This is a genomic window from Streptomyces sp. NPDC046727, from assembly GCF_040645635.1.
Taxonomy (GTDB): Bacteria; Actinomycetota; Actinomycetes; order Streptomycetales; family Streptomycetaceae; genus Streptomyces.
In genome coordinates this window covers 1-45,533 of the sequence record NZ_JBEYYR010000055.1, presented here as the reverse complement: position 1 = coordinate 45,533, position 45,533 = coordinate 1, and the positions used below count along the sequence as shown (strand labels likewise).

The 45,533-nt window shown below is 71.7% G+C and carries 31 protein-coding genes and 1 pseudogene; 19 read left to right on the top strand and 13 right to left on the bottom strand.

Translation table 11 applies throughout. The annotated features are described in order from the left end of the window. Positions 1-53: 53 nt before the first annotated feature. The 4 genes from ABZ937_RS40170 to ABZ937_RS40155 all read right to left on the bottom strand — a co-directional run bounded on the left by ABZ937_RS40170 (position 54) and on the right by ABZ937_RS40155 (position 8,148). Entirely contained in the window at positions 54-1,265 is a 1,212-nt protein-coding gene (locus ABZ937_RS40170; RefSeq protein ID WP_361699928.1) for a S8 family peptidase, read from the bottom strand. Between the two features lie 302 nt (positions 1,266-1,567). Further along, positions 1,568-6,019: an AAA family ATPase gene (locus ABZ937_RS40165; protein WP_361699925.1), complete on the bottom strand. Its 4,452-nt coding sequence runs from the start codon at positions 6,017-6,019 to the stop codon at positions 1,568-1,570. Beyond that, positions 6,012-7,109 (bottom strand): effector-associated domain EAD1-containing protein, encoded by a 1,098-nt coding sequence (locus tag ABZ937_RS40160; protein WP_361699922.1) that lies wholly within the window; start codon positions 7,107-7,109, stop codon positions 6,012-6,014. The genes ABZ937_RS40165 and ABZ937_RS40160 overlap by 8 nt, the downstream gene beginning before the upstream one ends. 4 nt (positions 7,110-7,113) lie before the next feature. Beyond that, positions 7,114-8,148, bottom strand: a complete 1,035-nt coding sequence (locus tag ABZ937_RS40155; RefSeq protein WP_361699919.1) for a trypsin-like peptidase domain-containing protein — start codon at positions 8,146-8,148, stop codon at positions 7,114-7,116. Positions 8,149-8,512: 364 nt separating this feature from the next. Here ABZ937_RS40155 and ABZ937_RS40150 point away from each other — a divergent pair, with 364 nt between their 5' ends. Continuing rightward, positions 8,513-9,370 (top strand): serine/threonine-protein kinase, encoded by an 858-nt coding sequence (locus tag ABZ937_RS40150; RefSeq protein ID WP_361699916.1) that lies wholly within the window; start codon positions 8,513-8,515, stop codon positions 9,368-9,370. Positions 9,371-9,410: 40 nt separating this feature from the next. After that, positions 9,411-12,836 carry a serine/threonine-protein kinase gene (locus ABZ937_RS40145; protein WP_361699914.1) on the top strand — a complete coding sequence of 1,142 codons (3,426 nt, stop codon included), beginning with the start codon at positions 9,411-9,413 and terminating at the stop codon, positions 12,834-12,836. Positions 12,837-12,848: 12 nt separating this feature from the next. Here the strand turns inward: ABZ937_RS40145 and ABZ937_RS40140 are convergent, their stop codons facing one another. The 3 genes from ABZ937_RS40140 to ABZ937_RS40130 are packed head-to-tail and all read right to left on the bottom strand — an operon-like array spanning position 12,849 to position 15,191. Next, positions 12,849-14,294, bottom strand: a complete 1,446-nt coding sequence (locus ABZ937_RS40140; protein ID WP_361699911.1) for a radical SAM protein — start codon at positions 14,292-14,294, stop codon at positions 12,849-12,851. Positions 14,295-14,306: 12 nt separating this feature from the next. Further along, positions 14,307-14,528: a hypothetical protein gene (locus tag ABZ937_RS40135; protein WP_361699909.1), complete on the bottom strand. Its 222-nt coding sequence runs from the start codon at positions 14,526-14,528 to the stop codon at positions 14,307-14,309. Between the two features lie 57 nt (positions 14,529-14,585). Then, a complete protein-coding gene (locus tag ABZ937_RS40130) occupies positions 14,586-15,191 on the bottom strand; it encodes a TetR/AcrR family transcriptional regulator (protein ID WP_361699907.1) in 606 nt (201 codons plus the stop codon). Positions 15,192-15,242: 51 nt separating this feature from the next. Here ABZ937_RS40130 and ABZ937_RS40125 point away from each other — a divergent pair, with 51 nt between their 5' ends. The 3 genes from ABZ937_RS40125 to ABZ937_RS40115 all read left to right on the top strand — a co-directional run bounded on the left by ABZ937_RS40125 (position 15,243) and on the right by ABZ937_RS40115 (position 18,101). After that, the gene (locus tag ABZ937_RS40125) at positions 15,243-16,169 is read left to right on the top strand and encodes a DUF2867 domain-containing protein (RefSeq protein ID WP_361699904.1); all 927 of its coding nucleotides are present in this window, start codon (positions 15,243-15,245) and stop codon (positions 16,167-16,169) included. A gap of 158 nt (positions 16,170-16,327) precedes the next feature. Beyond that, entirely contained in the window at positions 16,328-17,221 is an 894-nt protein-coding gene (locus ABZ937_RS40120) for a serine protease (RefSeq protein ID WP_361699901.1), read from the top strand. A 148-nt stretch (positions 17,222-17,369) separates the two neighbouring features. Continuing rightward, entirely contained in the window at positions 17,370-18,101 is a 732-nt protein-coding gene (locus ABZ937_RS40115; RefSeq protein WP_361699899.1) for a hypothetical protein, read from the top strand. 415 nt (positions 18,102-18,516) lie between these two features. On the opposite strand, the gene ABZ937_RS40110 is transcribed toward ABZ937_RS40115, so the two are convergent. After that, entirely contained in the window at positions 18,517-20,586 is a 2,070-nt protein-coding gene (locus ABZ937_RS40110; protein WP_361699896.1) for a SpoIIE family protein phosphatase, read from the bottom strand. Between the two features lie 244 nt (positions 20,587-20,830). On the opposite strand from ABZ937_RS40110, the gene ABZ937_RS40105 reads away from it, so the two are divergent. The 10 genes and pseudogenes from ABZ937_RS40105 (at position 20,831) to ABZ937_RS40060 (ending at position 35,846) form a co-directional block, all read left to right on the top strand. Next, positions 20,831-21,811 (top strand): cyclase family protein, encoded by a 981-nt coding sequence (locus ABZ937_RS40105; protein ID WP_361699894.1) that lies wholly within the window; start codon positions 20,831-20,833, stop codon positions 21,809-21,811. A gap of 87 nt (positions 21,812-21,898) precedes the next feature. Continuing rightward, the gene (locus ABZ937_RS40100) at positions 21,899-24,715 is read left to right on the top strand and encodes a SpoIIE family protein phosphatase (protein ID WP_361699892.1); all 2,817 of its coding nucleotides are present in this window, start codon (positions 21,899-21,901) and stop codon (positions 24,713-24,715) included. A gap of 123 nt (positions 24,716-24,838) precedes the next feature. Continuing rightward, the gene (locus ABZ937_RS40095; protein ID WP_361699889.1) at positions 24,839-26,368 is read left to right on the top strand and encodes a sugar ABC transporter ATP-binding protein; all 1,530 of its coding nucleotides are present in this window, start codon (positions 24,839-24,841) and stop codon (positions 26,366-26,368) included. Positions 26,369-26,409: 41 nt separating this feature from the next. Then, a pseudogene (locus tag ABZ937_RS40090) lies at positions 26,410-27,426 on the top strand (ABC transporter permease); the annotation flags it as partial. After that, positions 27,423-27,614 carry a hypothetical protein gene (locus tag ABZ937_RS40085; RefSeq protein ID WP_361699886.1) on the top strand — a complete coding sequence of 64 codons (192 nt, stop codon included), beginning with the start codon at positions 27,423-27,425 and terminating at the stop codon, positions 27,612-27,614. The pseudogene ABZ937_RS40090 and the gene ABZ937_RS40085, both read left to right, overlap by 4 nt. Before the next feature lie 41 nt (positions 27,615-27,655). After that, entirely contained in the window at positions 27,656-28,819 is a 1,164-nt protein-coding gene (locus ABZ937_RS40080; protein ID WP_361699884.1) for a substrate-binding domain-containing protein, read from the top strand. A gap of 58 nt (positions 28,820-28,877) precedes the next feature. Further along, entirely contained in the window at positions 28,878-30,554 is a 1,677-nt protein-coding gene (locus ABZ937_RS40075) for an Eco57I restriction-modification methylase domain-containing protein (protein ID WP_361699882.1), read from the top strand. A 12-nt stretch (positions 30,555-30,566) separates the two neighbouring features. Continuing rightward, positions 30,567-31,292, top strand: a complete 726-nt coding sequence (locus tag ABZ937_RS40070; RefSeq protein WP_361699879.1) for a PaeR7I family type II restriction endonuclease — start codon at positions 30,567-30,569, stop codon at positions 31,290-31,292. Positions 31,293-31,589: 297 nt separating this feature from the next. After that, positions 31,590-34,445, top strand: a complete 2,856-nt coding sequence (locus tag ABZ937_RS40065; protein WP_361699876.1) for a peroxidase family protein — start codon at positions 31,590-31,592, stop codon at positions 34,443-34,445. 33 nt (positions 34,446-34,478) lie between these two features. Further along, entirely contained in the window at positions 34,479-35,846 is a 1,368-nt protein-coding gene (locus ABZ937_RS40060; RefSeq protein WP_361699873.1) for a hypothetical protein, read from the top strand. A 15-nt stretch (positions 35,847-35,861) separates the two neighbouring features. Here ABZ937_RS40060 and cynR read toward each other — a convergent pair whose 3' ends face one another. Then, the gene (gene cynR, locus ABZ937_RS40055; RefSeq protein ID WP_361699870.1) at positions 35,862-36,770 is read right to left on the bottom strand and encodes a transcriptional regulator CynR; all 909 of its coding nucleotides are present in this window, start codon (positions 36,768-36,770) and stop codon (positions 35,862-35,864) included. Between the two features lie 126 nt (positions 36,771-36,896). On the opposite strand from cynR, the gene ABZ937_RS40050 reads away from it, so the two are divergent. Further along, a complete protein-coding gene (locus tag ABZ937_RS40050) occupies positions 36,897-37,490 on the top strand; it encodes a carbonic anhydrase (protein ID WP_361699867.1) in 594 nt (197 codons plus the stop codon). Positions 37,491-37,599: 109 nt separating this feature from the next. Beyond that, a complete protein-coding gene (gene cynS, locus ABZ937_RS40045) occupies positions 37,600-38,070 on the top strand; it encodes a cyanase (RefSeq protein WP_361699864.1) in 471 nt (156 codons plus the stop codon). Between the two features lie 50 nt (positions 38,071-38,120). Here cynS and ABZ937_RS40040 read toward each other — a convergent pair whose 3' ends face one another. From ABZ937_RS40040 to ABZ937_RS40025, 4 genes are all read right to left on the bottom strand, one after another. After that, positions 38,121-39,722 carry a M4 family metallopeptidase gene (locus ABZ937_RS40040; protein WP_361699861.1) on the bottom strand — a complete coding sequence of 534 codons (1,602 nt, stop codon included), beginning with the start codon at positions 39,720-39,722 and terminating at the stop codon, positions 38,121-38,123. Positions 39,723-39,870: 148 nt separating this feature from the next. After that, on the bottom strand, positions 39,871-40,851 hold the full coding sequence (locus tag ABZ937_RS40035; RefSeq protein WP_361699858.1) for a LysR family transcriptional regulator: 981 nt from the start codon (positions 40,849-40,851) through the stop codon (positions 39,871-39,873). A gap of 251 nt (positions 40,852-41,102) precedes the next feature. Further along, entirely contained in the window at positions 41,103-42,125 is a 1,023-nt protein-coding gene (locus ABZ937_RS40030; RefSeq protein WP_361699855.1) for a LuxR C-terminal-related transcriptional regulator, read from the bottom strand. 483 nt (positions 42,126-42,608) lie between these two features. After that, positions 42,609-43,955 (bottom strand): PLP-dependent aminotransferase family protein, encoded by a 1,347-nt coding sequence (locus ABZ937_RS40025; protein WP_361699852.1) that lies wholly within the window; start codon positions 43,953-43,955, stop codon positions 42,609-42,611. Positions 43,956-44,396: 441 nt separating this feature from the next. Between ABZ937_RS40025 and ABZ937_RS40020 the strand changes: the two genes are divergently transcribed. Both ABZ937_RS40020 and ABZ937_RS40015 read left to right on the top strand, forming a co-directional pair. Next, positions 44,397-44,723, top strand: coding sequence for a hypothetical protein (locus tag ABZ937_RS40020; protein WP_361699850.1), 327 nt, complete (start codon positions 44,397-44,399; stop codon positions 44,721-44,723). Continuing rightward, on the top strand, positions 44,716-45,363 hold the full coding sequence (locus ABZ937_RS40015) for a LysE family translocator (RefSeq protein ID WP_361699847.1): 648 nt from the start codon (positions 44,716-44,718) through the stop codon (positions 45,361-45,363). Before ABZ937_RS40020 ends, ABZ937_RS40015 begins: the two co-directional genes overlap by 8 nt. Positions 45,364-45,533: the final 170 nt, after the last annotated feature.

Below are 45,533 nucleotides of genomic sequence, written 5' to 3'. Positions count from 1 at the left end.
GGTGCCGCCGTACGCGCTGGCGGCACCGCCGGGCCGTGGTGTCCTTGGGGGACCTACTCAGTGACCTTCAGCAGCTTGTTGGGGGTTCCGCTGCTCGGGTTGGTGATCTTGTCGCTGGTCGCCGCACCGGTGAGCGCCGTGGCGACCTGCTCGGGCGTGGCGTCCGGGTGTCCGGCCAGGTAGACGGCGGCGGCTCCGGTGACGTGGGGCGTGGCCATGGAGGTGCCGGAGATCGTCTTGGTGCCCTGGTCGCTGTCGTTCCAGTCCGAGGTGATGTCCGAGCCCGGCGCGTACAGGTCCACGGTCTTGCCGAAGTTGGAGAAGTCCGACTGGGCGTCGTCCTTGGTGCTGGAGGCGACCGTGATGGCCTCGGGGACCCGGGCCGGCGAACCCTGCCCGGCGTCCGCCGACTCGTTGCCGGCGGCGACCGCGAAGGTGACACCGGAGGCGATGGCCTTCTTGACCGCCTCGTCGAGAGCGGGGTCCGCGCCTCCGCCGAGGCTCATGTTGGCCACCGAGGGACCCTGGTGGTTCTTGGTCACCCAGTCGATGCCGGCGACGACCTGCTCGGTGGTGCCGGAGCCGTTGTTGTCGAGGACTCTCACCGCGACGATCTTGGCCTTCTTGGCCACCCCGTGCGCGGCACCGGCGATGGTTCCCGCCACGTGGGTGCCGTGGCCGTTGCCGTCGTCGGCGGTGTTGTCGTTGTCGACGGCGTCGAACCCGGAACTGGCCCGCCCCTCGAAGTCCTTGTGGGTGATGCGGACGCCGGTGTCGATGACGTACGCGGTCACCCCTTCCCCGGCCTTGTCCGGGTAGGTGTACTTGCCGTCGCCGGCCGTGTCCTGCTGGTCGATGCGGTCCAGGCCCCAGGACGGCGGCTTGTCCTGGGTGGCATCGATGTGGAACTTCTTGTTCTGGACCACCGTGGACACCGCGGGGTCGGCGGCGAGGCGCTTGGCCTCCGTCTCGGAGAGGCCGCTGGCGGAGAAGCCGTTGACCGCCGAGCCGTAGGTCCGGCCGAGCCTTCCGCCGTACTCCGTGGCCAGGTCCTTCTTCTCGGCCTGCGACGCCTTCTGGTCCAACAGGACGATGTAGCTGCCGGCCACGGCTCCTTCGGCGTTCAGACCGTAGACGGTGCCCTCCGCGGGCTGTCCCGCCTGGGCGACGGGGGAGACGTACAGGGCGGTACCGACGACCGTTGCGACGGCCGTGATCGCGGTGACGATCTTGGCCTTGCCTATGCGTTTGTGATGCGCCGTCAAGAGGGGTCTCCTCGTGAAGTGGGGGGATTTGCGTTCGAACGGCAGCGCTGCGCGTGCTCAGGAGAGTGCCTACTTGTCGCGAGCAGATCAATCCCTTGATGTGCCCCTGACACCTCGGGAATGATCGATCTCCACAAGATTCACGCACATCTGAGGCAACCGGCACGCAAACGTGCAGCCCTGCACGCTGGTTGAATCACCAAGGAACGACCCGGGATTATCCGTGTCGATTTCTTCACCGTCTGCTCACGCGGGGCGGGACCGAGCGGCATCTCGCAGGCTCGATCCCGCTGCCGCTCGGCTCATTCCCCGTCGTCCGGATCGACGGCGAGGACCAGGCGGCCCACCGACCGCTCGCCGAAGTCCACCGTGACCCGGTAGAACCCCGGCGCGGGAAGGACGAGACGGAACAGCAGCCCCTCACCGTCGGGCAGCGGCTGCCCCACGGCCGCGACCTCGGCGCCGGCCGAGGAAGGGCCGGTCACCCCGTCGCAACGCACTCGGGCGTCCCGGGCCAGGGCACCGCGGACGAGGATCTCGTAGGGCCGCCCTGCCTCCGCCACCTCGGGCAGGGACAGGGAGGCGGTGCCCTCCGCCGAGGGCAGCCCGATACCACCGTCGTCGGGCGCGTACCGTGCCAGGCGTCCTTCCCGGGTGTCCCGCGTGTCCTCCCCCGTCGTCGGGCGCGGCGGCTCCGGCCCCGGTTGCGGGGACAGCAGCACGCCCGCCACGAACGACATGACCGACTCCTCGACCACGAGTGAGCCGCTCCGGACCGGGACGAAGTGGTCGGCGCGCCTCGGCGCGTTGGCCGAGACGGTGGGCACCGTCCCGTCTCCGCCGGCGTCCCAGCGCAGCAGCGCCCCCCGCTCGTCCCGCAACGGTGATCCGTCGGTGGCCAGACGTGGCGTGGTGTACTGCAGGCGGACGGTGCCGCCGGTGAGGTCGACGCTCTGCACGGTGCGCTCTCCCACGCCCACGACGGCGCCGACGGGCTGCGGAAGTGATGCCCCTTTGATGCTCGGCCGCCTGCTCAGGGCTTCCCGGGCGAGGGCCGTGTCGCCGCCCAGCCGCGCCACGTCGTCGAGTCGCAGGCGCCGTACGCGGCCATGCTCCTCGATGCACCGGTAGTCGGGAAGCAGGTCGTAGAACCCGGGCCAGGTGCGCAGGAGTTCCCGCATCCGGCGGGTGGGCAGGGGCCATGGCCGGGACGTGGCCTGCGCATCCAGCATGCCCACCGTCTGGGGAATGCCCCGGAAGGGTGTGCCGAGGCACACGACGCTCCTGGTGTTCTCCGCGAGCCAGGTGTCCAGGGCGAGCGCCCCGCAGGCGACCAGCCCGCCCATGGAGTGCGCGATCACCACCAGCCGTGGCGGCGCCCCGCCGCTCCCGTCCGCACGCTGCCGGGACACCGCGGGGTGGGCGCGCCAGCGCTCCAGATGCCATGCGGCCGCCTGGGCCAGGAGACGGGCGTTGTGGGTCACCGCCAGCCGCCAGTCGTAGGGGAACTCCAGCACGGCGTCGGGGTGTGCGACGTAGGAGCGGACGCACCGGCGCAGGGGTTCGTACGATTCGAGTCCGCCCAGCATGGGGGCCCAGGAAGGGGTGCGCAGGAGGGAGACGGGGCGGATCCGCCGCTGGTCTCCCCGCAGTTCGTCCTCCGTCAGTCGCAGGTCACGGACGTCGCCCCGCAGCCAGGCGCGCGCGAGGTCCTCGGCGGACTCGTGACCCCACACTCGCTCGCCGCTGTGGGTGTCGACCAGGGCGCTGCCCATGAATCCGGGTACGAGGACGACCGCGTCCCGGGGCGCCAGGTCTCCGCCGACCCATGCGCCGCGGCGGCCGGAGCCGGTCCGCGTGAACTCCGGTTGATCGACCTCGTACTGGTAGGTGTTGACCAGCGCGTGGCTCCAGGAGAGCTGGTGCTCGGATCCGCTGTCGATGTACGACCCGACCGTGCCGCCCCGGGCGATGTGGTTGTTGTGGACGATCAGATCGGCGGCGTCGGATCCGCCTGCCACAGGCTTCTCGGCGGAGTCCGGTGTCTCCTGTGCGGCCCGCGTCGTTCTCTCCAGGTCGCGCACCTCCTCCGCGTTGAGCGACCTGCGCAGGACCTGCCCGGTGGCGCCGGTCACATCGACGCCGAGCTGACGCGCCGACTCCGACACCAGGTCGGGCACCTGGTCGCCCACCTCGGCGGCCAGTTCGCGCACCAGTGCCGGGTGCCGGGAGCGTTCGCGTGCGCCGAGGCGTGCGACACGCTCCAGGACCTCGGCGCGCAGCCGTCCCGCCTCGGCCGTGTCGACGGTGTCGTCCCGTCGGTGCAGGCGCAGTCCGGCCACGGCGACGGTGAGCAGCGACGCCTCTCCGAGTGCGGCGGCCTCGGCGGCGTCGCGCGCCTGACCGAGCAGGGAGCGCGCGGCGTCGAAGCGTCCGAGGTCCTCCTCGATGCGGGCCCCGCGCACCGCGATGTCCACGAAACCGCGGGGGTCGCCGGCCCGTGAGGCGAGTTCGAGGACCGGCTCGACGAGGGCCCGCGCCTCGCCCGTCCGGCCCAGCGCGGCGAGCGCGCGGATCCGCAGGGCGCCCAGCCGCGCGTCCTCGCCGACCTGCTCCGCGCGTTCGTCCAGCAGGTCCAGCGCGGCGTCGGCCCGGCCCTCGGCCAGCTGTCTGGTGCAGACACGCAGCGCCTGGCGTGCCCAGGTCTCGGCGTCGGCCTGCCGCAACAGCTCGGGGCGGGCGGTGAGGCCCAGCCGTTCGGAGAGGTACACCTGGCTGCGGGCGGGCAGCTCCTCCAGGGCGGAGTCGAGCAGCGGACCGGCCTCCCCCAGCCAGCGGCGGTCGAGCGTCTTGGCTCCCTGCCCCAGGCACATCCGGTGGTACAGCTCCTCCGCCCGGTGCTCGGCGGCGCTCGCGGGGTCGGTCTCGGCCAGTCTCCGGTAGTAGGTGACGGCTCTGTGGTGGATCCGGTCGACCACCTCGCCCGCGTCGCCGCGGAGCATCGGCAGCATGACGCGGCGTACGTCCGCCCGCTGGACGACGGCTTCCTGCCCCGGCACGTCCGCCACCAGCGCGGCCTCGTCGCGGAGCCGGTGGAACAGGACTCGGGCCCGCCGTCCGCTGACGTGTCCGAGGCCGCAGGGCTCGGCGAGCACCCTGCGGATGACGTCGGGTGTCACCCGTCGGACGGTCAGTCCCGGACTGGCGATACGGCGCAGGTCCTGGTCCTCCAGGTGGTCGAGGATGCGCCGGTAGAGCACGCCCTGCACCTCCTCCGGCTGGAGGCGCAGCTGGACCTGGCGGCGCAGCGCCGGGTCGCTCAGGGCGCGCTCCCCCTCCCTGCGGAAGAGGTCGGCGGCCAGCTTCAGGCTGAGCGGGTCCGATCCGGCGGTCCGGGTGATGGCGTCCAGGGCGGCCTCGTACTCGGCGCCGGAGCCGGGCAGCAGCCGGCACAGGAAGGACCGGGCCGTGGCCGGATCGAACCCTTGCAGCGGCAGTTCCGCGAACCGGCGGTCCGCCACCGGGGCCCGGCCCGCGGCGACGATCCGCAGCCAGGGGCACACGTCCTGGAGGACTTCGAGGAAGTCCAGGAGACGGGCGAGGGCGAGCGGGCCCTTGCGCTGAGCCTGCTCGAAGGTGTCGAGGAACAGCAGGACGGGCCGGTTCGTGTTCCCCGGCGCCGCTGCCACCTGGTGGGAGAACAGCATGGCGAGGCTGGTCTCGTCGTGGGCGCGTCCCGTCCTCGGTCCTCTGCTGCCCTGCTCCTCGCTCTCCGCCCGGTTGTCCGCGTCGAGGGTGGTGCGGACGGCCCGTTCCAGTTCCCTCGTGGCCGGTACGTCGAGTGCGGGTACGAGCACCCGCAGCTGCCGCAGGGCCTCGCCGAGCAGGGTGAGCGGCTGCTCCGGCGGCAGGTCCGCGCGGTCGAGGGGCAGGTGGACGAAGGGGAGTTCCGGTGCGGCCGGGGTCCTGCCGACGCAGTCGAGGGCGAACCGGGCCACCAGGGTGGATTTCCCGACGCCTCCGGGACCGTGGATCAGCAGCCAGTCGCGTCGGCCGGTGCCGGGCGGGCGGTCCGCGGGCGCCGGCCCGGTACCCGGTGCCTCGGTACCGACGTACCTGGCCAGCGCGGCCAGTTCCCGCTCGCGCCCGCAGAACGTGGCGTCGGCGAGTGCCTCCAGCGGCTGCAGCAGCCGGGCCCGTTCGATGTGCAGCTCGATGTCGTCCGGCCGGGGCAGATCCACGGCGCGCTCGGCGAGGGCCCTGCGCGCTCCGGTGGCGTCGCCGAACCAACGGACGAGGGTGAGGAGGGCGTGCAGCTCGTCCAGGCTCCGGTCTCCGAGGGCAGGCGCGGTGCCGGTCAGTACCTGCTCGGCGCAGTCGCGGACGGTGTCGTGCCCGGCCGGGACGCCCGAACGCAGCGCCGCCAGCAGTTCGTCCGGGGTGCGCAGCCGCTCCAGCGTGGCGGTGCGCACGGACGGTACGAGGCGCCAGCGCCGGCCCTGGCGGGTGTTCACCCGGTCGCAGTCGTGGGTGAGGAACTCCCGCAGGGCAGCGGCCTCGGAGTCGCCGTCGCCGCCCCGGCCCTCCAGTTCGGCCGCGTCGAAGGCGCCGAGCAGGGCGGTTCCGGCCCGCAGCGCCCACCGCTGGGGGGAGATGTCGCGAGGCTGCGGCTGGGTCGCCGCCGGCCCGGTCTCGCGCAGCAGGTTCAGGACGTCGCGCGAGGTCAGCTCGCGCGACGGAGAGGATTCAGACACCGGCTCCCCCGTACGTCCGACAGAGCTGCCGGCCGCGCAGGGCGGCCACGGCGGAGATCTTCTCCAGGGGCAAGGGGGCGTCGCGGTCGACGTCGCCGCCGACCGCTTCGCGCAGCACGTCCATGACGAGCACGTCGGCGGCATCCGGGGTCATGCGCGTGCCCACGCTCTCGGCGATGGCGCAGAAGAACTCGTGCAGGTCCGGTACGTGGATGGGGCCGAGGTGGGTGCGCCACACATAGGGGTCGACCGACGGCCGCAGCTGTCCGGCGTAGGCGATGAGGACGATGCTCAGCCGGTCGCCGGTCTCACCCCCGGCCACGGCCTCGGCGAGGCTCTCCACCAGGCGCAGGGCCTGCGGGGTCAGCGCCGTCCTGACCAGGCCGTCGAAGACCAGCCAGAGGTCCTGCCGCGCGGCCCGCATCCGCTGCTTGGCGCGGTTGACCACCCGTCTGACCCGGGCGTCCTCCGAGGCGAAGGGGTCGTCCTGGCCCAGCTCCCAGCCGAGTTGGTCCTCGAGTTCGGCCACGATGTCGCTGACCTCGACGGGTTGCGCGTAGGCCGACAGGTCGATCTTGTACGGGGTGATCCCGCGCCCGCGCAGGACATGGCAGAGCAGGTACCAGGTCCAGGTCTTGCCGGACCGCCGGTCGCCGTCGACGATCAGCACGCGGCCCTCCCGCGCGTCGAGCATCTCGCGCAGCGTGCCGCGCAGTTCGCGCCGGTTGATGAAGGCTCGCGGCAGTCCGGCGCCGAGCAGGAGGGCGGCGCACGGGTCGGAGGTGCCGACCGGGTCCTCCTGGGTGAGAAGCAGCTTGAAGATGTCGTAGGCGGCGAGGTTCTCGTTCTCCGAGACGACCTGGATCAGCTTCCTCAGCCGGCGTTCGGAGGCGGCGTGTTCGAGCACGCGCGGCCATACGTCGGCCAGGGGGCCCTTCCAGTCGATGGCCACCGGGCTCAGGCCGGCGGTCTTGACCAGGCGCCGGACGCCGTCCTCGTCCTCGTAGGCCTTGAGGAGCGCGTCCAGCAGCTCGCGGGCCTGGGGGTCGTCGTCAAGGGTGAAGACCGTGCGGTCGAGCAGGTGTACCACGGTCTCACCTCAGCCCCGCGTTCGCCATGCCCGCGACGACCCGTTCGATCCTGATGCCCTCGTTGCGGTACTCCACCTGCTCGCTCAGCCGGCCCGACCAGGTGTGCCGGCGGTGCAGTGCGACGAGTCGCCATCGCTCGTCGAAGACGGGCGAGCCCGACGATCCCTTGTCGGTGTCGGTCCAGTACTGCACGACCCGGTCGTCGACGTGGCGGACGACGTTGTGCCGTGCGGCGAGCTTCTTCACGCCGCCGTTGGGGTGCTGGATGATGTAGACCCGGTCCCCGACCTCCACGGTCGCCCGTTCGTCCAGACGGACGACGACCGCCTCCTCGGGCATGGGCTCGGCCACTGCGATCACGGCCCAGTCGTCCGTGGCGTCCCCGGTGACGCCGGCCGGGTCGCAGGCGACCGTCACGTGGTGCAGATCGCGCCCGTCCAGGTCCTGTTCGTATCCGAACCACGCCTCGACGGCGGCCATGGGTGTGCCGTCGGCGGTGTGCAGCACGTGATGGTTGGTCAGCAGCAGGTCGTGACCGACCCGGAAGGCGGTGCCGTGGTAGCGGTTGCCCCGCTGGTCCGTGACCCTCAACTGGCAGACTCCGGTGGCCTGTTCCGTACCCCTTCGGAGGAAGGCCACGTCCTGGAAGGTGGCGGCGGCGAAGATCTGCCGTTCCCGGGTGTCCGGGGCGGTGAAGTGCTTCCACGCGCCCGGCGGGGGCTGTGGTTCCGGAGCCTCGACGACCGGGTGTTCCGCGACGAGTTCACGGACGCGCTGCGCCACGGCGGCATCCGGTCCTTCGTCGATCCGGGCGAGCAGCGACCTCAGCTTGTTCTGGTTGCGTGCGGCGGTGATGAGATCGAACCAGACCGCGCTGCTCGTCTGCTGCCATTTCACGTACTGGGTGGCGACCCCCGCCTGCCGGGCCATGGCCCTCACCTCGGCCGGTTCGTCGTAGGAGGAGGCGAGCAGGTCGCGCAGTTCGCGAGCACCGGGCGCGCTCCAGTCGAAGGGAAGGCTGTCCAGGAAATGCGTCATCGGTTTCACCTTGTCGGGCGATGCCGTGCGGAAGGGTCACCACCGGAAGCGCAGCCGCCACGGGCGGGGTTTCTCCGCGGCACCCATGCGACGTGCTGCGTGGGACACCTTGGCCCCACCCGCGCAGCATAGGGCGTGAGAAGGCGTGCCGGAGCCCGGTGCGCCAGAGACGGGGGGCGCCGACGGCGCACGGCCCGCGCGGGCATCGGCAGGGGGCGCATGCTCCTGGCCGTCGACGGGGCGCGTGTGCGCCCCCTTGTGCGCCTGTCGTACCCATGCACTCCAACCGCGCACCACGCGCACCCGCCACTGCGGACGAAGTGGGGCACCATGGCAGGGCGTGACTGCCTCCGGGGGGATGGCCATGGGAAACACGGCAATGGACGGACCGCCGCGTCCGGAGATCGGCGGCTGGGTGATCGAGCGCGAGCTCGGCCGGGGCGGGATGGGCGTCGTCCACGCCGTGGTGCACAGCGGGGACGGGCGCCGCCGGGCGCTGAAGCTCATCCGACCGGACATGAGCGCGGGTCTGCCGGAGCCGGCCGACGAGTGGATCGTGCAGTTCGAGCGCGAGATCGCCGTGCACCAGGGGGTGCGGCATCCGCATGTGGTGCGGGTGGAGGAGGTGGGGAACGAGGCCGGACTTCCCTACCTGGTCATGGAGTTGTGCGAGGGCGGCTCGCTGGGGGACCGCGTCGGGGCGGACGGTCCGCTGCCCGTCGGGGAGGCCGTGCCGCTCTTCCTCGACGTGCTGCGGGCGGTGCATCACATCCACACCGTGCGGGGAACGGTGCACCGGGACATCAAGCCGCACAACATCCTGCTGAGCCGGGGACCGGACGGCGCCCCTGTCGCCAAGCTGTCCGACTTCGGGCTGGCCAAGGCGTTCGAGACGGCCGGGCTCAGCGGACTGACCCGCTCAGGGGTGTTCGCGGGCACGATCCGGTTCATGCCGATGGAGCAGGTGGTCCGGTACAAGTACGCCAAGCCTCCGGTCGACGTGTGGGCGTGCGCGGCCTCTCTGTACTTCGTGCTCACCGGGCGTGCCCCACGGGACTCGGACGGCCCGACCCGGCGGAGCAGGGCCGTCCCGGTGCGCGAGCGCGATGCCCAAATCCCGGAACGGCTCGCCCAGGTCCTGGACCAGGCGCTCGACGAGCGCTCCGGCGAGCGTCCGCGCACGGCCGAGCAGCTCGGCGAGGCGCTGCGGGCAGCCGTGTGAGGCCGCCCCGAGGGCGACGCGAACGACCGGAGGGGGAAGCGTGACGGAGAACCAGGAGTGGGCGCCGGGGATGACGCTGCTCGGCGAGTTCACCGTGGAGAAGGACCTGGGGACCGGCAGTTACGGACGGGTCGCCCTGGTCCGGGCCGAGCGGTCGGACGAGCGGTACGCCGTGAAGCGGCTGCACTCGGAGGACCCCGTCCACCAGGGGCGGCTGCTGGTCGAGGCCCAGCGCTGGATCGCGCTGCCGGCTCACCCGTACGTCGTGGAATGCCGGTTCACCCGAAGCATCGGCGACCGTGCCGCGATCTTCAGCGAATACGCACCGGGCGGCTCCCTCCATGACAGCATCCAGTCCGGCGCGCTCTACAGGGGAGGCCCGGCCCAGGCGCTGCGTCGCGTGCTCACCGTGGGAGTCCAGACCGCCTGGGGACTCGACGCGGCCCATGCGGCCGGGCTGCTGCATCTCGATGTCAAGCCGGCCAACATCCTCTTCGACGATCAAGAGGCCGCCAAGATCGCGGACTTCGGGCTGGCCGCCGTACCCCGGCCCCATACCGAGGAGAGCATCCACGCGGAGGCGTACCTGGACAGCCTGGTGGGCGGCCTGCCGGAGGGCAGCGACCAACGCCGGATCGCCGAGCATGCGCGTGACATCACGCTCGCCAGGTACGCGGCCTCCCGCGACGAACCCGTCATCGCCACCGAGGGGTCCTTCACCGCCGCATACGTCTCCCCGGAGCAGGAAGAGGGCCGGGCACTCACCGTCGGCGCCGACCTGTGGAGCTGGGCACTGACCCTGCTGGAGATGCTGGTGCGGGAACGGACCTGGCTCTCCGGGGCCTGGGCGGCCGAGGTTCTGGAATGCGCGGAGCTGGGGCAGCTCACGGAACAGGCCCTGCCCCTTCCGCCGCGCATCGTCGAACTGCTGCGCTCCTGCTTCCGGTACGACCCGTCGGACCGCCCCCGGTCACTGGCCGAGGCGGCCGACGTCCTGCTCGCCGTCGCGATCGAGGAGACCGGAACCGCCCTGGAGTGCGAGCCGCCGCCACGCGGCCAGGCACCGGAGCCGGGGTGGTACGGGAGGGAGCTGGTGAGCGGGGGGAACTGGCCGGACCCCCGGCTGCGGCTGCACTGGGCGTACCGGGTCGCGGGGCTCGACCTCAGGGATGCCGTCGCGTTCTGGCCGAGCCGCGGGGGCGACAACAGGTCCCGCCTCCTGGAGGACCTCAGGACCCTCCGCGAGGCCCGCCGTGTCCTCGCGGAGCTGCCCGCGTCGGTACTGCTGGGCCCTGACGCGCCGTCCGCCGACCGGCTCCTGGACACGCGAGCCGGGTGCGCCTATGACATCGGCCAGGTGCAGGAGGCACTCGGGGACCTTCAGGGCGCCGTCGACGGCTTCCGGGAGGCGCGGGACGTGCTGGAGGCGGCGCCGCCCGAGCTGTCCCGCCCCGGGTTGCCGGGGGTCCTGAACGCACTCGCGATCGCACTGCGCAAGGCGGGCGATCCCGAGCAGTCGCTGCGGGTGTGCGACCGGGCCGCCGCCGCGGCCCTGCTGGTCGACGATCCGGTACGGGCGAAGACCTTGCTGGGCTACATCCTGATGACCAAGGCCAACGCCGCCGCGGCACTGGGCGGCGGCGAGGACCCCGCCGCGCTGTACCGGGCGGCCCACGAGACGTTCCGTTCGGCGGGCGGGGAGAGGGACGCGGCACTGGCGCTCGCCAATCTGGCGGCGCGCCTGGAGCAAGCCGGCCGGTCGACGGCCGCCGCGCCGTTGTGGGAGGAGGCGGACGCCGGACTCGCCGCGTTCACCGGCCCGGCCCATCGGGCCGCGGAAGCCGCTCGGGCCACCTTGTGGCACAACCGGGCACTGGCGGCGGCCGCGGACTCCCCGGAGCAGTACGGCCATGCGGTGCGCGCCGTGGAACTGTGCACCCCGCTGGTGCGCGACTTCGGCTGGCACCAGTTGTGCGGGACGCTGGGGCTCGCCGTCTTCCTCCGGGGGCGGGGCGAGGAGGGCATGGACCGGGGCGTCGAGGCCCTCGCGTCCTACCGGGAGGCAGCCGTGCTGCTCAGGACCGCCGTGCTCCGCGACGGCCGGACGGAGCTGAGCGAGCAGCTGGCCTTGGCGTACGACCACGAGGCGGCCTTGGCCCGCACTCACGAGGATCGCCTGCGGGCCGTGGCACCGGCACAGCGGGCGATCGGGATCTGGGACCGTCTGGTGCTGCTGGAGGGCGTCGCCAGATGGGGCGCCTCGCTGGCCGAGAGCCTGCACAAGCTGGCGGAGACGTTCCGGGAGATCGACCGGCTGGACGAGGCCCAGCAGGCCCTCGCGCGGGGGTTCGCCGTCCTGGACGATCCCGCGTGCGGCGCCGACGGCGACACCGACATGGTCCGGTCCCTCCTGCTCATGGAGCAGGGGATCGTGTACCGGCGCCAGGGCCGCCCGGCCGCGGCGTACAAGGCCTCGGAGGCGGCGATCGCCCTCCTGGACGCCCCATGGGACCGCTCGAGGGCGAGGACCTGGCTGGGCGCGCGACGGAACATGGCCAATGTGTTCATGCTGGCCCAGAGGTATGACGCCGCCGCTCTGACCGAGGCGGAGACGGCCGTCCGGACGGCGGAGTGGGCCGCGTGCGAGATCCTCACCGACAGCGACCTCGCGGATGTCTTCGGGCTGCTCGCCGAGAAACTGCGGCTGCTCGGCAACGCGGAACGGGCGGCGGATACGGCACGTGTCGCACTGGGCGCGTACGGCCGGCTCGCCGCGGCCGGCCGGACGGATGTCGCGGGCCTCACCGTCAGGATGTGGCGCATGCTGGGCCTTGCCCTGCTCGGCGCCGGCGACGGCGCGGGCGCGCTCGCGGCGTTCGAGGAGGTGCTCGGCGCGGCCGAGGCGGGGAACGACCCTGACGCCGAGTCGGCGCGGATCGCCGATGTCGCCGCGGAGCTGCGAGCGACGCTGGGCGCCCGGCCGGACGACGTCCCGCAACGACTGGCCGCGGCCAGGAGGGGACTGAAAGACGCCGTGGAGGCGCTCCGGTCCGGCGTTCCCTTCGTGGGGTTGGAGATGCTTGAGTGCACCGCCGCGACGCTCGGCCTGCTGGTGGACGCCCATCCGCACCGGGAGGTCGCCGAGGTCAGTGCCTCGGTCAGTGCGCTGCTGGCCTTTACGGCGAGGGCGAACCGGTGCCTCGTCCTGGCGGAGCGGGCCCTACGGCAGTCCGGGGCCGCCTACGGCCTGCTGGTCGACGGTCACGCCGGCCACGAGGCGTTCGAGCGCTGGCTGAACAGCAGCCTGCTGCGGGCCTCGATCCTTCGTGTGTGGGGCCAGGAGCAGGCCGCCCGCGACCTGCTCGACGAGATGGTGGAGAACGCACGGCGGGTGGGCGGTGAGCGGGCCGCCCGGCACTGGCGTGCCGAAGCCGACCAGGTGCTGAGAGGGAGGCACCGAGCGTAGGCGTGCGGGGCGTCAGGGAGTCTCGGCGGTCGCCGTCCCGTACCCTCCGCGGAACTGGTCCGGCTCCGTGTACGTGAAGTCGTCCGGGAGGGACTCGCCGAAGCCGGCGGCCACCTGGCGTGGCAGGTTCCGCCGCCAGTACCGGCCTTCGCCGGCCGTCCCGTGGGCGTCGGCCTCAAGGTGTCTCTTGGGGCAGCCGCCCCAGCACACGGGAAGGAAGGAGCAGCGTGAGCAGGTCGGCAGACGCGTCGGGTCGAAGGTGTCCCACCATGCGCTGTCCGCTCCCGGCGCCGCGTCCGTGAGGAGGGGCAGGCCGCGCCGCCCGAAGGCACCGACGGCGCGGTGGCGTTCACCTACCTGGAGGCCGCAGCGGTACTCGAGCCCGTCCGCGCCCACGACGGCCGAATCGAAGGCCAACGCCCCGCAGACCGATGTCTTCGGGTAGGGGAACCCGTCGACGATGTCCTGGGCGTCACGGGCTTCCTCGGGCAACAGACGCTCGGCGGTGGCCTGGAGCCGTGCGAACTCCTGGTCCGTGAGTTCATGGGGGCGCAGGAACGCCGACCGGTCCGAGTACGCGGACAGCTTGGCGACCATGAAGACGCACCGGTACGGCGCAGCGAACCAGCCACGTGACGTGGCCAGCTCGATGAAGCCCGCCAGATCCCCCGCGTTCCCGTGGTCCGCGTTGAAGCGGAGGTCCACGCGCGTGTGCTGGACGAGGGTGTCGACGAGTTCCACCGCCTGCTCGAACGACGAGACGTTCCCTCCGGTGCGATGGCTCGGGCGGTACCGGCGCCGGCGGTCGTGATGGTCCTTGAGTCCGTCGAAGGAGATCTGCACCTCCCTGATGCGGTGCCGGGCCACGAAGCCGCCCACGTCCGACGGCCAGCGCGTGCCGTTGGAGACCACGGAGGCGTGATAGACGATTCCCTCGGCCGCGCAGAAGTCCTGCAGGAGGCGCGACGCCCGCTCCATGAACTCGACGTTCAGCAGGGGCTCGCCGCCGTACCAGTCGATGTGCAGGGTCCGCTTGCCCCGCCGTCCCAGCCGCCGGCGGGCGATCTCCACGAGTGCGTCGGCGTCGCCCACGCTCAGCGCTTCGCCGGACCGCGACTCGTAGCAGTAGTAGCACCCGAGGTTGCAGTCCATCGTCGTCGTCACCAACAGCACCACGGGGGCGTTGCCGCGAGCCTGCCAGTACCGCTCGCGCACGGAGGCCAGCTCGTCCGTCTCCGGCGTGACGAGGAACCCCGCGCGCCGCAGTCGCGCCGTCAGCTGGGGGCCCAGCGCGTCTTCCGGCACCACGCGGCGGTCTCCGCTCAGCAGTGATGCCAGGCGTTCGGCGTCAGGACCTCCGAGCCTGAGCACGCTGCCCGTGGCGGCGTGGAAGAGGGCGTAGCCGTCGGAGAGCGGAACCCTGAACGCGTATCGGGAGGTGACGAGCGATGGCTCCACGTCGCTTCCGCCCTATTCGATCTCGACGATCGCCAGACAGGTCGACCTGCTGCCGCACAGGCGCGCCGGCTGCTTGGTCTCACTGTTCGTGGTCGCGTCCGTGACCGCCTGCAGATCGGAGTCGACGACCGTGGCGACGACCACCTCGAATCGACTGCCCGGATCGACACGGGCCTTCGGACTCGCGTCGTCCGACGCGAGCAGCCGGATCCTCGTCCCTTGCCTTCTCTCCATGCACAGTAGGGTCCCGGCCGGCCCGGCCGGAGGCAATCCGGCAATGGAGTGGTTCTCCTAGGACTCCGGTGCGGCCGTCATCAGGGTGTCGAGCACCGAGTCCAGATAGCGCCTGCCGTCCTCTCCGGCCGGAAGCGTCTGCGGCACCGCGTGCACCAGCTGGGTGTGCCCGAGGTAGGCGGTGTAGGCCAGCAGGGCGCGGCGGTGTGCCTCGTCCGGGGGGAAGCCCAGTGCGGAGAAGAGCTGTGCCAGGTAGCCGACGCGGCGCTCCGTCACCCGGCTCAGTACGGCGGCGACCCTGGGGTGTCCGGCCGAGGCCGGCAGGGAGACCTCCAGCGGGTCGTGGGCGGCGCGTTCGGACGCCTCGGCGAAGAGTCTGCGCAGCCGCGTCCCCGGATCGGGCTCGGCTGCCAGCCCGGCGATGATCGCCTCGGTGGACTTCTGCTCCCAGCGGTCGAGCGCGGCCTCGATCAGCGACTCACGGTTGGCGAAATGCCAGTAGAAGCTGCCTTTTGTGGTGCCCAGACGGGCGGCGAGCGGCTCGACCGCGACCGCCGGGAGACCGCCTTCGCCCATGGCCGACAGGGCGGCGTCCGCCCAGTCCCGCGCCGTCAGCCGCTTCCGGCCGCCCTCGCGAGCGACCCCGTCACGCCGTTGCCCCATGACCGTACGCTACCGTATGGTCCGCAACATACGGCAGCGTATGGAGGCGTTATGCGCAGGTTCCGCGTGATCCGCAATGTCCACTCGCGCACCATCGAGGCCCCCGCCCAGGCCGTCGGGGCCCTGCTCGACCGGCTCTCCTCGCCCCACGACCCGCTCTGGCCCGCGCCGGCCTGGCCCCCGATGCGGTTCGACCGGCCCCTGGGTGTCGGCGCGGACGGCGGCCACGGCTTCGTCCGCTACCGCGTCACCGCGTACGAGCCCGGCCGCCGCGTCCGCTTCACGTTCCACCCGCCCATGAGCGGCCACCACGAGTTCGTCGTCGAACCGCTGGGGCGGGAGCGCTGCCGCCTGCGGCACACCCTGGAGCTGCAGCGCGGCGGCCCGATGGCGCTGGGCTGGGCGCCGGCGGTGCGCTGGATGCACGACACGGTGGTCGAAGAGGTCTTCGACAACGCCGAGCGGGCCACCACCGGGACGGCGACCGCCCCCGTTCGCTGGTCGCCCTGGGTCCGGTTGCTCCACCGGCTCACGTGGGAGAAGGCCACCGCCGGCGACCTCCCGGCGGGCGCCCGCCTGGCCCGTGCCGCCTTCGGGCGGGTCGACCACAGCGACGCGTTCCGGATGCCGCTGCGTCCCGGGATGCCGCGGGACCCCGAGTCCTGGCGGGGCGTCCTGCGCGGGGCCTCCTTCCCGGTGGTGGGCCGCGAGGGCGGCGAGGTGCTGCTGGGTGAGGACGCCGGCCACCTCGACTTCCGCGCCTCGATCCTCGTCGACGACGGTCACGTCACGCTCGGCACGGTCGTGCGGATCCACAACCGGCGGGGCAGGTGGTACTGGGCCGCGGTCCGGCGCGTCCACCCCTTCATGGCCCGCACCATGCTCCGGCGCACCCACCGGCGGCTCGCCCTGGCAGCTCCCGCCGCCGCCGAGCGCGCACGGCCGGCACCCGTTCCCGCCGTGCCGCGAGGAAGGTGAGCCGAGCCCGGCGGGAAGACGCGCAACCTCCCTCCGCAAGATCCCATCTGACAGGGCGGCATGCCACCGCCGACGGGTGAGTCCCGCTTCGCCCGACCCGGTCGAGCGCCTCGGGCGGGCCCGTCGTGGTGGCTCTTCGGAGATTGGAGTCACCCCCCATGGGTCTTTCCACCGCCCACAGAACCGCGCCCCGGCGGATCGCCTCCGCCGCCGTCGCCGCCGGCGCGGTGCTCGGGCTCGTCGGTACGTCCACAGGGACGGCCGGCGCGGCGACACCGGCGCACCCCGGCCGCCCGGACCGTCCCATCATCGGCGGCACCGAGAAGCCCGTCGGTTCCTACCCGTTCATGGCGGCGCTGCTGGACAAGGGCCGGGGCAACCCGCAGGACCGGCAGTTCTGCGGCGGCAGCCTGCTGGACCCGGGCGTCGTCATGACGGCCGCACACTGCGTCGTCGACGCGCAGCCCAAGCAGCTCGAAACGGTCGTCGGCCGCACCGTGCTGTCCAAGAAGAACCAGGGCCACCTGCGCAACGTCACCGACATCGTCGTCCACCCCCGCTACGTCAGGGGCCAGGAGGCGTACGACATCGCGTTCCTGATGCTGGACAAGCCGGTCACCGGCACCGCGCCGGTCAACCTGCCGACCGCGGGCACGGACGCCCTCATCCGCCCCGGCTCCAAGGCCACGGTCATCGGCTGGGGCAACACCGACACGGAGGTGCCGAACTACCCGGACCGGCTGCGGGCGGTGGACGTCCCGATCGTGTCGCACATCGAGTGCAAGGCGTCCTACCCGGGTTACGACAAGAAGGTCAACGTCTGCGCGGGCGTCGAGGGCAAGGACTCCTGCCAGGGTGACAGCGGCGGACCGATGTTCCGCAAGCTGCCGGGCCGCCGCGGGGTCTACCAGACGGGCATCGTGTCGTACGGCGACGGCTGCGCGGCGCAGGGGGCGCCGGGCGTGTACACGTACACCGGTTCGGCCAAGCTGTGGGACACGCTGGGCGAGTCCGCCAAGGGCAGGAAGGTGAAGCAACTGCTCGGCCGCTGATTCGGCACGCGGATGCCCTGCTCCCCGGGTTCCCGGGTGAGCAGGGCATCCGCACGCGCCGGAGCGCGCCCTGGGGCGGGGCGATAAAACAAGTGCGGGTGTTCGAGCCGGTGGGATACGTTCCTGCCTGTTCGAAGGGGGAACCGAAGTGGCGAAGCTGAACCAGATCATCGCTGTCGAGAAGGGTGTCAAGAGCAAGTCGCTCCAGGACATCACCGCGGCGCACCACAAGGTGCAGAAGCCGGCTCTGCTGGCGGGCATCTCGCGTACGTACCAGCCGAAGGACGAGGAGGGCGAGCAGCTGCCGCCCGAGTCCACGCGGGTGCAGGTGCAGGCCGAGGACGTGCTGCGCGAGATGTCCACCTCGCTCACCCGGCTCTTCGACGTGACCGCCACCAAGGACTGGGCCAACTGCGCCGCCCGCGCGGACGTCACGGTCGACGGCCGGACGATCCTCACCGACGTCCCGGTCAGCTACCTCCTCTTCCTGGAGAAGCAGCTCACCGACCTGCACGCGTTCGTCAGGAAGCTCCCCACCCTGGACGCCGCCGAGTCCTGGTCGCACGACCCTTCCACGGACTGGTGGAAGACGGACCCGGTGCGCACGATCCGTACCAAGAAGGTCCCCCGCAACCACGTCAAGGCGGAGGCGACCGAGAAGCACCCGGCGCAGGTCGAGGTGTACTACGAGGACGTGCCCATCGGGTACTGGACGACCGTGAAGTTCTCCGGAGCGCTCCCGGCGCGACGGGTGAACGAGCTGGTGGAACGGGTCGAGAAGCTCCAGCAGGCGGTGAAGTTCGCCCGCGAGGAGGCCAACGGCGCCGAGGTCACCGACCAGCGGGTCGGCGACGCCGTGTTCGGCTACCTGCTCGGCTGACGCCGGACGCGGGTAGCATCCACGATCGCCCCCGCGTGCGAGCGCGGGGGTGCGCGACAGGCGCGGGCCGGATTGAGGACCGGCGCGCGTGAGGAGCGCAAGCTGACACTGAAGTTCAGCCTGAAGAGCGGCGGCAGCCAACACGGCAGGGCCGGCCGCGGTCAATCTCAGACTCTCGCTCCAGTCTCAGCATCGCCGCCGATCGCCGGATCGACCGAGGCCGGACGAACGCCGTCGGATGCGAGTTCGACTCTCGCCTGCACCTCTCTCCTGGTGCGGTAGTTCAAAGGAAGAACACGACGGCATGATGACTGATCCGTCCTCTTAAACGCCGCCGGCGTGCGCAATTGGGTGGCATCCCCAGGGGCCCGGGAGCTGGATACGACTCCCGGGCCCCGCCACGTCCGTCGGCCGCTCAGGGCTGGGCCCGCGCGATGAGCAGGGCGACATCGTCCTCGCCGCCGGGCGGCCGGAGAATCTCCAGGATGCGGTCGCAGGTGTCCTCCAGATCGCGGCCACGCATCGCGGTGAGGGCGTCGAGCAGGGTGTCCAGGCGGGCGTCGATGGGTTCGCTTCGGGTTTCGACCAGGCCGTCGGTGTAGAGGGCCAGCTCGTCGCCGGGGCGGAAGGGGACCGTGGTGGCCTCGAAGGGGACCCCGCCGACGCCCAGGGGTGCGCCGGTGGGCAGGTCGAGCAGCCGCGCCGCGTGGCCGACACGCAGCAGCGCCGGGGGCAGGTGGCCGGCCAGGCACATCCGGCACTGGCCCCGGTGAGGGTCGAAGGCGCAGTAGATGCAGGTGGTGATGGTCTGCTCGACCCCTTCCATCAGGTGATCGAGGTGATACAGGACGTCGGCCGGGGCGAGATCGAGTTCGGCGAAGGCACGGGCAGCGCTGCGGAGTTGACCCATGGTGGCGGCGGCGTTGATGCCGCTGCCCATGACGTCCCCGACGATCAGGGCGGTCTCGTCCGACCGCAGGGGAATGGCGTCGTACCAGTCGCCGCCGATCTCGCTCGTGGCGCCGGCGGGCTGGTAGCGGCAGGCGACCTCCAGGCCCGGCAGGTGCGACGGGACCTCGGGCAGCAGGCTGCGCTGGAGAGTGAGGGCCGCGCGGCGCTGGGCCTGGTACCCGCGGGCGTTGTCGATGCAGACCGCGGCCCGGGCGGCCAGTTCACTGGCGAGCAACGCGTCGTCGTCGTCGAACGGCGCGGGGTTCCGGGTGCGTACGAGGTCGAGGGCGCCCAGGACCTCGCCCCGGGCCATGAGCGGTACCGCCAGGTAGGAGTGCACCCCGCCGGCTTCGAGGAGGGCGGCGGCTTCGCCGTGGCGGGCGATGCGCTGCAGATCCCCGCGCGTGGTGCGGGGCACCAGAACCGGTTCGCCGGTACGCACGCACCGGGTGATCAGGCGGTCACTGTCGTAGCGAGCGAGTCCCCCCGGCGGATCGGCCGCGTGGGCCACCACGGTGGAGTGGGTCGCGCTGACGGCGAGGGCGCGGAAGAGGGCCGGGCCCTCCTGGGACGCGGTCCGGCCGTGCAGGGCGCTGTCGAGCACGTCCACGGCGGCCACATCGGCCAGGACCGGCACCACGAGGTCGGCCAGCTCGCGCGCCGTCGTCTCCAGATCGAGGGTGGAACCCACGCAGGCGGAGGCCCTCGCGATCAGCGCCAGCCGTTGCCGGGCCTGGGTCGCCTCGGCGGCGGCCCGGTGTCGCTCGGTGACGTCGATGACGGAGTAGGCCAGGCCCAGCACCCGGCCGGCGGAGTCCTCCAGCCGGTAGTAGGAGACGGACCATGCATGGTCGTGGTCAGGGTCGGCGGGGGGACGGCAGACGATGTGCCGGTCGACGACCGACTCGCCGGTCTCCAGGACATGGCGCAGACGTGCCTCGGGGTCCGTGTCCAGGAAGGTCAGGACCTCGCCGACCGACCGCCCGAGACGCTCGGCGGCGGACTGGCCGGTGATGCGTTCCAGAGCCGGATTGACGGCCAGGTAGCGCAGGTCCGGGTCCAGGATGGCCAGCCCTATCGGGGACTGGGACACCAGACGCACGGCCAGTGCGGCGTCCCGCTCGACCCGCGCCACGGCGGCCTGGTCCGCGGCGAGGCCCAGGGCGTAGGGGTCGCCGAGGTCGTCGAGCAGTCGCATGTTGCGGAACTCCACCAGGCGGGTGCTGCCGTCCTTGTGCCGGATCGGAAAGGCTCCGGCCCAGTCGGTGCCGGATTCCATGACCTCGGCGAACAGCTTGATCAGCTGGTCGCGGTGCTCCTCGTGGACCGTCAGACGCGCCGCGTACTGGCCGAGCGCTTCCGCCGCGGTGTAGCCGAACAGCTCCTCGGCCTTCGAGCTCCAGAAGACGACCTGGCCGTTCGCGTTCAGCACCACCGCGGCGACGCTGAGCCGATCGAGCAGGCCACTGGGCGGCGCGGCGGCACCGGCGACCGACCGGTCGACGGCTCCTCGGGAGGATTCCGTGGTGCCCATGCCTCATCTTCCCTCCCGCCCGGCGCCGTGGCGCGTGCCGAACCGGCGGACGTTGTCTTCATCCATGGTCGTCCCAGACGGCGGAGGCCCCCACCTGGACTCACACAGCGAGCGCCGGCATCGGCCGGAGGACGCACGGCGGCCCGGGTTCCCGGACTGAACCCGCGCGGCCACTGTGCCAAGCTGGAGCTGATCACGAGCGCCCGGCTCCTGCGCGTCCCGCCCGGAGAACGGTTGAGTACAGATGACATCGAAGTCCGCCGATGCCCCGGATCCCCGTCCAGCCGTCACCGGCAACGGGCCCGCCGTCTCCCGCCGGGAGTTCGACGCGCTCTTCGAGGCGGTCCGCACCTGGGGGCGCTGGACCCCGGCCGACCGCGGTGCCTGGAACCGGGTGACCGCGGACCATGTGCGGCGGGCCGCGGCCGGAGTGCGGTCCGGGGTCGTCGTCCCGTTGGCACTGCCCTGGAACACCCGGCCCGGCCCCGACAACCGCAGGCCCGCGCTGCACCACATGACCGATCTCGGTGACGCGGAGCATGACGCGGAGAGCCGGGAACCCTCCGCCCACAAGGACTTCATCGGCGCCGACTACCACGGCAAGGCCGTCACCCATCTCGACGCCCTGTGCCACATCGCCTACCGGGGGCGGCTCTACGACGGCCGGGCGGCCGGCGACGTCGTCGGCGCCGCGGGCGCCCGCTTCGGGGCGGTGTCGGCGCTGGGACCGCTCGTCACGAGAGGTGTGCTCCTCGACCTCCCCGCCGTCCTCGGGGTCCGCTGGCTGGAGCCCGGCCGAGCGGTGCACGCGCAGGACGTCACCGCCGCGGAACGGGCGCTCGGTGTGACGATCGGCGCGGGCGACGCGGTGCTCCTGCGCTCCGGTCAGGTCCGCCGCCGCACGGAGGTCGGCGCCTGGGACCCCGACACGGCGAGCGCGGGCTTCCATGTGGACGCCGTACCGCTGCTGGCCGAGCGTGGCGTCGTCCTGCTGGGCGGTGACGGTGACAACGATGTACGGCCCTCGCCCGTGGAGGGCGTGCACTCGCCGGTCCACGCCCTGGCCCTGGCCGCGATGGGGGTCCCGCTGCTGGACAACCTCGATCTGGAAGCCCTGTCCGTCGCCGCCGCGGAGGCCGGGCGGTACGACTTCCTGCTGGTCGTGGCGCCGCTGAAGGTACCGGGCGGGACGGGCTCGCCCGTCAACCCGGTGGCGGTCCTGTGACCAACCGTGCCCCATGCCCATAATGTTCGTATTCTCGTCTATGTCAGACTGTTCCTGAAAAGCGGACTCTCGCGAGTGAGGCGCAGCGTGGTTCGGTTCGGCGGGGCACCGACGCCGACGGGGCGTGCGACAGGCGGCACAGAACCCGTCCGTTCGCGTGAGCGCTTCCTGGAGGGCGGGCCGGTCGAAGCGGGTGTGCGCCCGCCCATCTCCAGCTCGTGGCAACGCTGCCGGGCCCTGGGGCTCTCGCCGGACGGGTTCGACCTCCCCTTCCGGGAGGACTTCGACGCGGAGGCACGGATCGTCCGCGCGGCCGCACCGGTGCTCGACCGGCTCCAGTACCGGTTCGCCGGCAGTCGGATGAACATCTGTGTCGCCGATGCGAGCGGAACGGTCCTCATGCGCCGTTTCGGAGAGGCGTCCCTGGCCAGAAGCCTCCCGGCGATCCAGCGCGTGCCGGGATTCGTGTTCGCCGAGCAGTTCGCGGGGACGAACGGCATCGGTCTCGCGCTGGCGGAGCGGCAGCTCATCCGGGTCTACGGTGCCGAGCACTTCGCCGAACGCTCCCAGGGAAGCGCCTGCCGGGCACTCCCGGTCCGCGACCCGCTCAGCGGCCGTATCGAGGGCGTACTGTGCTTCGGCTATCCCCGCGACTTCGACAACCCCGCGCTGGCCACGGTGCTGCTCAAGGCGGCGCGGGCCATCGAACAGCGGTTGCTCAGGCACAGTTCCGCGCGCGAGCGCGCCCTGCTGCGGGCGTACCTCGACACCGAGGCCGAAGCCGCCGTCGGCCGTCACCACACCGTCGGAGTGGACGAACTGGCTCTCGGACAACACCCGCGCGACCGTGCGCTCCTCATGGAGAAGGCCACCGAGCTGATCTCCTGCGCGCAGCGGGCCGCCGTCCACGTCGCCCTGTCCGACGGCCGGTGTGTCACGCTGCTGAGCCGTCCGATGACGAGTGCCACCGGGGTGGTGGGCGTGGCCATCGAGGCCGTTCTGCCCGGCCCCGCACCACGGCATCCCCTCGTGCCCTCGCGCCGGATCGACGAGGTGCCGAGCCCGCCGTCCGGACCTGCCGCCGCCCGTGTCGTCCTGCCGTCGGGGGCCCTCGCCGCCCCCGGCCGGGTCGCCACGGGCGCCACGGGAGTCACCCGCATCGCAGCGGAGGACGGTCATCGTGCCTCCTCGCCCCCGTCGAGAGGGCTGCTGCTCGTGGGGGAGCCGGAGGTGGGGCGGCACGCCCTGGCCGCACGACGCCGCCTGGAGCTGCTGTCCGAGGCCAGTACGCGCATAGGCACCACCCTGGACGTGCGCCGCACCGCCCAGGAACTGGCGGAGACGGCGGTGCCGCAACTCGCCGACTACCTCACGATCGACCTGCCCGAGGCCGTACTGCGCGGGGAGGAGTCCGCCGACCCGCACGGCGACCTGCGCCGTACGGTGGTCCACGGCATCCGTGACGACTGCCCCTTCCATCCGGTCGGCAAGCAGGTCGACTACGGCCCGACCACGCCCCAGCTGCGCTGTCTGGCCGACGGGGAGGCGGTGCTGGAACCGGACCTGAAGGTCGCCGCGGGCTGGCTCGCCCACGATCCCGAGCACACCGAGGAGCTGCTGACCCACGTCCACTCCCTCATCGCCGTCCCTCTGGTCGCCCGCGGTGTCGTCCTGGGCGTCGCCGCCTTCTACCGCGGGCGGGATCCCGCCCCCTTCGGCGACGACGACCGTTCGCTGGCCCAGGAACTCGCCACCCGTGCCGCCCTGTCCATCGACAACGCCCGGCGCTACACCCGCGAACGGACCATGGTCCTGGCCCTGCAGCGCAGCCTGCTCCCGCACGGGCTGCCCGACCAGGACGCCGTCGAGGTGGCCCACCGCTATCTGCCCGCCGAATCCGACGTGGGCGGGGACTGGTACGACGTCATCCCCCTCTCCGGCACCCGTATCGGCCTCATGGTCGGGGACGTCGTCGGCCACGGCATGCTCTCCGCCGCCACGATGGGCCGGCTGCGCACCGCCGCACGCAGCTTCGCCGAACTCGACTTCCCCCCGGACGAGGTCCTCACCCAGCTCGACAACCTGGTGGGACGCCTGGACCGCGAGGACCCCGGCGCCGACGCGGCGGACATCATCGGCGCGACCTGCCTGTACGCCATCTACGACCCCACCACGCAGAAGTGCGTCATGGCCCGCGCCGGGCATCCGCCCCCCGCGCTGGTCAGCCCCGACGGCACGGTGTCCTTCGCGGAGCTGCCCGCCGGACCCCCGCTCGGCCTGGGGGGCCTGCCCTTCGAAGCGGTCGAGACCGACCTCCCCGAGGGCAGCCAGCTGGTCCTCTACACCGACGGGCTCATCGAGGACCGGTACCGCGACGTCGACCGGGTCCTCGACCAGCTGCGCGAGGCCCTGGCCCACCCGCAGCGCAGCCCCGAGGAGACCTGCCAGGTGGTCCTGAACAGCGTGGCGCCCGCGCACCCCCGCGACGACATCGCCCTCCTCGTCGCCCGCACCCATGCCCTGGACCCCGCCCGGATCGCCAGCTGGGACCTGCCGCCCGACCCGGCCCTCGTCGGCGAGGTCCGCGCCGGCGCCATGCGCCAGCTGGCCGACTGGGGACTCGACGAAGCCGCGTTCGCCGCCGAGCTGATGCTCAGCGAGCTGGTCACGAACGCCATCCGGCACGGTTCCGGACCCGTCCGCGTACGGCTGCTCCTCGGCCGCACCCTGATCTGCGAGGTCTCCGACACCAGCAACACCGCCCCGCACCTGCGCCGGGCGGCCAGCACCGACGAGGGCGGCCGTGGCCTGTTCCTCGTCGCTCAGCTGTCCCAGAGCTGGGGCACGCGCTACCTGCCCCGGGGCAAGGTCATCTGGGCCGAGTGCGGTCTCGACGGCGACTGAGGCCGGCGGGCGCCGCTGACCCGTTGGTGTCACATAAGGCAGCAAATACCTCAAATGCCATTGCCCGGGCTACTAGGATCAAGGGCGACAGTCGGGAAGAACTCGCCAGGCCGACCTTCGGAGATGTCCGTGCACGACCCTCCCGACACCTCTGCGGAACCCCTGGTCCGCATCCGCGGGCTCGCCAAGCGGTTCGGCGGGACCCGCGCGCTGGACGGGGTCGACCTCGATGTCCAGGCGGGCAGCGTCCTCGCCCTGCTCGGCCCCAACGGAGCCGGAAAGTCGACGCTCATCAAGGTGCTCGCCGGCGTCCATCACGCCGACGCGGGACAGGTCACGGTGGACGGGCACCCGCTCGGGAGTCGTGCCGCCTCCCGAGCCATGTCCTTCATCCACCAGGACCTGGGGCTCGTGGACTGGATGACCGTCGCCGAGAACATCGCCCTGAGCGTCGGGTACCAGCGCCGCGCCGGTCTGATCTCCTGGCGGCGCACCCGGGAGCGCTGCGCCGAGGCCCTGCGGATCGTCGCCGGACATCTGGACCCCGCCGCGCCGGTCGCCCGCCTCTCCCCCGCCGAACGCTCGCTGGTCGCCGTCGCCCGTGCCCTGGCCGCCCGGTCGAGACTCATCGTCCTCGACGAGCCGACCGCCCGGCTGCCCGCCGCCGACTGCGCCCGGCTCTTCCGCGTCCTGCACGCCCTGCGCGACCAGGGGCACGGCCTCCTCTACGTCAGCCACCGGCTGGACGAGGTGTACCGGGTCGCCGACGCGTTCGCCGTCCTGCGCGACGGCCGCCTCGTCAGCCACGGCACCCTGGCGGGCCACAGCCCCACCCGCCTCGTGCATGACATCGTCGGCGAGGAGCTGCCCGACCACCGCCCCTCCCCCGCCCCCGGCGACGGCCCGGCCGTCCTGACCCTCGACGGCGTACGGACCGCCGGCACGGGACCGGTCGCCTTGGAACTCCGGGCCGGGGAGGTCCTGGGCCTGGTGGGCCTCTCCGGCGCCGGGCACATGGACCTGGGCCGGGCCCTCGCCGGCACCCGGCCTCTCCGGGGCGGCCGGGCACTCCTCGGCGGCCGGCCGTACCGACCCCGCACGGTCGCCGACGCCGTCCGCCTCGGTGTCGGCTTCGTGCCCGGCGACCGACAGCGCGAGGGCTGCGCCGCCGAGCTGACCGTACGGGAGAACCTCCTGGCCAACCCGCGCGCCGGAGGCCTGCCGGCGCCGCGGTGGATCGCCCCCCGCCGCGAGCGTGCCGAGGCCGAAGGCCTGATCGAGCGGCTCTCGGTGCGTCCCCGCGACACCGAGGCACCCATCGGCACGCTGTCCGGCGGAAACCAGCAGAAGGTCATGATCGGCCGGTGGCTCCGGGCGGGCCTGCGCCTGCTGATCCTGGAGGAACCGACCGCGAGCGTGGACATCGGAGCCAAGGCCGCCGTCTACCGCCTGCTCGACGAGGCCTTGGCCGCCGGCCTCGCCGTGCTGCTCGTCTCCACGGACTTCGAGGAGGTCACGGGCGTGTGCCGGCGCGCCCTGGTGTTCGTGCGCGGGTCCGTGACGGCCGAGCTGAGCGGTCCGGCCCTTACGGTCGCCGGACTCACCCGGGCGGCCTCGGCCATGCCCTCCTCCGGAACCGCGACGCGCCCATGACCGACCCGCCAGCCTCGCCGTCCCGGGCGCGCCGGCGGGGGCCCGCCGGACACCTCATCAGCGCCTACGGCCTGCCGGTCCTCACCGTTCTGCTCGTCCTGGCCTTCTCCCTCGTCCTGCCGCGTACGTTTCCCACGCGGGACACGGTCGACTCACTGCTGTCCACCCAGTCGATTCCCGCCGTCCTCGCGCTCGCGGCCACGGTCCCCATCGTGACCGGCGCGTTCGACCTCTCCCTCGGCTACGGCCTCGGCCTGGCGCACGTCATGGTGATGCAGCTGATCGTCAACGAGCGGTGGCCCTGGCCATGGGCCTGCCTCGTGGTGGTCGCCGGAGGGGCGGCCGTGGGCGTCCTCAACGGTGTCGTCGTCGAGTTCGGCCGGATCGACTCCTTCATCGCCACCCTCGGGACCGGCAGCATGATGTACGCCGTGACGGGCGCGGTCACCGACGGCGGCCGGATCGTCCCCGGCCCCCGAGGTCTCCCCGCCGCCTTCACCGATCTCTACGGCTCCAGGCTGCTCGGCGTCCCGGTACCCGCCTACTGCGTGCTGGCCCTCGCGGTCGCTCTCTGGCTGGTGCTGGAGCGGCTGCCGCTCGGCCGGTACCTCTACGTCGTCGGGTCGAACCCGCGCGCCGCCGACCTCGTCGGCATCCCGACCCGCAGGTACACCGTCTACGCGTTCACCGCGTCGGGACTGATCACCGGCTGCGCCGGTGTGCTGCTCGCGGCCCAGCAGCAGATCGGCAATCCGAGCGTCGGCCTCGACTATCTGCTGCCCGCCTTCGCCGGCGCCCTCCTCGGCTCCACCGCGATCAGGCCCGGTCGCGCCAACGCCCTGGGCACGCTCGTCGCCGTCGCCGTGCTCGCCGTCGGCCTCACCGGCATCGGCCAGCTCGGCGCCGACTTCTGGACGATCCCCCTCTTCTACGGCGGCACACTCCTGCTCGCCGTCGGACTGGCCGGCTACTCCGCCCGCCGCCTGCGCACCGGCGCCGACGCCTCCCGCGAAGCGCCCCCGGGGCGGGAGGCCGGCACGACGGGCACCACCCCGTGATCCGCGCCACGCGCGCCCTCGCCCTGCTGCTGGCGGCCACCGCCCTCGCCGGCTGCGAACGCGGCTCGTCGAACGGCCCCCGCGTCTCCACCACCGGGCCGAGCGGCTGCCCCGCCACCCAGGCCAGAGCCGAGGCCGCCGTCACCCGGGCGGAGCGGACGACCGGCACGACGGACCCCGTCCCATGACCCGCCTCACGCGTTCCCTCACTCCTGCGCGAGGAGTTCCCGTGCACCGCGACCGCGCGGCCGTCCCCGGCGTCGTCACGGCGCGCGCGGTCTCCCTCGCCCTGCTGCTGGCCGCCACCACCCTCGCCGGCTGCGAACGCGGCTCGTCGAACGGCCCCGGCGTCTCCACCACCGGGCCGAGCGGCTGCCCCGCCACCCAGGCCAGGGCCGAGGCCGCCGTCACCCGGGCGGAGCGGACCGACGTCCCCTGGAACGGGCCGGCCGGCGGCCCCACGGCGGTTCCCGGCAAGACGATCGTCTACGTCGCGCAGACCATGACCAACCCCGGAGTCGCCGGCGTCGCACAGGGCGTACGGGAGGCCGCCCGGGTCCTCGGCTGGAACGTCCGGGTCATCGACGGCGAGGGCACCCCAGCCGGCATCTTGGCGGCCCTGAGCGAGGCCGTGGCGCTCAGGCCCTCGGGCATCGTCATCGGCGGTTTCGACCCCGGCTCGACCTCGCTGCAGGTCGCGCGGGCCACCGCGGCGCACATCCCGCTCATCGGCTGGCACGCGGTCGCCGCCCCGGGCCCCAGCGCGCACCCCAGGCTCTTCACCAACGTCACCACCCACGTCGACGACGTCGCCGCGATCAGCGCGCAGTGGGTCATCTCCCACTCCCACGGCCATGCGGGGGTCGTCCTGTTCACCGACGCCTCGATCCCCTTCGCCCAACACAAGTCCGAGCTGATCAGGAAGGGTCTGGCCGCCTGTCCGGGCGTGCGGCTGCTGTCGTACGAGAACATCCCGATCCCGGACGCGAGCAGCCGTACCCCCAGGGAGGTCTCCGTCCTTCTCTCCCGCTTCGGGAGCCGGTGGACCCACTCCGTCGCGATCAACGACCTGTACTTCGCCGACGCCGCCCCCGCCTTCCGCGCGGCCGGGGAGAAGGGATCCGGCCCGCCCTTCAACATCGGCGCCGGCGACGGCGACCCGTCCGCCTTCCAGCGCGTCAACAGCAGGCAGTACCAGGCGGCCACCGTCCCCGAACCGCTGTCGCTGCAGGGCTGGCAGATCCTCGACGAATTCAACCGCGCCTTCTCCGGCCGGCCGGCCAGCGGCTATGTCGCGCCCGTCCACATCGCCACGGCGGACAACAGCGAAGGAGCCACGGCCTGGGACCCCTCGGGCTACCGGGAGGCGTACCGGAGGATCTGGGGCAGGTGAACCCCACGGCCGGGAGGACGATCACCGCCCCGCCGATGGCGGACGGTAGTGTCCTTGCGTGGCAACTTTCGCGCTGTTCGGCACCGACGACCTCTCCCTTCCCGAGTCTCTGCAGGAGGCGGTGGAGCATGGCGAGGTGTTCACGCGTGCCTGGGTTGTCGAGCTCATCCTGGATCTTCTCGGCTACACGGCGGACAAGGATCTGTGCGATCTGCGGCTCGTGGAGCCCGCGTGCGGCGGCGGGGCGTTCCTGAGCGTCATCGCGTCCCGGATCAGTGCGTCATGCCGTGCGCACCGTCGCCCCCTCGCGGACGCGATCGACGCCGTCCGCGCCTTCGACCTGCTGGACCGCAATGTGGAGCAGAGCCGGGCGCTGGTCACGGAGAGGCTGCGGGCACAGGGCTGGGAGCCGAAGGAGGCGCGCAGGGTCGCCGCCGCGTGGGTGCGGCAGGGCGACTACCTGTTGCAGTCGATCACCGAGCAGCGTGCCGACTACGTCGTCGGCAACCCTCCGTACATCCGCCTCGAAGACGTTCCCGACGACAGGATGGCGGCGTACCGCCGCGTGTGCTCCACGATGGGGGGCCGGGCGGACATCTACATCGGCTTCTACGAGGTGGCCCTGCGCAGCCTCAACCGGGGCGGCCGACTGGGCTTCATCTGCGCCGACCGCTGGATGCGGAACCAGTACGGCCGACGGTTGAGGCAGCTGGTGACCCGGCACTTCAGCATGGACCTCGCCCTGGTGATGCACGACGTCGACGCCTTCGAGGAGCAGGTCGCGGCCTACCCCGCGATCACCGTCATCTCGAACGAGCCCCAGGGCACGGCGGTCGCCGCGGACACGAACCGGTCGTTCGGAGCGGAACAGGCGCGGGAGTTCGTCGACTGGTACGCGGCGGGCGAGCGGTCGACGGCTGCCACGGCTTCCTACCAGGCCGCTCGCATGCCGCACTGGTTCCCGGAGGAGGACTCGTGGCCGGCCGCTTCACCGGCCAGGCTCGCCGTCCTTGAGGATCTCACCGAGCGTTTCCGGCTCCTGGAAGACCCGGAGACGGGCACGAGAGTCGGGATCGGCATCGCCACCGGCGCGGACAAGGTCTTCCTCACCAAGGACAGGGAGCTGGTGGAGGAAGACCGGTTGCTTCCCATGGCCATGGTCCGGGACACCACCAGTGGCACGGTCGACTGGGACGGCACCTACCTGGTCAATCCCTGGACGGCCGGCGGCGATCTGGTGGACCTCGATGCCTACCCGCGTCTCGCCTCCTACTTCGAGCAGCACGGCGCGGCCCTGCGCAAGCGCTACGTCGCGGTCAAGCAGCCTCACCGCTGGTACAAGACCATCGACAAGGTCGACCACCGGCTGACCCGTCGTCAGAAGCTGCTGTTCCCGGACATGAAGCTGAGGATCCATCCGGTCCTCGACGAGGGGGGCCTGTACCCTCACCACAACCTGTACTTCATCGTCTCGGACGTCTGGGACATGCGCGTACTCGGTGGCCTGCTGCTGTCCAGGGTCGCGGAAGCGTTCGTGGAGGCATACGCGGTCAAGATGCGTGGGGGCACCCTCCGCTTCCAGGCGCAGTACCTCCGGAAGATCCGCGTTCCGGACCCGGCGACGATCAGCGGGAGCGACCGGGCCGCTCTCGCCGAAGCCTTCGACCGGCGGGATGTGGAGGCCGCCACCGAGGCCGCGTTGCGTGTCTACGGGCTCGCCGAGCTGCCTGACTAGGAGGAACGAATCTTGACGGTCACCCGCCAGGACTTCGAAGACGCCATCGCGGCGTACTGGGGTGCCAAGCAACTGCAGAACGAGCAGTCCGCGATCAAGAACGCGGTGGGGGCCGGCACCGCCGGCTCGGTCCGAGGGGGCAAGCACTTCGACGTCATCGCGACGCTCCTGGCGAAGTTCTTCCTGGAGGCCGGCTACCCGGCTTCGAGCATCCGCGTCACCAAGTCACAGGGCCTTGAACTGCCCGGCTACTACCGGCCGCAGAAGCAGTGGGACCTCGTCGTCGTCCATGAGAACGTCCTCGTGGCGGCGTTCGAGCTGAAGGCTCTGGGCGGACCGTCGTACGGCAACAACTACAACAACCGGGTCGAAGAGGCACTCGGCAGCGCTGTCGACCTGCGCCGCGCGGCCCTCGCCGAGCTGTTCTCGAAGGAGAAGCCCTGGCTGGGCTACTTCTTCATCATGCAGGACGGTGACGGGTCCCGCAGGCCCGTCAAGACGGCCAAGGGCGCGCTGCCCGCCGACCCGGTCTGGCAGGGCACGTCGTACCAGGACAGGTTCGGGATCTTCTGCGAGCGGCTCGTGGCGGAGCAGCTCTACGACGCCGCGTGCTACGTCACGTCGTCGGCCGAGCACCCGAAGCCGATCGAGCTGGTGGAGAGCCTCGACTGGCGGCACTTCTCCGCGGCGATAAACGCCCGCCTCACGTACCTGAAGGAACTCGGCATTCCCGGGTAGCACCGCGCCGTGCCCCTTCTCCGCGGTCGCGACATGCGAGCGGCGACGGGTTGCGCGAACATGGACGAGTGGGCTCGGCGGTGAGGAGACCCCGTCGGCTGCCCCCGGCCGAGGCGAGCCGCTGAGCCACGTCCTCTTCGAGCCCGACTTCATCGACGCGGCCGTCGAATCCGGCCGACGCGATGCCCGACGCATCGTCAGCAACGCGCGTGACGGCGCTCTCCGGCACGTGATCCGCGTCCGCGGCGTGACGCGCGCGCAGCAGCGCGAACCGCGCAGGAAAGGCAGGGCGCAAGCATGACCAGGACAGCGGAGTACGAGCGGTACGAGGGCGGCAGCGCGGAGGCCGAGCGGCTGGTCTTCGAGAAACTGGCCGGGGAGCTGATGCGCGTCCAGGTCAAGATCAAGAAGTCCGGCGGGGCAGCGGCTCTCGCCAGGACCTTCCATGCGAAGCCGGTGCTCGGCGTGGAGAACGCCCGTCTGAGGATCCACGACCAGGTGCCGCCCGAGCTGCGGACCGGCTTCGTCCAGCCGGGTGCCGAGTACCCGGTCACCGTCCGGCTGTCCAACGCCAGCGGCACCCCACAGGCCGACTCCCTGCCGGACATGCGCGGCGCGGCGCTCCGCGTCGAGGCCTCCGACGGTACGCACGACCTTCTCATGACGAACTTTCCGGTGTCCCACGCGCGCAACGCCCGTGAGTTCGTGGCGTTCGCCAGGACGATGGCGGGCGCCCGCACCCGCTTCCAGAAGGCGTTCGCGCTGTTCGTCATGTTGCCCTTCGCCGTCGGCCGGCCCACCGCCGCCCGGATGCGCCGCAACGTGCGGGCCGGTGCGCGCGACGATGTGCGCAGCCTGGCCCTGGAGACGTACTGGAGCCGCGGCGCCATCCTGTGGGGCGAGGCCGGGCCGGTGCGCTACCAGTTGCGCCCCGTGCGGGGCGCGCCCGACGCGCCCGTGCCGGCCCGCGGCGACCCGGACCATCTGAGCCGCGAGCTCGCGCAGCGCCTGGCCCGCGGGGATGTCGCCTTCGAGCTGCTCGTGCAGCGGTACGTCAGCGAGGCGATCACCCCCGTCGAGGACGGTTCGGTGGAATGGCGGGAGGACGTCACCCCGACGGTGCCCGTGGCCACCCTGACCATCCCGCGCCAGAACCTCGACACCGCCGAGGCCCGCACGGCCGCGCGCCGGATCGAGGAGCTGGCGTTCAACCCCTGGCACACCACGCAGGAGTTCCGGCCGCTGGGCAATCTCAACCGTGCCCGCAAGGCCGCCTACGAGGCGAGCAGCGCGCAGCGGCTGGGCTACCGCTTCACCACCGACGAACCCCGGCGCAACAAGGTGCTGAGCGCACCGGTGGGTGCCGCCTTCCGTGTCCTCAACCGGTGGGTGCCCTGGTACCGGCTGCCGTTGCCGGCCGGCCTGCTCAACCTCGTCTTCCTGCGCAAGACGTTGCGCGCGAAGAACCTGATCGACACCGACCGCCACGAGGCCCCGCCGCAGCCCGTCCCGGTGCCGCCGCCGATCGACGAGTCGCTGCGGGTCGCCCGCAGTTACGACGGCACGTTCAACGACCTGTCCGCCCCCGCGATGGGGGCCGTGGGCGCGGCCTTCGGCCGCAACATGCCGCCCGTGCTGCGCCCGGACCTCTTCGACGAGCCCAGCCCGTACGAGGTCAGCAGGCTGCTGCTGCAACGCGACACGTTCCTGCCCGCCCGGTCCCTGAATCTGCTCGCCGCCGCGTGGATCCAGTTCCAGGTGCACGACTGGGTCAACCACAGCCGCTACCCGACGGGTACCTCCAGCGTGGAGGTGCCGCTGCCGCCGGGCGTCGAGTGGCACAACACCCCGGGCGGTCCCACGGAGCAGGTGATGCGCTTCGCCGAGAACGTGGCGATGGCCGGCGACGGCGCGCCGGTCCACTTCGCCGACACGGCCTCCCACTGGTGGGACGGCTCGGAGCTCTACGGCGGCGACGAGAAGGCCGCCCGTTCCCTGCGCGACGCCGACGGCGGCGCCGACCTGCGGCTGGAGGACGGCCATCTGCCGCTCGGCCCGAACGGCGTCCCGCTCACCGGTGTCCGCGAGAACTGGTGGCTGGGCCTGAGCGTGATGCACACCCTCTTCGCCAGGGAGCACAACACGGTGTGCGCGGAGCTGCGGCGCGCGTACCCGCGGATGGACGAGGAGCGCGTCTACCACACGGCGCGGCTCATCGTGTCCGCGCTCATCGCCAAGATCCACACGGTGGAGTGGACACCGGCGATCCTCGCCACCGAGGCCATCGACATCGGGCTGAAGACCAACTGGCAGGGTCCGCCCGCGAAGTGGCTGGAGCGGCTGGGGCTGTGGCTGTTCGAGGCGCACTCGCTGACCGGCATCCCCGAGACCGTGCCCGACCATCACGGCGCGCCCTACTCCCTCACCGAGGACTTCGTCACCGTCTACCGGATGCATCCGCTGATCCCGGACGACTTCGAGATCTGCGACCACCGCTTCGGGCGGCGGCTGGACACCCTCGGCTTCGACGACGTGCAGGGCACCGCGGCCGAGCCCCTGATCCGCAAGACGGGCCTGCCCGACTCCCTGTACTCGTTCGGCATCGCCCATCCGGGCGCGATCACCCTGCACAACTTCCCGCAGGCACTGCGGCACTTCGAGCGGGACGGCGAGATCATCGACCTGTCCGTGGTCGACCTGGTGCGCGCCCGCCGCCGTGGGGTCCCCCGCTACAACGACTTCCGGGCCGGCCTGCACAAGGAGCGTATCCGCCGCTTCGAGGACCTGACGGCCGAACCCGGGACGCTGGCGGGGCTGAAGCAGCTCTACCGGTCGGTCGACGAGATCGACACCATGGTCGGGTTGTTCGCCGAGAACCCGCCGACCGGATTCGGGTTCAGCGACACGGCCTTCCGCGTCTTCATCCTGATGGCGACCCGGAGGCTGCAGAGCGACCGCTTCCTCACCGTGGACTACCGCCCCGAGCTGTACACGCAGCTCGGCATGGACTGGATCGAGCGCAGCGGCATGACCGAGGTCATCCTGCGGCAGTGCCCGGAGCTGGCGAGCTTCCTGCCGCGCGACGCGAGCGCCTTCGTGCCGTGGCGGCCGGTGCCGACACCGCCGAACGGTCCCCGCACCACGGAGTCCTGAGTCAAAGGGCGTTCCCGGGACAAGGAGAGGACCATGACGGTGTCCAGCCGGCATCGGGGGCTCGAAGCACTGCTGGCACGACCGCTCCTGGAGACCATCTGGTGGCGGCGCACCCACCGGGTCAGCCGGGGTGCGGCCGTCCCCGCCGGCTCGATGAGCTATCGCTCGTCCGACGCCCCGCTACCGCTCGGCGAGCTGGAGGAGGCGGTGCTGATCGCCCTCACCGGCTGCACCGGGCTCACCATGCCGGACCGGCCGTTCGAGGATCCGCGCGACGGCAAGCCCATCATGGCCAAGCCGAACCTCAACATGGCCGGCCGGACGGCAGGCAGCCCCGACAACGCGCAGGGCACCCACTTCTTCATGATCAACGACAGTGGCACCTACTACCTGCGCAAGTTGCCGCCGTCGCCGGACGCCTCCGTCGAGCCCGGCTCGCTGGTCGAGCGGGCTCGGCTGGCCAAGGTGCGGGTCCTGGACCACCGCCTGGACGTCGCCGAGGGCATGCGCGACTTCCCGGCCTACCTCGACTCCAACCGCGTGCTGTCCAACCTGCCCGGCAGCACCCTCTTCCTGCCGGTCGTCGACCTCTCGCACCAGTACATCAACGGCCTGATGTACCTGCTCACCCAGCCGGACGGGGCCCGGCCGACGCTCGTCGACGACCGGAACTTCTACCGCCCCGCCGGGGTGCGCACGTGGGTGCGGAACGGCTTCCTGAACAAGGACCTGAAGCTTCCGTTGGGTGTGCTGGGCCCGCTGCGCACCCAGATCGAGGCCGAGCTGCTGCTGCAGAACCTCATGCTGACCGCGGACGCCATGGGGCTCGGCGCGTGGATCCACGCCTCGATCAACCCGCAGATCATGCTGGGCGACCCGAAGTTCTCGGCGCGGTACGGGCGGATGCTCGGCTTCGACTTCGTCACCCCCCGCTGGCGCCCGCTGGACCTTCCGCGCTGGCAGCTGCCCCTGCCCAGGTTCGCGACCGCGCGTTCGCATCCGGTCGGGCTCAGCGTCGACGGCGAACCGCTGATCAGAGCGGCCTGCCCGCCGTACCACCCGTCGATGTCGGAGGCGGTCGACGCCGTCGTCCGGGCGAAGTTCGGTCCGAAGGGCATCTACCACGACAAGGACCTATTCACGGGCATCTACCGCGACGACTACGGGCAGCGCTACCTCGCCGAGGCCCGCGAGTACGACCAGCGGGTCATCGAGTGCGCCCGCGACGTGTGCGAGTACATCCACGCCACGCACGACCGGTTCCCCGCACACGTCGACGCCATTCAGGTGCCCGGCATCTGGCTCCAGGTGCACCATCCCGAACTCGGCTACTACGAGCGGTTCTTCCGCGACGGCCTGACCGAGGCGCACAGGGAGCACACGGGGCTGTGGGACACCTGACCGACGGTGGTGTGGTCACGGGGCCGGCGTGTATCCGCGTGTGCGCACGAGGTCGTGGACGAGGTGGGTGAAGGCACGGGTGGCGGCGCTCTGGTAGGCGTCGGCGCGTCGCACGAGGGTGACGGTGCGAGTGGGGAGGGCGGGCTCGAGCGGGACTGGGGTGAGGCGGGGGTGGTCGTGGGTGACGGCGTCGGGGAGGACGGTGGCGAGCGGGGTGCGCTGGACGACTTCGGTGAGGGCCTGGATGGAGTTGGCCTCGACGGTGATGCGCGGGCTGACCCGGTGTCGTCCGAGATAGGCGTCGATGTGGCCGCGGGTGGCGAAGTCGCCGGTGAGCAGGGCCAGTTGACGGTCGGCCAGGTCGCGCACCGGTAGCGGGCCGGGGCGGCCGGCGAGAGGGTGGTGGGTGCCGGTGACCAGGGTGAGCGTCTCGGTGAACAGGGCGGTGGCGGTGACGCCGGCCAGGTGAGGGCCCTGGAAGGCGATGCCGAGGTCGAACGCGTCGGCCAGCAGCCCGGTCTCGATGTCGGCCTGCGTCGTCTCCCGCACCGTGAGGGTGATGCCGGGGTGGCGGGTGTGGAGCTCCGCGGTGAGGGGGCCGACGAGGTAGGCCGTGAACGTGGGCGTGACCGCAAGGCGCAGCTGCCCGCGCGAGAGATCCTGCACGTCGTGGACGGCACGCTCGGCGGCGGCCAGGTCCCGCAGCGCGCTCCGGGCGTGGTGGGCGTACGCCTCGCCGGCGTCGGTGAGGCGTACGGTGCGGCCGGTACGGTCCAGCAGCTGCGTGCCCAGAGTCCGCTCAAGCTGCCTGATCTGCTGGGACAGCGTGGGCTGGGAGATGTGCAGGTCCTCGGCGGCGCGGGTGAAGTTGCCGTGATCGGCCACGGCGAGCAGGTAGCGCAGATGACGCAGTTCCAGGGCCATGAGCAGAACTATAGATGGCATCAATGGCTGCCATGGTCAGCGCGTCTTGGACTCTATACATCGAGGTCATGCATGGTGGATCTCGCCAGGCCCCACGGGCCGGGCCGCCACGAAAGGGAGTCACCCATGTATGACCTCGCCGCGGGCGTCGCGCGATTCCAGCAGGACGTCTTCCCGGCCAAGAAGGAGCTCTTCGCCCACCTGGCCGCCCACCACACCCCCCACACGCTGTTCATCGGCTGCTCCGACGCCCGCGTCGTCCCCGAGCTGATCACCGGCTGCGAACCCGGCGAGCTGTTCGTCATCCGCACCGCCGGCAATCTCGTCCCCGCCCACACCCCCGGCGCCGACGGGGTCGCGGCGAGCGTCGAGTACGCCGTCGTCACGCTCGGCGTGACGGACATCGTCGTCTGCGGGCACTCCGCGTGCGGCGCGATGACCGCCCTCGCCCACCGTCACGACCTGAGCGACGCCCCGGCGGTCGCCGGCTGGCTGCGGCTCGCCGACGCCTCGGTGGCCCGTACCGCCACCGCCGGGGACGTGCCGGCCCTGGTGCGGGGGAACGTGCTGGCCCAGCTGGCGAACCTGGCCACCCACCCGTCGGTCGCCCGCGCGCTGGCGCAGCGGAGGGTCGCTCTGCGCGGCTGGGTCTTCGACATCGCCACCGGCCGCGTCGAGGAACTCAAGGTCATCGGCTCCCCCGCCGTACTCACGGCCTGACCCCGGTTTCCCGGGCGGGGCCGACGCCGTCGGCGCCACCCGGGCCCGCGAAGCCCGCCCTCGTTCCGCGCACGATGCGCGCGGGGCACACACCGAAAGGAACCCACTCATGGTGCACGCCCAGTTCACCCCCGCCGCCCGCGAGGCCCTGGCCGCTCAGGCCGTGGAGGCCAAGACCCGCAAGAACCTCTCCTGGCAGCAGATCGCCGACGCCGCCGGCCTGTCCGTCGCCTTCACCACGGCCGCCGTCCTCGGCCAGCACCCCCTGCCGGAGAAGTCCGCGAACGCGGTCGCCGAGCTGCTGGGCCTGGACGAGGACGCGGCGATGCTGCTGCGGACCATCCCCACCCGCGGCTCGATCCCCGGCGGCATCCCCACCGACCCGACCGTCTACCGCTTCTACGAGATGCTCCAGGTCTACGGGACCACCCTCAAGGCCCTCGTCCACGAGCAGTTCGGCGACGGAATCATCTCCGCGATCAACTTCAGGCTCGACGTGAAGAAGGTCGCCGACCCCGAGGGCGGCGAGCGCGCCGTCATCACCCTGGACGGCAAGTACCTGCCGACCAAGCCCTTCTGATCCGCGCCTCCGGTGGGGGCGGGCCGTTCGGGGCCCGCCCCCACCGCCGGTCAGGCGACGTTGACCGCGCTCCAGGCCGCGGCCACGGTGGCGTACTCGGGGCTGGTGGCGCCGTAGAGGTCCTTCGCCGCGTTCAGGGTCGCGGTGCGGGCGCCCTTGTAGTCCGTGGTGGAGGTCATGTAGACGGTCAGCGCCCGGTACCAGATGGCGGAAGCCTTCTGGTTGCCGATACCGGTGACGGTGGAGCCGTTGTACGTCGGACTGTTGTAGGAGACGCCGTTGATGGTCTTGGCGCCGCTGCCCTCGCTCGCGAGGTAGAACCAGTGGTTGCCGACGCCGGAGGAGTTGTGCACGTCGAGCCGGCCGACCGACTTCGACCAGTAGTCGGCGGAGCGGCCGTCCAGCGACGGCTTGTCGAAGCGGCGCAGCCACGGCGGGGTGGACTGGTCACTGAAGAGGTAGTCGGGGGTGTCGACCGGGTTGTTGGCGTACCACTCGACCATGGTGCCGAGGATGTCGCTGGTGGCCTCGTTCAGGCCGCCGGACTCACCGCTGTAGCGCAGGTTGGCGGTGGCCGAGGTGACGCCGTGGGTCATCTCGTGGCCCATGGTGTCGAGGTCGACCTGCTCGGGGTCGGTGGTGCCGTCGCCGTCGCCGGTCATCATGCAGAAGCAGGTGTCCGACCACTGGGCGTTGTCCCAGTTGGTGCCGACGTGGACGAAGACGGTGGCGCCGCGGCCGTCGTTCTTGATGCCGTTGCGGCCGAAGGTCGTCTTGTAGTAGTCGAAGGTCTTCGCGGTGTTGGCGTGCGCGTCGACGGCGGCGGTGGCGCGGTCGGTGGAGAACTTCCTGCCGTCGCCCCAGACGTTGTCGGCGTCCGTGAACAGGGTGCCGGAGGTGCTCTTCAGGGACGAGGACGAGAGGTTGTGCGCGTCCTTGGTGATGTGGCCGCGCACCGGGTCGATCAGGGCGAAGGTGCCATCGGCCTGCTGGGTGGTGTCGATGCCGACGTCACCGGTGTACTCGGAGTGGCCGGTGCCGGTGGCCTCGTGCTCGGCGTCGTAGTTCTCGATCGCCGCGCCGGTGGTGGCGTCGGTGACGAAGACCTCGCCGTGCGGCTGGCCCTTGTCGCCCAGGCCCTGCACGGTGGTGCGCCAGGCCAGGCGGGGGGTGCCGTCGGCGGCCCACACGATCAGCTCGGGGGTGGACTTGGCCTTGTGCACCAACCCGTGCGAGCGCTTCAGGGCGCCGGCCGCGGTGCTCTTGGCGCCGATGGCGGGGGTGACGGACTTGAGCGCCACCTTGTGGGCCTTGGCGCGGGACGATCCCTTGAGCGAGCCGTCGGCCTTCTGGTGGACGACGAAGTCGCCGCCGACGACGGGGAGGCCGCGGTAGGTCCGCTCGAAGCGGACGTGCTGGGTGCCGTCGGCGTCGATCACGACGTCCTTGACGTGGAGTCTCTGGCCCGGGCCGAAGCCGAAGGTGTCGGCGTGCCGGGTCACGTTCGCCTTGGCCTGGGATATCGCCGTGTCGCGGACGGAGGTTCCGCGCTGGACCGCGTTGGTCTGCGAGTGGGCGGGTACGGCCATCGCGCCCGCGGTGATGACGCCGGCGGCGACCATGACGGAAAGGGCATGCAGAGGACGGGGCATGACGGGGTGATTCCTTCGCTCGTCGTGGGGTGACGACGTCCTGGGGGGACGTTGACGCGAAGTGTTCACCAGGTGACATGTTCCTGACGTGACTCCATCTGGGATATAGCCGCGGAGCTATAGGGCACGGGGAACCGCGGCCCGCCGGTCACGTGCCCTCGCCGAGGGCGAACTCCTCGCCCCCGTCCTGCCACCAGGCCAGATACGGCGGTCGCTGCCGCACGAGCGACAGATAGGCGGCCAGGACGCGCTCGCCGGCCGCGTCGGCGAGCTCGGGGGGAACCGATTCCGTGTTCCAGGCCAGCAGCAGCCGCCGGTGGAACGGGACGTCCACGAGCGGCCGTTGCACGGTGCCCTGGGCGGGGACATCGGCGGTCGGCCAGACGCCGCAGACGGCACGGCGGCCGGCGACCAGGATCTGTGCCACGGACAGGTCCGGCGTCACATGGGCGATCCGCGGAGTGAATCCGGCCGCCTGGCAGGTGAGATGAAGGTACGCGTGCACACCGCTCTCGTCGGCCTCCGGCATGACCCACTCCTCCCCCGCCAGCTCATGGAGACCGACCGTCTCCTGGCGCGCCAGCGGGTGGTCCTCGGCGAGCAGGACGAAGACCGGTTCGCGGAGCAGTGTGCGTGTCGCCACCGACTCGCCGACCGGGAGCGGGAATCCGGGGAACTCGCCGAACACCGCGATGTCGCACTTCGCCAGGCTCAGCGACTTCACCAGGGCGTGCACGGAACGCCGGGCGTCTATGGTGAGCCGGCGTTCCGGGACGAGTTCGAAGAGGGCGGAGACCAGCAGGGACACCAGGGGGCCGGCGGTTCCGCCCGCCCTCAGCGGCGCGGCGGCCTTGCGGTCCGCCTCGGCCGCCGACCGGGCGTACTCGCGCATCCGGTCGAACCCGACGACGAGGTCGCGGGCGCAGCGCAGGACGTACTGTCCGTTCTCGTTCGGCGTCACGCCGTCGGCGCTGCGGATGAAGAGCGGGCCGCCCAGCTCGTGTTCGATCCGCTTCAGCTGAGCACTCGTGGCCGGCTGGGACAGCTGCAGCCGTGCGGCGGCCTTGCGGATGCTGCCGGCCTCGGCGACGGTGAGCAGGACACGGAGGTGCCGGAACTCCAGGTGCATGACCATCCCCCGCTCAGCACGGAGGGACCCATGCAACCCCCCGTGACCAGCAGAACCAGCTGCCCGACGGCATGGTGACCCAGAATCCGACGGTCCCGTGGTGGCGGCAACCACGGGACGGTAAAACCTGTGTGCGAACGCCGGGTCGTTCCGCCGGCATCACCGTGCCGGCCGGTACGAATCGGTGCGATTCGCCCGGCCGCCCTCACCCCTGACAGGCCGTCGGCGAAGGCGGGCCGGCCCGGCCGCGTTCAGGAGGCGCCCACCGGCTCCCCCTGCCTGAGGAGGCCGCGCTGGGAGATGAGATAGCCGAGCTCGGCGCGGCTGCGGCTGCCCAGGACCTCGGCGACCTTCTTGATGTGGGCCGAGACCGTGCGGGAACTCACGCCCAGGCGAGCGGCGATGGCCTCGTCGGTGTGGCCGGTGACGACCATGCGGAGCACGGCGGCGCGGACCGAGTCGGTCACCAGGTCCGGGCGATGCTGTTCGGGTGCGATGGAGACCGGACGGGCGCGTGCCCACGTGTGGTCGAAGACCTTGACGAGGAAGGCGACGGCGCCGGGGTGCCGGACGGCGAGGGCGGCGTTCTTGCGTTCGGGGATGCCGGGGATGAAGGCGACCGTGCGGTCGCAGATGATGAGGCGCTCGAATATCTCGTCCACGGTGCGGACTTCGGCACCTTCGGCCGTCACGCGCTCGATGTAGGCGAGGGTCGGCTGGTGGGTGCGGACACTGTGCTGATAGAGGGTCCGCTGCCCGACGCCGCGCCGCAGGATCGCGAGGTCACGCGGCAGGGCCTCGGCCAGGAGGGCGGGAGACCGGCCGCCGCCCGGCTGTGCCGTGAGCAGTTCCTCCTTGCACGCCTCGACGACCAGCCGAAGGGACTGACTGATCACGTCCGCGCCCCTCAGGGACTCGATGGGAACTCCGGTGTCGTGCTGCGCCCGGTGGTAGAGGCTGTCCGCGGCCACGAAGGACGAACGCAGTGACGCCAGCGTATTCTCGTGGTGTTCGATCTCTCGGACCACGGAGCGGGTGAGGTCGGCCTCGGCGACCTTCGGCGGAATCGGGACGTAGAGTCCGGCGGCGCCCGGAATGGGGCGCACCAGCCGGTAGGAGATGAGGCATTCGGGAATCTCTCCCGATATCGCCCCGTCATTGAGGGCTTCGCGGTAACGCTCCAGACCCTGAGCGCAGAAAAGCACCGCGGACGAGGTTCCGTCGACGCGCTTTCGGCCGTCGCCCTTCTCCTCGATGTCCTCTTCCTGGCACATATGTCCCACCTTCGTGTTGGCGCGTTGCGGGTTCCCGACGCCTGTCGCTCTCGCATCCCGGTCCGCACGTCAGCATCATTGATCACGTGGGGGACACGGTCGAAGCGGGCTCCTGCCAGGTGTTTCCCGCCTGGCCCGGGCCGCGAATGATCATGACCGTCCACCTGCCGGGATGTTGCTAAACATGGAACTACTCACACTGGCGAGGTATCGAAGATGTACCAGACTGCCCAGTACGGCCGTGTCTGCACCGCCCTTGTCGCGGGTGTCGCGACGACGGACGACGACTCGGCATGGGGCTAATTCCAGCCAGTCCGACTGAATTCTGCCACCGGCAATTCCCCGTTCCGCCGCTCCGGGAGATGTCCCGGGCGGAGTCAGGGCGCTTTCCGTGGTTCTTCCGGAGAAACAAGGGATCTCCCCGAAAGCGTATTAACGATTCACCTCCGGGGAGAAAATTTCACTGCGCACCGACCTCCCGCGTCAGTCGGTGACGAGGTCGTCCGGGGCGGACCGGGCGAGTTCGACGAGCTTGCCGAGTGCCTGCGACAGGACCTCCGGCTGCGGTGAGGCGAGGCCCAGGCGGATGGCGTTGGGGGCCTGGCTGCCGCCGACGGTGAACGCGGCGGCGGGCACGACCCCGATCCCGTGCCGCGCGGCGGCGGCGACGAACGTGTCCGCACGCCATGGGCGGGGAAGTTGCCACCAACAGTGATAGGAGCGCGGATGGCTCCGCACGGCGAAACCGGCGAGGTGCCGGGCCGCGATCTCCTGTCGTACCGCCGCTTCCCGTTGCTTGGCGGCCACCAGCTTCTGCACGGTGCCGTCCTGTTGCCAGCGGTGGGCGGCCTCCAGCGCGAACCGCATGGGGGACCAGCCGCCCGACCGCAGGGCGACGGCGATCTCGCTCGTCAGGACCGGGGGCGCCACCGCGAAGCCGAGGGTCAGGCCGGGCGCGATGCGCTTGGACAGGCTGTCGATCAGGACGGTTCGCTCGGGGGCGTAGGCGGCGAGCGGCGGCAGTTCGTCGCGCAGGAACGCCCAGATGGCGTCCTCGACCGCGGGCAGCCCGAGCCTCAGCAGAACCTCCGCCAGCTGCTCGACGCGCTGCTCGGGCATCGTGAGCGAGAGCGGGTTGTGCAGCCTCGGCTGCACGTAGACGGCGTGCAGCGGGGCCGCCGCGTGGGCCTCCTCCACGGCCTCCGGGATCAGTCCGGCGTCGTCCATGGCCAGCGGGACGAGGGTGATGGCGAGCCGGGCGGCCACGGCCTTGATCACGGGGTAGGTCAGCTCCTCGACCCCGAGGCGCCCGCCCGGCGGCACCAGGGCGGTGATGACGGCCGAGATGGCCTGCCGTCCGTTGCCCGCGAAGAGGACCTGCGCGGGGTCGGGTCGCCAGCCGCCGCGGGCGAGGGTGTCGGCGGCGGACTCCTGGACGGCCGGCAGGCCGGACGTGCCGACCGGCAGCAGGGCGTACCCGAGGGCGTCGGGGCGCAGCAGCCCGCTGAGCCCTTCGGCGAGGAGCGCGCTCTGCTCGGGTACGGCTGGGTAGTTGAGCTCCAGGTCGACGCGGCCGGCCGCCGGTTCGGTGAGCGCGAGGAGGCCGGCACCGGACTTCGCGGACCCCGCGCGCACGAACGTACCGCGTCCCACCTCGCCGACGGTCAGGCCACGGCGGGCCAGCTCCTGGTACACGCGTGTGGCGGTGGAGTTGGCGATGCCCTGCTGCCGGGCGAACTCGCGCTGCGGGGGAAGGCGGTCGCCGGGTCTCAGGACGCCGGACCGGATCTCCTCGGCCACCGCGTCGGCGACGCTCTGATAGTCCTTCACGACTCGTGCTCCCCTCGTCCACCCCGGGTCGCCCTCATCCAACCACAGCATTGCACTCGGTGCAATAGAGCAGTTGCATCGAGCAATTGCCCTGCCCTAAGCTCCAGGCATTGCCCCGAGGTCAGGAAGGGAGTCCTGGGCTCAGTGAAGACGACGACCCGAACCCGGTCCCCGCTCGGCCGCACTCCCGCGCCACTTCCCGACTGCCGTCACTGCGGCTTCACATCCGGCCTGATCAGGCAGGACTCCATCGCCGACGCGCTGCGGGAGTACGCGACCGCCTGGCAGCGTGTGCTCCGGGGCCCGGGCCTCAGCAGCCGGCGCGCGGGCACCCCCGCCTGGTCACCCCTGGAGTGCGGCTGTCACGTCCGTGACATGTGCCTGCTGTTCCACATCCGACTCGATGCAATCCTGGGTCAATCTATGATTGCACCGAGCCCGATGCTCGGTGCAACTCCCGGGGCATGGCCGGCCTGCCCCGACAGCGCTCCGCACTACCGGGACGAGGAGCCCCGGCACGTGGCGAAGGAGCTGGGCCGGGCCGCCGAGACCCTGGCCCGCCGCCTGGCCCTGCTGACCGCCGACGACTGGCACCGCGACGACCCGCGCCTGGCCGATCCGCGGCTCACCGTCGACTTCTTCACCCGCCACCTCCTGCACGACATCGCCCACGACCTCGCCGAGGCCGTGCACGACGACGGCGCCGACGAGGCGCACGCGGAGAACGGCGGTGCAACGCACCTACGAATGAGGGGTTTTCATGGTTGAACTGAGCGGAATCCTCGGCGTCTCGGTGGTGGCACTCGGCATGGTGCTCACCCCCGGCCCGAACATGATCTACCTCGTCTCCCGCAGCATCACCCAGGGCAGGCGCGCCGGGATCATCTCCCTCGGCGGTGTGGCCCTGGGCTTCATGATGTACCTGCTCGCCGCGAACCTGGGCCTGTCGGTCGTCTTCCTCGCCGTGCCCGAGCTGTACGTCGCGGTGAAGCTGGCGGGCGCCGCCTACCTCGCCTATCTGGCCTGGAACGCCCTGAAGCCGGGCGGCCTCTCCGTCTTCGACCCGCAGGACGTGCCGCACGACTCGCCGCGCAAGCTGTTCACCATGGGCCTGATGACGAACCTTCTCAACCCGAAGATCGCCATCATGTACCTCTCCCTCATCCCCCAGTTCATCGACCTGGACCGGGGCCACGTCCTGCTCCAGGGCATCATTCTCGGTTCCTTCCAGATCGTGGTCAGCATCGCGGTCAACCTGACCATCGTGCTCGCCGCCGGCACGATCGCCGTCTTCCTCTCCCGCCGCCCCTCCTGGCTGAAGGTGCAGCGCTACATGATGGGCACGGTGCTGGGCGCCCTCGCCGTCTCCCTTGCCATCGACACGTCGGGCCCGGCCGTCACCAGCTGACGGACACCGGCACAACGCTGAGGGGGGACGCCGTTTCCGGTGTCCCCCCTCAGCGTTGTGTGTCGTCAGGACTGATCGCGGGCCGCGGTCAGGTGTTCCGCGTGTTCCTGGAGCGAGCGGACGCCCACGTCTCCGTGGTTGAGGGCGTCGATGCCCTGGACGGCCGCGGC

Coding starts and splice junctions, on each gene's coding strand:
- ABZ937_RS40110 (WP_361699896.1), bottom strand. CDS start 20,586: ATGGGCACCACGGAATCCTCCCGAGGAGCCGTCGACCGGTCGGTCGCC.
- ABZ937_RS40135 (WP_361699909.1), bottom strand. CDS start 14,528: ATGGAGAGAAGGCAAGGGACGAGGATCCGGCTGCTCGCGTCGGACGAC.
- ABZ937_RS40130 (WP_361699907.1), bottom strand. CDS start 15,191: ATGGGGCAACGGCGTGACGGGGTCGCTCGCGAGGGCGGCCGGAAGCGG.
- ABZ937_RS40050 (WP_361699867.1), top strand. CDS start 36,897: ATGTATGACCTCGCCGCGGGCGTCGCGCGATTCCAGCAGGACGTCTTC.
- ABZ937_RS40095 (WP_361699889.1), top strand. CDS start 24,839: ATGTCCGTGCACGACCCTCCCGACACCTCTGCGGAACCCCTGGTCCGC.
- ABZ937_RS40035 (WP_361699858.1), bottom strand. CDS start 40,851: ATGCACCTGGAGTTCCGGCACCTCCGTGTCCTGCTCACCGTCGCCGAG.
- cynR (WP_361699870.1), bottom strand. CDS start 36,770: ATGGCCCTGGAACTGCGTCATCTGCGCTACCTGCTCGCCGTGGCCGAT.
- ABZ937_RS40150 (WP_361699916.1), top strand. CDS start 8,513: ATGGGAAACACGGCAATGGACGGACCGCCGCGTCCGGAGATCGGCGGC.
- ABZ937_RS40155 (WP_361699919.1), bottom strand. CDS start 8,148: ATGACGCATTTCCTGGACAGCCTTCCCTTCGACTGGAGCGCGCCCGGT.
- ABZ937_RS40060 (WP_361699873.1), top strand. CDS start 34,479: ATGACGGTGTCCAGCCGGCATCGGGGGCTCGAAGCACTGCTGGCACGA.
- ABZ937_RS40020 (WP_361699850.1), top strand. CDS start 44,397: ATGCTCGGTGCAACTCCCGGGGCATGGCCGGCCTGCCCCGACAGCGCT.
- ABZ937_RS40040 (WP_361699861.1), bottom strand. CDS start 39,722: ATGCCCCGTCCTCTGCATGCCCTTTCCGTCATGGTCGCCGCCGGCGTC.
- ABZ937_RS40065 (WP_361699876.1), top strand. CDS start 31,590: ATGACCAGGACAGCGGAGTACGAGCGGTACGAGGGCGGCAGCGCGGAG.
- ABZ937_RS40030 (WP_361699855.1), bottom strand. CDS start 42,125: ATGTGCCAGGAAGAGGACATCGAGGAGAAGGGCGACGGCCGAAAGCGC.
- ABZ937_RS40015 (WP_361699847.1), top strand. CDS start 44,716: ATGGTTGAACTGAGCGGAATCCTCGGCGTCTCGGTGGTGGCACTCGGC.
- ABZ937_RS40125 (WP_361699904.1), top strand. CDS start 15,243: ATGCGCAGGTTCCGCGTGATCCGCAATGTCCACTCGCGCACCATCGAG.
- ABZ937_RS40120 (WP_361699901.1), top strand. CDS start 16,328: ATGGGTCTTTCCACCGCCCACAGAACCGCGCCCCGGCGGATCGCCTCC.
- ABZ937_RS40105 (WP_361699894.1), top strand. CDS start 20,831: ATGACATCGAAGTCCGCCGATGCCCCGGATCCCCGTCCAGCCGTCACC.
- cynS (WP_361699864.1), top strand. CDS start 37,600: ATGGTGCACGCCCAGTTCACCCCCGCCGCCCGCGAGGCCCTGGCCGCT.